Raw genomic sequence first — 46,154 nt, 5'->3', positions numbered from 1 at the left:
CTCACAGGCCATGGCACGTTGCAAAAAATGTGGGAGCCGGCCTTGCCGGCGATGCGCCGCGCGGGCGGCGCTCGATCTCAAGAGCACTACAAGCCTTGCGGCGTACACTTGCCAGGCTTTACCCCATCTCAAGTCTTACCTACAAGCGGGCTTGACCCGCGATGCGGTTTGACGATCAATAAAAGCCAGCGCCTGATACAACGCCCGCATCTTCGGCAACTCACACCCCGCAGCCTGCGCCCGGGCCAATGGCTCGGCATAGATCACCGCCAACTCCAGCGGCCGTTGCTGGGCAAAGTCGTGGTACATGCTCGGCCAGTAGTCGGGCATCTTTTGCGTTACTGCAAACAGGTGTTCGGCATAGCCTTGCGGCAGTTCGTGGCCACAGGCGCGCGCACCCTGCACCACTTCGGCCATCAACGCCTGGATCAGTGCGCGACTGTCAGCGTCGGCCATCAGTGCCGTGGTACTGGCCCTGAGCAACACTGACAGACCATTGTAGGGCACATTCCACACCAGCTTCTGCCAACGCGCCTGGGCCAGGTCGGTCATCGCCTGGGAGTCGATGCAGGCCGCATTGAACAGCGCCGCCCCAGCCTCGACAATAGCCTGGCGCTGCGCCTGATCCGCCGCCGGACCACTGTGATAACCCAGATTGACCGCGCCCAGCGATTGATGGCGGATCACCCCCGGTGCTTCGCGGTTGACGCATATAAAGCACAAGCCACCCAACAGGTGCAGGTGATCAGGCAGCCGTGGGCGCAATTGCTCCTCGACACCCAGGCCATTTTGCAGCAACACCACCTTGGCCTGCGGCGCCGCTACCTTGGCGATCAATGGCGCAAGCTCAGCGTTGCTGGTGGTCTTGGCGCCGACCAGCAACCAGTCGCAGGCAGGCATGTCGGCGGCATCGGCGTAGGCCGCAACCTTCATCTGCACCGTGCCATGCACGGCGCTGTCGAGGCGTAAACCATTGAGCTGAACGGCGTCGAACTCGCTGCGCAAGAGGAAGTGCACCTCGAACCCGGCACGTGCGAGCATCAGGCCATAAAAGCCGCCAATGGCCCCGGTTCCGATTACACCGATTCGCGGGCTGCTCGTGTTCATCCTGCTCTCCTCATGCGCTCATTTTTTGTTCAGTTTTTTACACGCAAATCAACCGCTTTAGGATCCTTCACTATACTCATGCGAACAAGGTCAAAAAATCGACACGGAGTCGAGCATGCGTGGCTTCCTGCCCCACCCGGATGATGTTCCGGTTGAACTGGCCCTGCGCCAGTCGCCCAAGCTGTTTCGCCAACGGTTGCACACTATCAGCCTGGGCGGAATCGCCTGCAACCATCCTCGGGCCTACCGCCGAGGCATGGCAGTAGAAATGCTCATCCCCTCCCTTGGCGCCGAGGCCCGTTATCCTGGGTATATCGCCTGGTGCCAGAAGCAGCAGGAGGGCTATCGGGTGGGCATCGCCTTCATCGACGAACAGGCGCTGTTCGGCGCGCGCATGGGTGAACAGGTGTGCCAGATCCAGCACTTCTGCCAGATGCAAACCCAGACCGAAAACGCTGAGACCGATCTCGAAGCCCTCGCCCAGCAATGGGTCAGCCTGCACGCGGGCGAGTTCTCCGAGGCCAGCCTTGAGGCAAGCCATACCAGGGAAATCCTCCTTCAGGGCTAAAAACCCAGTGTCTGCGGGCTTTTCCTTGCAGGAAAGCGACCCCTGCCCATTGTCGAGCCACGGTGTAACGCGCTAAGGTTCGGCTCCCCGCTGCGTACAATTTTCGCTGCTCCGCCGCACGGGGATCGCTGGCGGCCGGCACCCGTGACCTGACGAGTAACACGATGGCTGATTTACCGATCGATGACCTAAACGTTGCCTCCAACGAGACCTTGATCACCCCCGATCAGCTCAAGAAGGAAATCCCCCTCAGCGCTACCGCCCTGCAGACCGTGACTGCCGGCCGCGAAGTGGTGCGCAATATCCTCGACGGCAAGGACCACCGCCTGTTCGTGGTGATCGGCCCCTGCTCGATCCACGACATCAAGGCTGCGCACGAGTACGCCGAGCGCCTGAAGGTGCTGGCGGCAGAAGTGTCCGACACCCTGTACCTGGTCATGCGCGTGTATTTCGAAAAGCCGCGGACCACGGTGGGCTGGAAAGGCCTGATCAACGACCCTTACCTGGACGACTCGTTCAAGATCCAGGACGGCCTGCACATTGGGCGCCAGCTGCTGCTGGACCTGGCGGAAATGGGCCTGCCCACCGCCACCGAAGCCCTCGACCCGATCTCCCCGCAGTACCTGCAGGACCTGATCAGTTGGTCGGCCATCGGCGCCCGTACCACCGAATCCCAGACCCACCGCGAAATGGCCTCGGGCCTGTCCTCGGCAGTCGGCTTCAAGAACGGCACCGACGGCGGCCTGACCGTCGCCATCAACGCATTGCAGTCGGTTTCCAGCCCGCACCGTTTCCTGGGTATCAACCAGGAAGGTGGCGTGTCCATCGTCACCACCAAAGGCAACGCCTACGGTCACGTGGTGCTGCGCGGCGGCAACGGCAAGCCTAACTATGATTCGGTCAGCGTCGCCCTGTGCGAACAGGCCCTGGCCAAGGCCAAGATCAAGCCGAACATCATGGTCGACTGCAGCCACGCCAACTCCAACAAGGACCCGGCCCTGCAGCCGCTGGTGATGGAGAACGTCGCCAACCAGATCCTCGAAGGCAACCAGTCGATCATCGGCCTGATGGTCGAGAGCCACCTGAACTGGGGCTGCCAGTCAATTCCCAAAGACCTCAACGACCTGCAGTACGGTGTGTCCATCACCGACGCCTGCATCGACTGGGAGTCCACCCAGAAGACTCTACGCAGCATGCACGCCAAGCTTAAGGACGTCCTGCCCAAGCGCCAGCGCGATTGACAGGCAGATGCAAAAACGCCGGGCAAATGCCCGGCGTTTTTGTTGGTGTACTCGACGACAGCGCTTGGTGGCTGACCTTCCCGACCTTCAGGCCTTGGTGGAGTGCTTTTGCTGACGTTCCATATAGCGCTCGACGTAGGAGCATGACGGAATCACGGTGTAGCCCATTTCTTCAGCATACTTGAGCGCCTGCTCGGTAAGCGCCGCCGCAATGCCCCGACCGCGCAATGCATTCGGCACGAAGGTACGGTAGATATCCAGGGTCTGCTTGCCCAGATCCATGTAGGTCAGGTAAGCACGATGACCGTCCACATTGGTCTCGAATTGATGACCAGCCTGGTCATGGTGGATGGACAACGCCTCGCTCATCACTACTCCTCGCGGGTCTTGGGCTATGACCCTACCTTACCGATGTTTGTCCGGCGAAGGAACCTCTACGCCACCCCGTGCCCCATTGGACAGCGAGAAGAGCATGGCTGTTCTCTGGCAAATGAGCACGTACAAATAGTAGGCGCCACACGCCCAGATGCTCAAGGTGAGCTGGTCGCAAATTTCACCCACTTGCGGTAAGCGGAGACAGCGGCTAGCAGTGGCCTGAACAGTTGCCGGATGTTGTAGTGCTATGACGATTGATGACACTTTAAGTCACTTTTAGTTCAACAAAATACACACTTGCTACACTTGTTAGCACCCGCGCAAGCGGCGCCTTCACAGTTTTTCTACATCAGGCTGTGTTGGACCCGGGACAGGCGCATTTTTTTGCAGTTCTTGCGCTCTGTCAGTTTACTTACTACAAGTAATGGGTACTATGTACGCCGGCCAGTTTCTCTTTCTTGAGAGATGGCTATTTAATAGAAAGTCCTTGAAGGGGAACACGATGAACAACGTTCTGAAATTTTCTGCTCTGGCTCTGGCCGCAGTTCTGGCTACCGGTTGCAGCAGCGTATCCAAAGAAACCGAAGCTCGTCTGACCGCTACCGAAGACGCAGCTGCTCGTGCACAAGCTCGTGCCGATGAAGCCTATCGCAAAGCTGACGACGCTCTGGCTGCTGCTCAAAAAGCACAACAGACCGCTGACGAAGCTAACGAGCGCGCTCTGCGTATGCTGGACAAAGCCAGCCGCAAGTAATAATCCTTCGGGGTTGTTATTGGAAGCCGACCCACTTGTGGGTCGGCTTTTTTGTTGCCACCGGAAAAGTGCAACAGCAGAAACGACGAGGCCTGCACACTGGCAGGCCTCGGGTATAGCAACTGCAGCTTACTGCATGTCGTAAGGCACGCTGGACACCATCGGTGTCGGGCCACCATTGCCATTGGGCACGGCGATCTCCACCGGCATGCCGTCTTCGGCGGCAACCACGTCGCGGACCATATCCCAGTTCATGCGCAGGTTGTTGGCCAGGTCTTCACGCTTGAGCAAGGCATTGATGACCGCCGTGTGCTTGTCGACCACCGACGGGTCACCCTTGTCGTCCAGCGGTGTGTGCGCTTCGAGATAGACCTTGCCGGCACTCAGACCGAACTTGTACGGCTCGTTGATGATGCGTACCGGCACGCCGACCGGGGCCATCTTGGCCAGCTCCAGCACGTTGTTGTTGAACATGCGGAAGCAACCATGGCTGGTGCGCATGCCGATGCCGAACTTCTTGTTCGAACCGTGGATCAGGTAGCCCGGAACGCCCAGGGTGAACTTGAACGGGCCCAGCGGGTTGTCCGGCCCTGCCGGCACCACGGTCGGAAGGATGTCACCGTCTGCGGCGTGCTCCTTGCGGATCGAGGCCGGTGGTGTCCAGGTCGGGTTCGGCGTCTTGGCCGTGACCTTGGTATTGGCGATCGGCGAGCCCCAGCCTTCGCGGCCGATACCCAGCGGATAGGTGTGCACCACGTTCTGCCCTTTCGGGTAGTAGTACATGCGGTACTCAGCCAGGTTGATGACGATGCCTTCACGCGGACCCGGCGGCAGGATGAAGCGGGTCGGCAGGATGATCTCGGTGCCGGCACCCGGCAGCCACGGGTCGACACCCGGGTTGGCGGCGATCATTTCCAGGTAGCCAAGATCGTTGGCGGTGCCGATGTCGGCAAAGGTGTCTTCGTACTTGGCCTTGATCACCTGGACCTGGCCAATGACATCTTCACCGGGAGGCGGCAGGGGGAACTCCAGCGCAGCAGCGGGACCTGCCGCCAGCAGGGCGGCCAGGGACAGGCAACGGGTGACGGCGGGAAAGCGCGGCAACATCCGGGAAATCCTTCGCTAATTCAATTGAGTCAAGCAGTCGATTGTACACCGCCCCCCGCGTAATCGGGAGATGTCCCGGGCGCAGTTGGCCGTACAAGGGATGAAAGGTTATATCAACAGGTTACAGCTGAGGCCATACCGGCCGCGTACCACGGCGCTGGGCGTCGAGAATCGCCCGGCACAGCGAACACAGGCGACGGTCGCGGTAGAGGCTGCGTTCGGCCTGGGACCAGCGTGGCTGTGCCGGCAACAGGGTGCCACACAGGGTACGGTCGGCCGAACCACCGAGCTCGAGCTGACGGGCAACCAGATGGACACGGATCTCCTGGCAGGCGAACAGGTCGAGCTGTTCGTCAGGCTCGATCAATTGATAGGCATACAGGGACCAGGCGGGACGCGGCATCGGGGGCTCCAAATCGGGGGCGCCACATTAGCCCAAAGCCGGTCACTATAAAAGCGTCAAAGCAGCGGTTTTAGTTGCGGCCAGGCATTTTCCAGCAACCTGGCCTGGGCGCCCTGCCCCGGATGAATGCCATCGTCCTGCATCAGCTCGGGCACACCGCCCACACCTTCGAGAAAAAACGGTACCAGCGGCACCTGTTTTTCCGTGGCCAGGTTTTCGTACACCCTGGCGAAGGCTTCGGTGTAACGCTTGCCGTAGTTGGGCGGCAGGCGCATGCCCAACAGCAGGACCTTGGCACCGGCCGCCCGCGCGTTGTCGATCATCGAGGCAAGATTTTGTTGCAATTGTATTGGCAGTTGCCCGCGCAGGCCGTCGTTGCCACCCAATTCGAGCACCACCAGCTCCGGCTTGTGCTCTGCAAGCAGCGCCGGCAGCCGCGCCTGGCCGCCGGCACTGGTGTCGCCACTGATCGAGGCATTGATAACCTTGGCGTCGAAACCCTCGCTCTTCAGGCGTTGCTCCAGCAAGGCAACCCAGCCCTGGCGGGTATCCAGGCCGAAAGCGGCACTGATACTATCGCCGACAATCAGCACGGTCCCCGCTGCTGCGCCCTGGGCCATGCACATCAAGGCCAGGCCAGCACTCAATAACCACACTCGCATCGGATTCTCCATGGGCCCCAGCATTCTCAGTGCGCGCAACCTTAGCAAAGTGGTTCCCAGCGCGGAAGGCGACCTGACCATCCTGCACCAACTCTCGCTGGAACTGAAACAGGGCGACAGCCTGGCCATCGTCGGCGCCTCGGGCTCGGGCAAATCGACCCTGCTTGGCCTGCTGGCCGGCCTCGACCTGCCCAGCGCCGGCTCCGTGACCCTGGCCGGCCACGACCTCGGCCCGCTGGATGAAGACCAGCGCGCGCGGGTGCGGGCCGAGCATGTCGGCTTCGTGTTCCAGTCGTTCCAACTGCTCGACAGCCTCAATGCCCTGGAAAACGTCATGCTGCCGCTGGAGCTGGACGGCCGCCGCGATGCCCGCGAGCATGCCCGCAGCCTGCTCGAACGGGTCGGCCTGGGCCAGCGCCTGAGCCACTCGCCGCGCCAACTTTCTGGTGGCGAGCAGCAACGGGTGGCCATCGCCCGCGCCTTTGCCGCCGAGCCTGCGGTGCTGTTTGCCGACGAGCCCACCGGCAACCTCGACAGCCATACCGGCGAGCGCATCAGCGACCTGTTGTTCGAACTGAACAAGGAACGCGGCACCACCCTGGTACTGGTTACCCATGACGAACGCCTGGCCCAGCGCTGCCGTCGCCTGATCCGCCTGGACGCCGGCCACCTGGTCGCGCCGCTGGAGCCCTGATGAAGCGCTTGCCGCTGTTCCCCCTGGCCCTGCGCCAGTTGCTGCGCGATGCCCGCGCCGGCGAATTGCGTGTGCTGTTCTTCGCCCTGCTGGTCGCGGTGGCGGCCAGTACCGCCATCGGCTACTTCGGTGCCCGCCTCAATGGCGCCATGCTGCTGCGTGCCACCGAGTTCCTCGGCGCCGACCTGGTCTTGCAGGGGAGCTCGCCCGCGCAGCCCGAGCAGCTCAGCCGCGGCGCTGCGCTGGGCTTGCAACATGCTCAGGTAGTCGAGTTCTCCAGCGTCATCGCCACCGACAACGGCATTCAGCTGTCGAGCATCAAGGCCGCCAACGACGCCTATCCGCTACGCGGTGAACTGCGCAGCGCCGCCGAGCCCTATGGCGTCGAAACCGCAGGCGGCGGCCCGGCACCGGGCGAGGCCTGGGTCGAGCCACGGCTGCTGGCAGCACTGGAGCTGAACATCGGCGACAGCATCGATGTGGGGATGAAAACCCTGCGCATGAGCCGGGTGCTGACCTACGAGCCCGACCGCGCCGGCAACTTCTATAGCCTGACCCCGCGGGTGCTGATCAACCTCGCCGACCTTGAGGCCACCGGGGTGGTGCAACCGGGCAGCCGGGTCAGCTATCGCGAGCTCTGGCGCGGCGAGCCCGAAGCCCTGGCCAGCTACCGCGAAGCCGTCGAGCAGAATCTTGCGGCCAACCAGCGCCTGCAGGACTCAAGGGACGGCAATCGGCAAATTGGCGGCGCTCTGGGCAAGGCCGAGCGCTACCTGAACATGGCCAGCCTGGTGGCGGTGCTGCTCGCCGGTGTTGCCGTGGCACTGTCGGCCAGCCGCTTCGCTGCTCGCCGTTTCGATGCCAGCGCCCTGCTGCGTTGTCTGGGCCTGTCGCGGCGTCAGGCGTTGAGCCTGTTCTGCCTGCAACTGGCGATGCTTGGCAGCCTTGCCGCGCTGTGTGGCGCGGCGCTCGGCTGGCTGGCCCAGCTAGGCCTGTTCCAGTTGCTGCAAGGGCTGATGCCGGCGCAGATCCCCCCTGGCGGTATTGCCCCGGCCCTGGCGGGGATTGCCACCGGCCTGGTCGCCCTGGCCGGTTTTGCCCTGCCGCCGCTGGCAGCCCTTGGCCGGGTGCCGCCGCTACGGGTACTGCGCCGCGACCTGCTGCCAGTACCGGCCAGCAGTTGGCTGGTATATGGCGCTGCCTTGTTCGCCCTGGGGCTGATCATGTGGCGGCTGAGTCTGGACCTGCTGCTGACCTTCGCCCTGCTCGGCGGCGGCCTGGTCGCCGCCTTGCTCCTGGGCGGCCTGCTGTTGCTCGGCCTGCGCAGCTTGCGCCGCTTGCTGGCCGGCAGCCCGCTGGCCTGGCGCCTGGGCCTTGGCCAGTTGCTGCGCCATCCCCTGGCCGCTGCCGGACAAGCCCTGGCCTTCGGTCTGATCCTGCTGGCCATGGCGCTGATTGCCCTGTTGCGCGCCGAACTGCTCGACACCTGGCAGAACCAGCTGCCCAAGGATGCGCCGAACTATTTCGCCCTGAACATCCTGCCTGACGACAAGAACAATTTTGCCCAGCGCCTGAGCGAGTTCTCCGCCGCAGCCGCACCGCTGTACCCGGTGATCCCCGGACGCCTGACCGCGATCAACGGCGAGCCGGTGCAGCAGATCGTCAGCAAGGAGTCCACCGGGGACCGCGCCGTGCAGCGCGACCTGAGCCTGACCTGGGCCGCCGACCTGCCCCAGGGCAACAGCCTGAGCGAAGGCCAGTGGTGGCAGGCAGAGACTGCGGCCGATAGCCTGCCGGGTGTTTCGGTAGAAACCGAACTGGCCCAAAGCCTCAAGCTCAAGCTGGGTGACCAACTGACCTTCACCGTTGGCGGCCTGCAACGCCAGGTGCAGGTCACCAGTTTGCGTACGGTCAATTGGGACAGCTTCCAGCCCAACTTCTACATGATCTTCCAACCACAAACCCTGCAGGACCTGCCGACCACCTACCTGACCAGTTTCTACCTGGCCCCCGGTCATGACCAGCAGGTGGTGGCGCTGTCGCGGGCGTTCCCGGCGGTGACCATCCTCCAGGTCGATGCCCTGCTCGAACAGCTGCGCAGCATCCTCGCCCAGGTAACCCTGGCAGTGGAGTACGTGCTGTTGTTCGTGCTGGCCGCAGGCCTGGCAGTGCTGTTCGCCGGTTTGCAGGCGACCCTGGACGAGCGCATTCGCCAGGGCGCCTTGCTGCGCGCCCTGGGTGCCGGGCGCGGGCTGCTGGTCAAGGCCCGGCGTATCGAATTCGGCTTGCTCGGCGCCGCCAGCGGGCTGCTGGCGGCGATCGGCTGCGAGCTGATCACCCTGCTGCTGTACCGCTACGCCTTCGACCTGCACTGGAGCCCGCACCCGTGGCTGCTGTTGCTGCCGGTGATCGGCGCGCTGCTGGTGGGCGCCGCCGGTGTCTACGGCACGCGCCGAGCACTCAATGCCAGCCCCCTGGCCGTCCTGCGCGAGGGTTGATCAGGGTTTGACGTAGTCGATCGCGTTGACCCACCAGCACATTTCGCCAGAAGGGGTCTGGACGATGACTTCATCGCCGATCTCTTTTTTCAGCAAGGCGCGGGCCATGGGCGAGTCGATCGAGATGTAGTCCATGCGCCCGTAGATCTCGTCGTAGCCGACGATACGAAAGCGCTTGGTCTCACCCTCCTCGTTCTCGATCTCGACCCAGGCGCCAAAGAACACCCGGCCTTCCTGCTCCGGCGCATACTCCACCACGCGCATGTCTTCCAGACGCTTGCGCAGGTAGCGCACGCGGCGATCGATTTCGCGCAGCAGCTTCTTGTTGTACTGGTAGTCGGCGTTTTCACTGCGATCGCCCAAGGAAGCGGCCCAGGTGACTTTCTGGGTGGTATCGGGACGCTTTACCCGCCACAGATGGTCCAGCTCCTGTTTGAGCGCCTCGTGACCTTCCTTCGTGATGATTTGCGTACTCAACAAAAATTCTCGCTTGCAGACTGACAGGATGGCTTGCAGGGCCTGATCATCAACCCTGGCGCTTTGCTGTGCAACTGCACGTGACTCGTGCCTGCCAGCACCAGTCCCAAAGGGAAACCGCAGACAACCACAACAATACGGTCCGCCCCGCATGCACGCCCAACGCACTGCCCTGCACAACGAGCTGCACGCCCGCCCGTCGCTGTACTTCGACGAGCCAGCGCATGTTTTCCACCTGGCGTTTCTCGGCACCGATGCCGATTGCAATGCCCTGCTGCAGCGCTGCTGCCCAGGCGCCTTCGAGGCCGATGCCGCACAGGGCATCACCCAGCTGGACGGCCATCCGTTCAAATGGGAGCGCCATGCCGAATTTTTCACCCTGACGCTGGTGGTACCCACTGCCAGCGGCGCGCTGAACTGGACCACCCTGCCCTCCGCCCTGGCTACAGGGGTCGAGCCTTACCGCAAGCAGATGATTAATGCGGTGCAGGTGCTGGTGCGCGATGCCGAGGATCTTGACCTGAGCCGTTATGGTTTCAAAGACCCCAGCGGCTCTTGCGTGGGCGGCGGCGATGCGGTGGTGTGGAGTGATTTTCGCCTGACCGAAGATGGCACCAACCGTTTCCTGTTCATCAACCACAAGCTCAATGCCTACCGCCAGGGGCGAATGATCCGCCGCCTGCTGGAGATCGAGACCTACCGGATGATGGCGTCATTGTCGTTGACCTCCGCCAAGGCCCTCGGCCCGCAATTGGATGCCTACGACCGTACGTTGGTGAATTTGTCGCAACGCAATGTCAGCAGTGATGGCGGCAATGCCAAGGCCCTGCTGGCCGACATCGCCCAGCTGTCGCGCCAGGTGGTCGGCAGTACGGTGCAGCACCGTCATCGCTTCAGCGCCACCCAGGCCTACGCGCAACTGGTGTTCGAGCGCCTGGGCGAACTGCGCGAAAGCCATGTCGGCGATTGCCAGCGTCTGGGTGTGTTCATCGAGCGGCGCTTCAAGCCCACCGTGCGCTACTGCGCGGCCACCGAACAGCGTCTGGAACACCTGGCCGAAAGCGTGGCCAACCTGGGTGACCTGCTACAGGCACGGGTGCAGGTCGAGATGGAGGAGCAGAACGCCGAAATCCTGCGCAGCCTCAACGCCCGCGCCGACACCCAGATCAAGATCCAGCGGGCCGTGGAAGGCCTGTCGATCATCGCCATCAGCTACTACCTGCTGAGCCTGTTCAAACTGCTCTATGCCGGCCTGCACACCCTCGGCGCACCGCTCTCGCCCCGTGAGGCACTGCTGGGCATGGCACCGCTGGTGTTGTTGATCATGCTGGTGATCCTGCTGCGGATCAGAAAAGCCAAGGCCCACTGAGGCCCGGCCCTGCGCCGCTCAAGCCCGGGTAATCAGACCCTGGCGGGCGACGCGGGTCAGGTGGCCGATGACTTCGGCGGCGTCCAGGGCGTTGGGCGCCTGAATCACGGCAAGGTCGAAACGGTCGTTGGCGAACTGGCCAAGCGAATCACGGGGATCGGCAAACTGGATAAGGAAGGCGCTGTTGCGACTGTTACGACGTGGCCAACCGTCGAGGTAACGCAGGAGGGTTGGCTGGTGGCTGCCGCCTAGAAGAATACGCGGCGTGCGCGTGCCTTGGCTGGCGGGCAACGGGGTCAGGCAAACGCTGGAACGTGGACAACTCATGGTTAAATCTCCGCCTCGCAAAACCCGCTGGGCTGCGGTGGGAGGCGTCACCGAACCAGCGTTTTAGCGGTATTTGGTGAAACCTCCAAAGAGGTAACCCTGCGCCCCGCAAGTAGCTGTTTAAATCGGCGCAAGTCAGCATCCTAGAGAAGCTGCGAGTGGAATGTCAACGGCCCGGGGACGAAAAAACCACTGCAATCGGACATCAAACGGTGGGAGCGGCGGTGCGACGACCCGACTTGCCCCGCGATGCGATCTGGCAGACAGAACGCTATCGCGGGGCAAGTCGGGTCGCCGCATCGCCGCTCCCACTCCAGATCAACGTCGACTTCAGCGAGCAATCAACCGATCCAACGACCCCCGCCCGGCCCCCTCGACCAACACCGCCAAGGTCCCCGCCAGCAACGCCAGGGCAAACTCATAGCCATTGTTGGCCATGAACAAGCCATTGCCGATATGCACCGAGAAAATCGCCACGATCAGCGTCACGGTCAGTGCCAGCGCCGCTGGCCGCACCAGCAAACCGATTACCAGGGCCAGGCCGCCAAAGAACTCGGTACCGCCGGACAACAGCGCCATCAGCAGGCCAGGCGCCAGGCCAAGGCTTTCCATGAACTGCGCGGTACCGGCCAGGCCACCGCCGCCAAACAGACCGAAGAGTTTCTGCGCACCGTGCGCCATGAAAATGATCCCGACCAGAATACGGATGATGCTCAGGCCCCAACCGGCACGGCTGGCGAATACAGCGTTGAAGGTGTTGTTGTTCATGGATCTTCCTTAAAGGGTGTGATGTGTGGTGTTGGGCGCCATATTAATCAAATTAACAGATGTTAAAATCGCAATATTTGCGGCATTAAAATCGATTTATTCGATTATTTTCGCCCCACCCCTTTGCCACCCTTCGGCTCCAGCGATTCACGTTCGCGGTCAAAGGCCAGGTAGTACTTGTTGACGCTGTTCACATAGCTGACCGGCCCCATGCCCACCTGCTCCATGGCAATTCGCTCGGTCTGGAAGAACCACTGGTTGCCATTGAGCCCACGCCGCCGCGCTTCGGCGCGCATGGCCTGGACCCGCTCAGGGCCAAGGTTGTAGGCCGCCAGGGTGAAGGCCATGCGCTCGCGCTCGTTGAGCTGGTTGCTGGAGAAGAACTTGCGCCGGATCAGCGCCATGTACCTGGCGCTGGCCTGAACATTGCCATCGACATTGGCAATATTGCTCACCCCCACCCGCTGAGCGGCACTGGGGGTAATCTGCATCAACCCGTGGGCGCCACCTGCACCGCGCGCCGTCGGGTTCAATGCTGACTCCTTGAACGCCACGGCCGCCAGGTTCAGCCAATCGATCTTCTGTTCGCTGGCGTGGCGCTGCAGCACCGGACGCAGGGCCTCCAGGCGCTTGCGGTCAGTGCGCGCCAGCGGGTTGTGGACCCGGTACAAACGCCGGTAGATCCGTTCGAACGCCGCATCCTGGTTGGCCGGCGCCTGGTAGCCCTGAAGAAAGCGATCGACACTGGCGTGCAGCATCACTGCCTCGCGGCGCACGTACCAGCGCATGGCCTCGGGGCTGGCGACCTGCAATTTGCGATCAACCCGCAGCTTGGGCATGACCTTGGCCCAACGCTCGGCAATCGGCTGTTCGACCACCGTCAGGTGGAAGATCCCGGCCTGGACCATCTCCAGCACATCTTCCACCGCCAGGCTCGGGTCGACCCACTCGACCGTGATCGGCGCCAGCTTGCGCAAGGCCAGTTTCTGATTGATCTCATGCAGGGTATCGCCGGCGGCACTCGAACTGGTCAGGGCCAAGGTCCGCCCGGACAATTGTTCGACGCGCTGGAAGCTGCGTTCGCCCTTGCGCCCGACCAGCACCAGAGGCACTTTGTCGACCACCGGGTCGCTGGCGCTTAGGCCACGGGTCGAGGTAGGGTCGACCAGCTCACCAGGCGCAACCAGGTCGGCTTCACCGCGTTGCAAGGCGGCCAGCAATTGTTCTTTGGCACGCGGGATGATTTTCAGGCGGATCTGCTCGCCGTCACGGGCGCGAGCATTGAGGTAGTGCTCGAAGGCGCGCAAGCGGTGGTACTCGACCCCGACCGGCTCGCCCTTGACTTCACCGGAGCTGTTGCGGCTCTGGTTGACCAGGACTTTAAGTACCCGACTGCTGCGAATCTGCGCAAGGTCGCGCACCTGGGTCTTGGGCACGGCCTGTTGCGGCCCGGCCAGGCGCGCGCTGACCGGCCCTGCGATCAGCAGCGAGAGGCTCAGCACGATCAACAAAAACAGCGCTCGGGTCATCCGTTGCGAGGTCCGCGCGTGTGGGGTTGGCGCCATAGTTTGCAGTCGTTCCATGACAATTGACCGCAAAAGACCACGACAACTCGTTGAAGTTCTTGGCTTTATCGATTTTCTTGAAGCTTTGTTATGCTGGCCGGCCCCCGGCCTGAGGTAGCACCATGCAACTCATCGACATCGGCGTCAATCTGACCAACCCAAGTTTTGCCGACAAACACCAGGCCATTGTCGAACGCGCCGAGGCGGCAGGCGTGGTGCAGATGATGGTCACCGGCACCAGCCTTGCGGGCAGCGAACACGCCCTGGAACTGTGCCTGCAGCTCGATGAAAGCGCCCAGCGCCTGTTCAGCACCGCCGGTGTTCACCCCCACGACGCCAGCCATTGGTCCACAGACAGCAACCGGCAACTGCGCGCCTTGCTGGAGCAACCGCGGGTGCGTGCCGTGGGTGAATGCGGGCTGGACTTCAACCGCGATTTCTCACCGCGCCCGCAGCAGGAAAAAGCCCTGGAAGAACAACTGGCCCTGGCGGTGGAACTGCAGATGCCGGTGTTCCTCCACGAGCGCGATGCCAGCGAACGTCTGCTGGCGATCCTCAAGGACTTTCGCGATCGCTTGCCGGCGGCGGTGGTGCACTGCTTTACCGGCGAACGGGCGGCGCTGTTCGCCTACCTCGACCTGGACCTGCACATCGGCATCACCGGCTGGATCTGCGACGAACGCCGCGGCACCCACCTGCACCCGCTGGTCAGCAGCATCCCCCAGGGCCGCCTGATGCTCGAAAGCGATGCGCCCTACCTGCTGCCACGCAGCCTGCGACCCAAGCCGAAAAGCGGGCGCAACGAACCGGCCTTTCTCACCGAGGTACTGCGCGAGGTGGCGCTGCACCGCAACGAAAGTGCCGAGCAGTTGGCAGCCCACAGCACGGCTGCCGCCCGCGCCTTCTTTAACCTGCCCGCGATTATTTGACGCATATCAAAAAGTCTTGATGATTGAGTCGGCACAATGATGGCACCTTGCCAATAATGTTTCCGCTCAATCAGAGAAGACCTACCATGGGTGCCTGGCTTAGCAATATCTCCCTGAAGTACAAGTTCTGGGCCGTCAACGCGGTCGCCTTCGTCACCACCTTGTTCCTGGTGCTCTACGCGGTGCACCTGGAGCAGCAGGCCCGAGCCCAGAGTGCGCAAAGCAAAGCCCAGGCCGAGGCGCAGTTACTCGCGGCCTGGCCAGACGGCCAAGCCCTGCCGAGCAATGCCCTGTGGCTGAGCTACAGCCCCGGCCAGGCGCCGCAGTTCGAAGGGCGCAGCCTGGATGCGCTGGCCACGGCCAAGGGCTGGGTCGAACTCGAAGGCTTGCCGGCGCTGGGTGAAAACCCGCTGACCGGCGCCCAGGTCATCAGCCGCGGTGGCCAGCAAATTGCCGTGCTCGCGCCGTCCCCCAGCCTGGTTCAGGTGTTCACCGATCGCTTCACCAACTATGCCGTGTGCGTGCTGATCCTGATGCTGGCGATGCTCTGCGCCTCGCAACTGTTGATCCGCTTCCTGCTCAGCCAGCTCAACACCCTCAAGGATGTAATGCTCCACGTGGAAAAGACCGGCGACCTGTCGGCCCGCGTCCCCCTGGCCTGCGGCGATGAAGTCGGACAGATGGCCAGCGCCTTCAACGCCATGCAGACCACCTACCACCGGGTGGTCAACACCGTGGCGCGCACCGCCGCGCAGCTGGATTCCGGCGCTGCGCGCCTGGCCGCGAGCATGAACGAGGTGCGCCACGGCATGCTCGGCCAGCAGAGCGAAACCGACCAGGCCGCCACCGCCATTAACGAGATGACCGCCACGGTCTACCACATTGCCCAGCACGCCGGCGCCACCCGTGACCTGTCGCAAAGCGCCGACACCTTGGCCGGCAGCGGCCAGGAAGTGGTCAGCCGGGTGCAGACCTCGATCGCCGGGCTGTCCAGCGGCGTACAACAGACCGCCGAAATGATCCGCCAGCTGGCCGAAGACAGCCAGAAGATCAACGGCGTGGTCGGGGTGATTCACAGCATTGCCGAACAGACCAACCTGCTGGCGCTCAACGCTGCCATCGAGGCCGCCCGCGCCGGCGACCTGGGCCGTGGTTTTGCCGTGGTCGCTGACGAAGTGCGCAACCTGGCCAAACGGGTGCAGGCCTCCACCGACGAAATCACCACCATGGTCTCGGCCCTGCAAGCCGGTACCCGCGACGCAGTGGACTTCATGCAGGAAAGCTCGTTCAAGGCCGACGATTGTGTCCAGCAGGCCCAGGAAGCCGGCGCCGCCCTGGCGGAAATCACCGGCGCGGTGGCGCAAATGCGTGAAAGCAATACGCAGATTGCCGTGGCCGCCGAGCAGCAGAGCCATGTAGCCGAGGAAATGAACCGGGCAGTGGTGAGCATTCGCGATGTGACCGAAGAGACCGTGCAGCAGACCGTCGACTCGGCAACCACCAGCAGCGAACTGGCCACCCTGGCCGGCGAGCTGAACAAAGCCATCGGCCAGCTCAAGCTATAAGCGTCATAGCCGCCCTCGATTGGCCCCTTCAACGGGGCCGCACTATTCTTCAGGCAAGCCCCTGAGGAATGTTGTCATGAGCAAACGCTTGCCCAACCTGCCGGCCTGGCAATGGCGCGGCTACCACCACAACCACCGCAACCCGACCAACCTGGTGCTGCACCTGATTGCCGTGCCGCTGTTCATCCTCGGCGTGTTGCTGGTGCTATCCGGGCTGTTCTCACTGGACCTGGGGCAACTGGCAGTCGGCATCATCGCCCTGGTCGCCGGGCTCGGCTTGCAGCGCCAGGGTCATCGCCTGGAAGCCGAACAACCCGAACCCTTCGCCAACCGTAAAGATGCTGTCGGCCGCCTGCTGGTCGAACAGTTCATCACCTTTCCGCGCTTTGTCCTCAGCGGCGCCTGGTGGCGAGCCTGGCGTGAGCGCCATCGCCATTAAGCGAACACAGTCACCGTCTGCCGGCTGATCGCCAGCAGTTCACCCGAAGCCGTCCACAGGGCGGCCGAGGCATGGCCGTAGCCATCGCGGGCATGGTCGATCTGCGCACAGTAGCGGCACCAGTCGTGGGTGCTCAGGCTCGCGACCGGCTGAACGAATTCAATGGTCCAGGTCAGGGTGCTACCCGCAGCCGGTTTGGCCAGGTATGGCAGCAAGGTCGGCGGCCAGGCATCGACCAGGGCCAGCAGGTGTGCTTCGCTGACCGGTTCATCCTTGACGTCGCCACGCAGGCGCACCCAGCCGCCCATGCTGCGTGAAGGCGTGTTGCTAAATGGCAAACCACCCACCGCCCAGCGCAGGGCCAGATGACGCATGAACTCGGGGGTTACCCCCTTGATGTAAGGCAGCTCGGGGGCAGCCTCCTGCAGGCTTTTCATTTCGAAGGCCGACAAGGCCGGAACATCGATCGACGAATCGCGACCGGCGCCGAAACTGCCCTGGATCAGGGTCACCACCTGGCCGTTCTGAGTGGCTCGGCCGAGCAACGAACTGACCGCCTTGCCCTCGCGCAACAACTCCACTTCAAAACTGATCGGCACCTCGGGTTCGGCCGGGCCAACGAAGGTAATCGCCAGGGAGCGCACCGGCCGCCCTGGCGAGGTCTTTGCCAGCATGGCCTCATACAACAGGGCCGCCATCAGCCCGCCAAAACAGGCACGGCCCTGAGCCCAGCTGGAATCAATGGTAACGGCCTGGGGATGCTGGCGGACCGCCGTGAGCAATTGCGAGAAATTCATGCCAACCTCAGCGCGCTGAAAAAACCGATCTTAACCAGCCAGCAAGCGGTCTACAGCACGCATTTCGGCCATTTCAGCGGGTTATCGCTGCGCAAGCTGTCGCTGCAGGTCATCGAGCGTGGCATCGGCGCGTTGTTCGGCAATGGCCAACTGCGCTTGCCAATGGCTGACGCAGGGCGCCAGGTCGCTTTGCTGTTCGGCTTGCAACAACCACTGCAACAGGTCGTGCCAGTCGCCCAGGTCACCCTGGGCGCGCTTGAGGGCCTTTTGCTGGCGCAGGTTGCAGTGGCGCAGTTGCGGGTAGGCTTCGGCACCGTAGCGTTCGCGCTTGATCAGCAGGCGCAGGCGATGGCGGTCGTGGGCGGGATCGTCGAGGGCCTGACGCAATTGCTGGCACTGCTTTACCAGGCGTTTGTCGATGCGCTGCTGCAAACGGCGCATCAGCCCTTGGCGCTGCGCCGCCCGCAGGAACACCGGGAAGGCGTCGACGATGGCCAGCAGGCGCGCAAGCTCAGCACTGGCGGCAACACGGGCGAAGGTCTGCGTGCGATGAGCCAGGCGTGCTTGTGCCGCCGCCAGTTGCCGACGCTCGAGCAACTGCGCAGCCAGTACCTCACGGTCACGCAGCGGTGTGGTCAAGCTGCCCAGCGCCTGAGCAGCGGCTTCCAGTTGTTCGACCCCGGGCAGTTCGCGCAGCGGCCGCAGCAGGCTGCGCAAGCGCCGCACACCGATACGCAGGTCGTGCAGCGCCTCGCTGTCGGTATCGGCAGCCAGGCGCGCCTGGCAGGCCAACAGGCGTACCTGCAAGCTCAGCACCTGGGCAATGACGTGGTCAAGCATGGCCGACGACATGGTCTACTCCTGTAATCAACGCCCGGCACGGGACTCGCGAACATAGAACCGGGCCTTCTCGGCCTTCTTGCTACAGCCCTCGAACGCTTCGAACTGCTGCTGGGTCTTGGCCCCGGTCAACAGCGACAGCGCCTTGGAGTAACTGACAGTACCGGCAAAACCTTCGGCCTTGGCCAGGTCGAGCTCCTTCCAGGCCGAGTCCAGCTGATTGGCGCAGCTGTCGCGGTAGGCTGTCTTGCCAGCGCAACCGGTCAGGACCAGGGCAATCAGGGGCAGACAAATCCAGGCTTTCATCGGCAATACCTCAAAAGAAAAAGTTCAGGGTGGCGCGTTCGACGGCAAACCGCGAGAAAAGTGCCCTGATCAGCGTAGCGCAGCGCCAGCGACGATTGAAGCACAGCCATGATTAGGTGCATTGTTAGACCATGGAAGCACAACACCGGGGAAGCATCATGAAAAAGCGTGTCGCACTGGTTCTGGGTTCAGGCGGGGCCCGGGGCTATGCCCACATCGGCGTGATCGAGGAAATCGAGCGGCGTGGCTATGACATCGCCTGTATTGCCGGTTGTTCCATGGGCGCGGTGATTGGCGGGATCTATGCCGCCGGAAAGCTCGATGACTATCGCAACTGGATCGAAAGCCTGGACTACCTGGACGTGCTGCGCCTGGTGGATGTGAGCTTTCGCCTCGGCGCGATTCGCGGCGAGAAAGTCTTCGGCCAGATTCGCAAGATCGTGGGTGACATCAATATCGAAGAGCTGCGTATCCCCTACACGGCAGTGGCCACCGACCTGACCAACCAGCAGGAAATCTGGTTCCAGGAAGGCTGCCTGCACCAGGCCATGCGCGCCTCGGCTGCGATTCCCAGCCTGTTCACCCCGGTGGTGCAAGGTAACCGCATGCTGGTCGATGGCGGCATCCTCAACCCCTTGCCGATCATTCCGGTGGTGTCCAGCCACTGCGACCTGATCATCGCCGTCAACCTCAACTCGACCAACCAGAAACAGTACCAACTGCCGGTGATCGAGCGTCCGGCGGCGTTCAAGCTGCGCTTTGACAACCTGATCAGCTCACTGGGTTCGCACCTGCCGTTCCGGCGCAAACCGGCCGAGGAACTGATGCGCCTGGAACAAGGGCTGCAGCCTGAGGCCGCGCAGATCCCCAACCCCTGGCTCAGCGATGCCGCTGCCCCCGAAGCCCAGCAACCGGCGGCAGCCCCGGAAGCCGAAGGCGCGCCGAAATCGGCAACCGGCTCGTTCATCATCGACAACGTCGGGCCGGCGTCGCTGCTGGACTTGATCAACCAGAGTTTCGAGGTGATGCAAACTTCACTTGCGCAGTACAAGATCGCCGGTTATCCGCCGGATGTGCTGATCAACGTGCCCAAGCGGGTGTGCCGCTTCTTCGAGTTCTACAAGGCGCCGGAGCTGATCGCCCTGGGCAGGGAGATTGCCCGCGACACCCTGGATAACTATGAGGCGGAGCGGCGTTGATGGCTAAAAGCATCGCGGGGCAAGCCCGCTCCCACAGGGCCATTAATTCTGTTCCGGCCCAATCAACCTGTACCCCACCCCAGGCTCAGTCACGATGAACCGTGGCGCCGTCGGATCATCGCCCAGCTTCTGCCGCACATGGGCGACGACGATGCGCAGGTAATGGCTGTCATCGACATGGGTCGGCCCCCAGATGTCCTTGAGCAATTGCTGCTGGGTGATCACCCGCCCCGGGTGGCTGGCCAATTGCGCCAGCAGTGCATACTCCTTGCGGGTCAGCGCCACCTCGACACCGTCCAGGCTCACCCGGCGAAACGCCAGGTCAACGGTCAGCGGCCCGAAGCTCAGCGCCGCAGCGGTCGCCGACGCCTGCGGCGCCTGGCGCAGCAGCGCGCGCACCCGGGCGAGGAACTCCTGAATGCCAAAGGGCTTGGTCACATAATCGTTGGCGCCATTGTCCAGCGCCTCGACCTTCTGGATTTCACTGGCGCGCACCGACAGCACCAGCACCGGCACCGCGCTCCATTCGCGCAGTTCGCGCAACACCTGTTGGCCGTCCATGTCCGGCAGGCCGAGGTCAAGCACCACCAGGTCAGGGCGCGCCAGTGCCGCCTGGGTCAGGCCCTCGGCGCCGGTGCCGGCCTCCACCACCTTGTAGCCCTGAGAGCTGAGGCTGATACGCAGGAACTTGCGGATTTGCGGTTCGTCATCGATGACCAGCAGGGTCGCGCTCTGGCTCATGGGGCTTCGCTTTCAGGCTCGGGTTGGGTTGGCAGCGGCAAGCATAGAATGATGCAAGTGCCCTTGCCATCGATACCGTCAGCGACCCGGATGTGCCCGCCGTGGGCACCGATCATGCCCTGACAGATCGCCAGCCCCAGGCCCGTGCCCTGCCCGCCCCGATCACCGCGAGCTGCGGTGTAGAACATGTCGAAGATGCGCTCGCGATCCGCCACCGGAATCCCCGGCCCTTCATCGCTGACGGCAAAGCAGAGCATCTGCTCGTCAACGCTGACCTGCAGATCCAGACGCCCCGCCGCCGGCGAAAAACGCGCGGCGTTCTCCAGCACATTGATCAGCGCTTGCTCGATCAGCGCCGCATGCACGAATAGCAACGGTAACTCGGCCGGCACTTGCGTGCGCAACTGCAACGGCGCCAGCACTACCCGCAGGCGGTTCAGCGCGCTGCCGACGATGTCGCTTGGCGCCACCCAGTCGCGGGCAAGCTTGAGCCCGCCATGACCCAGGCGGGTCATGTCGAGCAGGTTCTGGATGTAGCGATCCAGGCGTTCGGCTTCGTTACGGGTGCCTTCGAGCAACTCCTGGCGATCGGCCCTGGGAATCGCCTCGCCAAGGGCCAACAGGCTGTCGATGCTGCCACGCATTGCCGTCAGCGGCGTGCGCAGGTCGTGGGACACCGACGCCAGCAAGGCGCTGCGCAGTTGCTCGGTTTCGCCATGCAAACGCGCCGATTCCAGCTGCTCGGCCAACCGCGCCCGGGCCAGGGCCTGGGCCAGCGGCTGGCTCAGGGCCTTGAGCAGGCGGCAATGCTGGGCCGTCAATTGCTCGCCCTTGCGCGGCCGCACACCGAGCAGCGCCAGGCGCGCATCGTCCACCGACAACGGCCACCACCACCAGCGGCCATTGGGCAAGGTGTCGCTGCCCAGCCCTGCCGCCTGGTCGTGCTGCCAGGCCCAGTCGGCAGCGGCGCGCTCGTTATCGCTGAACTGCAGGTTACCGCCACTGGCCACCTGCAGGCGGCCCTCGGCGTCGCGCTCAAGCAGGCACACCTGCAAATCCTGCCAACCGTCCAGATGCTGCCCGGCGGCGGTGAACACCGCCTGGCGGTCGGTGGCGGCGGTCAGTTTGCGCGACAGGTCGAGCAACTGGCTGGTCTGCTCCTGGGTTTCACGCAGGGCCTGCAACTGCCGACGCTGGCGCGCGGCAAGGTTGCCGGTGAGCGCCGCCATCAGCAGGAAAAACAGCGAGGTCAGCACGTCCTCTTCACGCTGGATGCTGAAGGAGAAATTCGGCGGAATGAACAGAAAGTCGTAGGCCAGGAACGACATCACCGCACAGGCCAGCGCCGGGCCCAGGCTACTGCGCACCGCCACCAGCAACACCGCGGCGAGGAACACCAGGGAAATGTTCGGCAAGGCCAGCACGCTGGCCACCGCCCAGGCCAGGCCCGTGGCCAGGACAGTGGCGGCGAATGCCAACAGGTAATGGCGCCAGACCCAGACCTTTTTCACCGCCGCGCTCGGTGGCTCGGGCTGGGTGTCGCGGTCAAGCACGTTGATTTCCAGGCCGTGGGCGTCACGCAGCAAGCGTGTCGCCACCCCGGCACCGAACAGACGCCGACGCAGGCGGTCACGCGACTGGCCGACCAGCACCAGGCTGGCGCGCCGCTCCAGGGCATGCTGGATCAGGGTCCTGGCCACCTCGCCGGCGCGCAGCAGCACCACTTCCCCGCCCAGGCGTTCCGCCAGTTGCTGAGCCGCCTGCAGGCGCTGGCGGGCCGCTTCGTCACGCAAGCGGCCGTTGTCGACGTGGACCAGGGTCCAGGGCAAATGACGCCGTTGCGCCACCCGGCTGGCGTGGCGCACCAGGCGTTCGGCCTGGGCATCACCATCGACACCGACCAGCAGCCGCCCGCGCAACGCCGGCGCATCCTGACCCAACTGACGGTAACCGTGGGCCAGGTCGGCATCGACCTGGGCGGCGGCCGTCTGCATCGCCAGCTCGCGCAGGGCAGTCAGGTTGGTCTGGGTGAAGAATGCATCGATCGCCGCCCGCGCCTGCTCCGGCACATACACCTTGCCTTCGCGCAGGCGTTCAAGCAGCTCGCGCGGCGGCAGGTCGATCAGCACCAGTTCGAAGGCTTCCTGCAAGACCCAGTCCGGCAGGGTTTCGCGCACCTGCACGCCGGTAATGCCGCGCACCTGATCGTTGAGGCTTTCCAGGTGCTGGACGTTGACCGTGGTGTAGATGTCGATGCCGGCGGCCAACAGCTCCTGGACATCCTGCCAGCGCTTGGCGTGGCGGCTGCCGGGCGCGTTGCTGTGGGCCAGTTCATCGACCAGCACCAGTTGCGGGCGAGCCTTGAGCAGACCGTCAAGGTCCATCTCTTCGAGCTGCATGCCACGGTACTCGCTGCGCAGCAGTGGCTGCTGGGGCAGACCGCCCAGCAGTGCCTCGGTTTCAGCGCGCCCATGGGTCTCGACCACTGCCGCCAGCAGCGCCACACCCTGGCGCTGCTGGGCATGGGCGGCCTGGAGCATGGCGTAAGTCTTGCCCACCCCAGGCGCCGCCCCCAGAAATACCTTGAGCCGGCCGCGCCCCTCGCGCGGCAGCCCGGCCAACAACGCATCGGCGCGTTCGGAATTGCTCATGCTCACTGCCTGTCCTTATTTCGACGTCGGCGACAAACGCTCAAGGGCGTTGTTCAAGGCCAGTACATTGACCACCGGCGGGCCGATCAAGGGGTGCAGGGTGGACTGCTCGACCAGGACTTGCAAGGCCTCGGGCGCAACCTTGCGCGCTGCTGCCACCCGCGGCAGCTGATAGGCCACCGCAGTTGGCGAGAGGTGCGGATCCAGGCCGCTGCCCGAGGTGGTGAGCAAGGCCAGCGGCACCGGCCCCTGCGCTTCGACGTACAACTGCGCGGCGCTGTTCTTGACCCGCTCGGCCAGCGCCGGGTTGCTCGGCGCCAGGTTGCTGGCGCTGCTCGACACCGTGGCGTAGTCACCGGCCGATGGCCGCGACTGGAACCAGGCATCACCCTCGAAGCGTTGCGCGATCAACTGCGAGCCACGCACCTGGCCCTGCTCATCGCGCAGCAGGCTGCCATTGGCCTGCTGCGGGAAGGCCACTTGGGCGATGCCAGTGACCACCAGCGGGTATACCGCGCCGGTAATCAGGGTCATCAACAGGATCAGGCTCAGGGCCGGACGAATGTGTGTAGTCATGGTCATCTCCTTGGTTCAGACCAGGTTCAGGGCAGTCAGCAACAGGTCGATCAGCTTGATCCCGGCGAACGGCACGATCAGTCCGCCCAGGCCATAGATCAGCAAGTTGCGGCGCAACAGGTGGGCGGCGCTGGCGGCCTGTACCCGGACCCCGCGCAGGGCCAGGGGAATCAGCACGACGATGATCAGGGCGTTGAAGACAATCGCCGAGAGGATCGCGCTCTGCGGGCTGCTCAGGTGCATCAGGTTGAGCACGCCCAGTTGCGGGTAGATTGCCGCGAACAGCGCCGGGAGGATGGCAAAATACTTGGCCACGTCGTTGGCGATCGAGAAGGTGGTCAGGGCGCCACGGGTCACCAGCAACTCCTTGCCGACCTGGACCACATCCAGCAGCTTGGTCGGGTCGCTGTCCAGGTCGACCATGTTGGCCGCCTCGCGGGCTGCCTGGGTGCCATCGTTCATGGCCATGCCGACATCGGCCTGAGCCAGCGCCGGGGCGTCGTTGGCGCCATCACCGCACATGGCCACCAGGCGTCCGTCGTTCTGCTCCTCGCGGATGCGCGCCAGCTTCTTCTCCGGGGTGGCTTCGGCAAGCACGTCATCGACCCCGGCTTCGGCGGCGATGGCCGCGGCGGTCAGCGGGTTGTCACCCGTCACCATCACCGTGCGGATCCCCAGCTTGCGCAGCTCGGCAAAGCGCTCGCGGATGCCTGGCTTGACCACGTCCTTGAGGTGGATCACTCCCAGCAGGCGCTTGTCGGCGCACACCAACAAGGGCGTGCCGCCGCTTTGGGCGATCTTGTCCACTTCCCGGGCCAGCGGCGCCGGCATTTCCAGGCGTTGCATGCCGACGAAGGCCAGCACCGAATCCACCGCGCCCTTGCGATAGCGACGCTGTTGGTAGTCGATGCCGGACAACCGGGTTTCGGCGCTGAAGGCCACGGGCGTGAACTGATCGGCAGCCGGTTCGTTGAAGTCATGCAACTGGCGCAGGTACTCGACGATCGACTTGCCTTCGGCGGTGTCGTCGGCCAGCGACGCGAGCAAGGCGCCCTCGCCCAACTCCCGGGCGGTGACACCGGGCGCGGCATGCAAGGCGCTGCAACGGCGGTTGCCGAAGGTGATGGTGCCGGTCTTGTCGAGCATCAGCACATGCACGTCACCTGCCGCCTCTACCGCACGGCCGGAGCGAGCGATGACGTTGAGGCGCACCAGGCGGTCCATGCCGGCGATGCCAATGGCCGACAGCAGGCCGCCGATGGTGGTGGGAATCAAGGTGACCAGCAAGGCCACCAGGAACACCAGCGGGATGCTGCCTCCGGCAAAGTGGGCGAACGGCTGCAAGGTCACCACGACCACCAGGAAGATCAGGGTCAAGCCGATCAGCAGGATATCCAGGGCGATTTCGTTAGGCGTCTTCTGCCGCTTGGCGCCTTCGACCAGGGCAATCATGCGGTCCAGGGTCGACTCGCCGGGGTTACTGGTGATGCTGATCAGCAGCCAGTCGGAAACCAGCCGGGTATTGCCAGTCACTGCCGACCGATCACCACCGGACTCGCGGATCACCGGCGCCGACTCACCGGTAATCGCTGCCTCGTTGACCGCGGCGATGCCTTCAAGCACCTCACCGTCGCCGGGGATCATTTCCCCGGCCGAGACCTTGACCACATCGCCCTTGCGCAGGCTGGTGGCCGGGACCACTTCGAAGTTGCCCGAAGCGGTACGTCGACGCGCACTGAGGCCCTGGCTACCAGCCTTGAGGCTGTCGGCGCGGGCCTTGCCACGGCCCTCGGCGAGGGCTTCGGCGAAGTTGGCGAACAGCACGGTGAACCACAACCACAGGGCGATCTGCACCGCCACCCCAGTGGGCACGCGGTTGTCGGGCAGCAAACACAGCAAGGTGGTGAAGATCGCGGTCAGTTCCACCACCAGCATCACCGGCGAGCGTTTAAGCTGGCGCGGATCGAGTTTGACGAAGGCCTGCACCAGCGCCGGGCGCCACAGGGCGGCAAAGGTGGTACGCGCCGCCTCGACGGGCTTGGCTTTTACTTCCGGAATCGGCATGTTCATGAATCGCTCCTCACAAGCCCAGGCTCAGGTATTCGGTCACTGGCCCCAGGGCCAGGGCCGGCAGGAAGGTCAGGCCACCGATCAATAGAATGGTCACCACCAGCAAGGTGACGAACAGCGGGCCATGGGTCGGGAAGCTGTTCTGCCCCACGGGTGCGGATTTTTTCAGCGCCAGGCTACCGGCCAGGGCCAGTACTGGCAGGATGTAGCCGAAGCGGCCGATGAGCATGCCCAGGCCAATCATCAGGTTGTGGAAGGTGGTATTGGCACCCAGGCCGGCAAAGGCCGAACCGTTGTTGGCGCTGGCCGAGGTGTAGGCGTACAGCAGTTGACTGAAGCCATGGGCGCCAGGGTTGCTGATCGCCGCCGCAGGTCCTGGCAGGCTGGCGGCCAGGGCACCGAGCACCAGCACGCCGACAGGCATCACCAACAAGGTGGCCACCAGCAGTTGCACTTCCCGTGCCTGCAGTTTCTTGCCCAGGTATTCCGGGGTCCGGCCAATCATCAGACCGGCCAGGAACACCGCGATCAGCACGTTGAGCAGCATGCCGTAGAGCCCGGCACCGACACCGCCGAAGATCACCTCGCCAACCATCATGTTGACCAGCGCGACCATGCCGCTGAGCGGGTTGAGGCTGTCGTGCATGTTGTTCACCGAACCGTTCGAGGCGGCGGTGGTGGTGACCGTCCAGAGCACGCTGGCGGTGGTGGCGAAGCGGCTTTCCTTGCCTTCGAGCGGCGCGGTCTGTTCAACCAGCGGGCTGCTCAACGTCGGGTTGGCCTGGTACTCGCTCCACAGCGCGGTGCCGCCACCGATCAGGAACAGCGCCAGCATGCCGGCAATGATCGCCCGACTCTGGCGCATGTCCTTGACGTAATGGCCGAAGGTGAAGACCAGGGCCACCGGAATCAGGATGATCGAGGCCACCTCGAACAGGTTGCTCCAGGCGGTAGGGTTCTCGAACGGGTGCGCCGAGTTGACGCCGAAAAAGCCGCCGCCGTTGGTGCCCAGTTGCTTGATCGCGATCTGACTGGCGGCCGGGCCCAGCGGGATGGTCTGGTCGGCGCCCTGCAGAGTCAGCGCATGTACGTAGTCAGCGAAGGTTTGCGGCACGCCCTGCCACACCAGCAGCAAGGCCAGCAGCAGGCACAGCGGCAACAGGCCGTAGAGGGTGGCGCGGGTCATGTCGACCCAGAAATTGCCCAGAGTCTTGGCCGAACGGCGGGCAATGCCACGGCACAGCGCGACCAATACAGCCAGGCCGGTGGCGGCGCTGACAAAGTTCTGCACAGTCAGGCCGAGCATCTGGCTCAAGTAGCTGACCGAGGCTTCGCCGCTATAGGACTGCCAGTTGGTGTTGGTGACAAAGCTCACCGCCGTGTTGAACGCCAGCGACCACTCCTGCCCCGCCAGGTGCTGCGGGTTGAGCGGCAGGTAACCCTGCAACTGCAGCACGGCGAACACCAGCACGAAGCCTGCGAAGTTGAAGGCCAGCAAGGCCAGGGTGTACTGCTGCCAACTCTGCTCCTTGCCGGCATCGACCCCGGCCAGCCGGTAGCACACCCGCTCGACCGGCCCCAGCAGCGGCGACAGCCAGGTGCGCTGGCCTTCCATCACCTTGAAATAGAAACGCCCGAGCAAGGGTGCCGGGAGCAGTACCAGCGCAAAGAACGCCAGCAGCAACGCGTAATCGTAACTGTGCATGGTCGCTCCTAACCCCGATTGGCGCGCAACAGCGCGACCAGCAGGTAGATCATCAACGCCACTGCCAGAAGCAGTGACACCCCGTCCAGAATGCTCATGAAAACTCTCCGTCCTTACGGCACGTGCCGTTGACGGTCATTGTCGGTAGAGCGGCTGTAAAGGGACGAGACCCAGAGCCAGGGGCAGGCATAAAGAATGCGTAAATAACACACGTGTAGGAGCGGGCTTGCCCCGCGATGATCATAGGTATCTACACATCTCTCGATTGCATGTAGACCGCCGGCTTGCGGCCTCGACAAGCACTCTCGCCAGGCACCAGGCGAGAGTGCGTGTCGAGGCCAAAAAATCTGGCGGCTAACATGCAATCGCGATATGTGTAGATACCTATGCCGCGATAAGGCCAGTGCAGTCAGTTGACCTGATGCTGTCTGGATTGCGACCGCTGCGCGCTCGATCGCGGGGCAAGACCCGCTCCCACCGGGCTCGCAATTGGCAGTGACTGCTGGTGTACGCCCGGACTAAATCTGTGTCGTCCGTGGGACGTTTCCGAGTCCGTCCAACGGTACCTCAGATTGAGATTATCGGTGCTAGGTTCCGGACCTCTTTGCCTAAGGAGTCTGCTCATGACAAGGACGCCATCCCCCGCTTTCCCCTCTCCTCCTGCGATAACCGCCGCCAGCGGCACATTGCAGCCAGGCTTCTACATTGTGCCGCGCAGCATGAGCGGTGCTCAGGTACTGACTCAGCTTTCCAGTGAGCATGGAGCGCAATTGATTGCTCGGCTGCAGCGACTCAATCCGACCTTTGCCACTGGTTTCAAAGCGGGTGAGATCTTCGTAATAGGTGATCCAAACATCGATAGCGCCTGTACCCGCGAAGAGGCAGAACTGATGACGGCTGCAGCCCAGGTACGCAAAAGTCTGGCCGCACTCACCCCGCATGAAGCTGACTTCATGATGCGCAACCTTCCCGAAATCGCCGGCATGCTGGGTACTGCAAGCCTGTCGATGGGTATTGGTAAAGACATGCTGGACAAGGGTTTGAGGCAGATTGAGGGCACACTGCGCAGTATCGAGCAGTTGCACCAGCGTGAGTTCAGTCGCAGCGGCAGGTTGAACAGCACAGCGTTTTTCAATACCCGGCGCGCGCTCTTCCAACAGCTTGATGCACAGCTGAAGAGTATTTTCCTCAAGAAACATCTCAACCTGGGTCATCACGAGAGCTTACGCAAGAGCTTGGGGATCTCCACCCGCAGCCTGGTGCACCACTGGAGCCGCGCCGGTGGGGCCGGACAGATTCCTGGCTATGCTACGCACCTGGAACAGGTGGCAAGGACCGCCAAGTATCTCAAGTACGGTGGTTATGTCGGCATTGGATTGGGTGGAACTTCATCTTGGTTAAAGGTGCAACAAGCGTGTCGGGCTGGTGAGACTGAGAAATGCAGGAAAATCCGCTTTACCGAAACGGGTAGTTTCTCCGGTGGGCTCGCCGGCGGAACAGTAGGAGCACTCTTCGGAAACAGAGCAGCCGTCGCGGTGTGCCGCGGGTTCGGACCCGTTGGTGCGGCTGTTTGCGCAATTGTAATGGTCGGATCTGGCTCGCTTGCTGGGGGAAGCGGTGCTGCAGGCTTGGGAGAATGGGTTGGGGAAAGCATCTACGAGGCTCAGCAATGATTGATATCAACACCTGGCCTCTGAATGCTCAAATCGGGTTCGGCCTGGCGCCTTTCGTTATCGCTTTATCTGGCGTTGCGATGGACGTACATATCGCCTGTACACGGCATTTCTGGGTGATGTGCAAAGCGCTGCAGAACAATCGCTGGCTGCAACAACAAGTACAGCTATGGGGAACCAAGGGCGTTATGTCTCGAGCCCTGGTGGTTGCATCTATCAGTGGCGCGCTGGCTTGGCCGAGAGTCGGTACTGGCAGGAGGGCGATTGAGATGGATGAGATGCACGATTTTCCAGTCTATCTGCAGCGTCGAATGAAAGTGTCTAGCTGGTTGATGGCAGTGGGTGGCACCTGGCTGATGATAGGTGCAGGCTTGGTACAGTTGGGGAAGCTCTGAGTAACCAATGAAGGTTCAGCCGTCCTTACTGTGGGCTTGACCCGCGCCAAGGCCTGTAGTGTCAGTTAACTAGGTGTTGCCTGGATTGCGACCGCTGCGCGGTCGTTCGCGGGGCAAGGTCGAGTCGTCGCACCGCCCCACAGGAGCGGGCCCTTACTGGGTCTTCCACTGCGGCGGCTGCTGGTAGCCGGCAACCCAGTCGATCACCTGCCCAACCGGCATTGGCCGGGCAATGCAGTAGCCCTGGGCGATCTCGCAGCCCAGGCCCATCAGCAACTGGCCATGCTCGACAGTCTCCAGGCCCTCGGCAATCACCTGGCGGCCAAAGGCCCGGGCCAGGCCGATCACTGCGCGTGTCAGGGCCAGGTCGTCCTGGTCGTGAAGGATGTCACGCACGAATGACTTGTCGATCTTGATGGTCCGCGTCGGCAAGCGCTTGAGGTAGCTGAGCGATGAGTAGCCGGTGCCGAAGTCGTCCAGGGAGAACTGCACACCCAGGCGCTGGCAGGCGTCCAGGCACTGGCTGACTCGCTGGATGTTCTCGATTGCTACCGACTCGACGATTTCCAGATCGAGCAGCGCCGGCGCCACCTGCGGGTGACAGTTCAACAGCCGCTGCAGGCGTTCGACAAAATCATCACGTTGCACATGGCGTGCGGCGATGTTGACGCTGACCGGCCATTCATGGCCCTGCTCCTGCCAGCGTCGGATGCAGGTCATGGCCTGGTCGATGACCCACTCGCCGATCTCGACGATCAGGTCGGTCTGTTCGATCTGCGGCAGAAAATCTGCGGGCAGGACCAGCCCCTTGTGCGGGTGCTGCCAACGCAGCAGCGCTTCGAAACCGATCACCGCACCGCTGCGCATGTTGACCTTGGGCTGGTAGTACAAGCACAGCTCACCGTTGTGCAGGGCCTGACGCAAGCGTGCCACGGTCTGGTGGGTAGCCTTGACCTCCTGGTCCAGCGAGACATCGAACAGGTGAAAGCGGTTGCGTCCACTCTGCTTGGCCACGTACAGGGCCTGGTCGGCATGCCGCACCAGGGTGTCGGTGTCTTCGTTGTCCTGAGGGAACAGGGTCACACCGATGCTGGCACTGACGCGGATCTCCTGGCCACGGATCCGGTAGGGCGCGGCCAGTGCGCTCAGCACCCGGTCCAGGGCCGACTGCAGGTGCGCCGGCTCCTGCACATGGCGCAAAATCAGCACGAACTCATCTCCCGACAACCGCGCCACGGCATCACCACCGCGCAGGATGCCCTTGAGGCGCGTGGCCACTTCGACCAGCAGCAGGTCGCCGCAAGCGTGACCGTAACCGTCATTGACTGCCTTGAAGCCGTCCAGATCGAGCATGCACACCGCCAGTGGGATGTCCTCGTTGCGTGAGAACTCCAGGGCCTGGTTGAGCAGGTCGGAAAGATAGGCGCGATTGGGCAGCCCGGTAAGCACATCGTGGCCCACCCGCCATTGCAGGGTATGCAGCAGTTGACGTTTTTCGGTGACGTCGAAGCGGATCGACACGTACTTGCGCACCTTGCCAGTGGCCAGGTCGATCAACGGCACCATGGTGCTGTCGACCCAATACAGCGAGCCATCCTTGGCCCGGTTGCAGATTTCACCTTTCCAGACCCTGCCGGCAACCAGGGCACGCCACATATCGAGAAAGAACTCCGGCCCGTGCAGGCCGGCGTTGAGGATCCGGTGATTGGCCCCCAGCAGCTCCTCGCGGCTGTAACCGGAGATGCTGCAGAACTGCTCGTTGACGTAGGTGATCCGGCCACTGAGGTCGGTTTCGGAAAAGATCGCGGCGGCATCGACTGCCGCACGGTAGTTATCGTCCATGAGTTCCTCTGCACCCTGGTGGCTAGCGATTGAAACGCTCGACCAGGGCCCGCAGACCCGAAGAAATGCTTTGCAGCTCGGCACCGCGGCTGGCCGCGGCATTGGCGTTGAGCGCGGTGGCTTGCACGGTGCTGGCAACGTTGTTGATCTGTTCGCTGACGGTTTCAGCCACCGATGACTGTTCCTGCGAGGCGGCAGCCATCTGCTGGCTCATGTCGCTGATCTGCTCGACCGCTATGCGAATACCCTGCAGCGCGCGCTGCGCTTCAAGCACCTGGACCACGCCCTGCTCGGCTTCGGTGATGCCCAGGCTGGCAATACCCACTGCCTCGGCAGCGCCGCTGCGCAGGTTCTCGATGATGCTCTGGATCTGCACGGTCGATTGCCGGGTCTTGGCTGCCAGCGCCCGCACCTCATCGGCAACCACGGCAAAGCCACGGCCCTGCTCGCCCGCCCGGGCAGCCTCGATGGCCGCGTTGAGCGCCAGCAGGTTGGTCTGCTCGGCGATCGAGCGGATCACCTCGGCGGCGAGCATGATGTCCTGGGTCTGCCCGGCCAGGTGGGTCACCGCCTGATTGATCTGGCTGACGGTGGCCGCCAACAGCTGGATTGCCTCGCGGCTGGTGCCAGCGACCTGGCTGCCCTGCTCGGCCAACTGGTTAGCGGTTTGTGCCTGGACCGCCGTCTGCTGCACATGCTCGGCCACCTCGGCGATGGAGGCAGCCATTTCTGTCATGGCGGTGGCGGTCATGTCGGTTTCGCCACGCTGCTGGAGCAATGCAGTTTCAGTACTGCCGGACAGCTGGCTGGCATCACGGGCCGCTTCGGCCATCTGCGTGGCCAGATCGCTCAGGCGGGTCAGTGCCGTCTTCAGCCGCGCCTCTTCACTGATCAGAATCATCTGCAACTGCGCCGCCGAACCCAGCTCATCGCTGTAGGTCAGGGCGCTGATCTGATCGGCAAAGGTATTGCCGGCGCACTCCACGATTCGCTCCAGCTGACGGCCAAGGCGGCTGTGGGACCACAGGCCGAGCAAGGCGAACAAACCGAAGGTGACGACCTGGCCAGGCCAGCCCGGCAATGCCTGGTCTGCCGCCACCGCCAGCGCCCCCGCTGCCAGTGGCAGGCTCAGCACCTGGCCCAGTTGCGTCAGCCGGCGCCCGGCAGGCACCGGTGCCTTGCCTTCACGCATGCGTGCATACAGTGCCTCGGCGCGGCGTACCTGTTCACGGCTCGGCTTGACCCGCACCGACTCGTAACCGACCAGGCGACCGTCTTCGAGGATCGGCGTGACGTAGGCGCTGACCCAGTAGAAGTTGCCGTTCTTGCAGCGGTTCTTGACGATACCCATCCAGCTCTGACCGGCCTTGAGGTAGTGCCACATCAGTTCAAAGACGGCGGGCGGCATGTCCGGGTGACGGACCAGGTTATGCGGGCTGCCGATCAGCTCGGCCTGGCTGAAACCGCTCATGGCGGCGAATTCGGCGTTGCAGTAGGTGATTTTGCTGTTGGTGTCGGTGGCGGAAATGAGCCGCTGATCCTCGCCGAAAGTCTGCTCGAGCGAGGTGACCGGCATGTTGAGACGCACGATAAAACTCCATATGCAGGGGTCTGCGAGGTTGAGCGGCGCAGTGCGCAAACCATTCGTCCGACACCGAGGGCCCCGCTTTGCCGGGATGCTTTGCTAAAGGGATACAGCGACTAGGCAGGGGTTGAAACTCGATGGCTTTTGACCTGTCCAAACGCGCAATTCTACGAATTACATCACATTTTGCAAATAAAGGTGATGAATCGTGGCGTTGTCTATTGCCTATGGATATCGTTAATTTCTTGATTCTAAATGGGAATTAAGCGATGACAATTTCAAGTTTGGGTTCGGCCATCAGACGTTACCGCAAGGTAGCCGGGCTCACTCAGGCTGAACTTGGCGAGAAAACCGGTTTTGACCCCAAGACCATCAGCCGCTTCGAAACTGGCACCTACACCCCCAGCGTGGAAGCCCTGCTGAGGTTTGCCGAGGTGCTGGGCATCAAACTCAAAGCCTTCTTCGCCGAACAAGAAGACGAAGACGAGCAGCGTGCCTACCTCTTCGGTGTCATCCACAAGGCCCCACCCCAGGACCTGGGCAAGCTGATCGCGGCGGTGGACCTGGCCATGTCCAAGCCTTAGTCCCGGCAACACGGAAAAAGCGGCAGGTTGAGCCTGCTGCTTTTTTTGTCCGCACAGCGCACCTTAACTGGTCAGACCGGTAAAGCCATTAGAAATCATCTGCGACCTGCCGTGCAATAAGCCAGCACAACCAGAAGGCTTGATTGCATCCATTGCCGCCGGATCAAGCCACTTCCAGTCCAGGGTCTGGTCGCACAGCAGTATTTCGCCGGCAAACTCGGCGATAAACAGGTAATTGTGCTCGTGGATTCTCTGCTCTCCGAGGGTGATGTTCTGCTCGACAACCCCCAGGAAACGGTGGTTGAACGTCTGCACCCCGAATTCTTCCTCAATCTCTCGCCTGGCCCCTTCGAGCACAGACTCGCCAACCTTCAAGCGCCCGCCCGGGAGCGCCCAGCTGGCGTCATTGTCGGTTTTTTTCTTCTGTACCAGCAGCTCACCCTGGTCGTTCCTCAAGAAGACCGAACACCTGACCGAGAAGCGCAACTGGCCCGTATGAAATGTCACGTCAGGACGATTTGACGACGTCATAAAACTGCTCCAGCTCCGGTTGTTGAATTGCTAAGCCACTGATTTTACTGACCTTAAATTTTACATCTTCTACGGGCGCAACAATCCCTTGCCAAGCTGAAAAAACCGCGCCTACACTGCCCAGGCACTGGACATACCGGTAAGACCACAATAATTAAGTCCTCCGCTCTTTCGCCCCCGTGGCATCGAAGCAGGGACACCGACCAGAGATCCCTCCCATGCTCAAATGGTGCTCGCGTTCGATCTTCCTCCAAGTGGTGCTGGGCCTTGTGCTAGGCATAGCCTGCGGCCTGAGCTTTCCCGAAGTCTCCCTGCAGCTCAAACCCCTTGGTGACGGTTTCATCAAGCTGATCAAGATGCTCATCGGCCTGATCGTCTTCTGTGTGGTGGTCAGCGGCATCTCCGGTGCCGGCGACCTGAAAAAGGTCGGGCGCATTGGCCTGAAATCGGTGATCTACTTCGAAATCCTGACCACCATCGCCCTGGTCATCGGCCTGGTGTTCGCCTTTACCTCGGGCATCGGCAGCGGCGCCAACATTCACCTCGACCAGTTGTCCAGCGCCGAAGCCAGCACCCTGGCCGAACGCGGCCAGCACATCCACGGCACCGCCGCATTCTTGATGGACCTGATCCCGACTTCGGTGATCGGCGCCTTTGCCGACAACAACATCCTTCAGGTCCTGCTGTTTTCGGTGCTGTTCGGCAGCGCCCTGAACCTGGTGGGTGAAGCGGCCTCGGGTATTTCGCGGTTGATCAACGAACTCAGCCATATCATTTTCCGCATCATGGGCATGATCGTGCGCCTGGCGCCGATCGGCGTGTTCGGCGCCATCGCCTTCACCACCAGCAAATATGGCCTGGAATCACTGCAGCACCTGGGTGGCCTGGTGGCGTTGTTCTACCTGACCTGCACCGGCTTCGTGCTGTTGATCCTCGGCACGGTGATGCGCCTGTCGGGGCTGAAGATCCTGCCGTTCATCAAGTACCTGCGCGAAGAGCTGACCATCGTCCTCGGCACCGCCTCCTCCGATGCCGTGCTGCCGCAGGTCATGCGCAAGCTGGAACACCTGGGCATCGGCAGCTCGACGGTGGGGCTGGTGATCCCGACCGGCTACTCGTTCAACCTCGACGGTTTCTCGATCTACCTGACCCTGGCGATCGTATTCATCGCCAACGCCACCGGCACGCCACTGGCCATGACCGACCTGCTGACCATCCTGCTGGTGTCGCTGATCACCTCCAAAGGCGCTCACGGCATACCGGGCTCAGCACTGGTGATTCTCGCCGCAACCCTGACCGCGATCCCGGCCATTCCGGTGGTCGGCCTGGTGCTGGTGCTGGCGGTGGACTGGTTCATGGGCATCGGCCGGGCCTTGACCAACCTGATCGGCAACTGTGTCGCCACGGTTGCCATTGGCCGCTGGGAAGGCGATATCGATATGGAACGGGCCAACAATGTGCTGGCCGGTAAACAAGGCTTCGGCTTTGCCCAGCGCAAGACCCCGAACGCCCATCAACAAGAGTTCTGAACAAAACGGCCGGCAGCACAGCTGCCGGCCCCAGGAGCAAACCATGCACCTGTTCTCATGGAGTGAACAATGATCAGCTCATCGACCGTCGTCAATTCGGTGGTGGAAAAACTCCGCCAAGCCCTGGCCCGTGGCCAGTGGCGCTCTGGTGACATGCTCCCGGGCCAGCGCGAGCTGGCCGAACAACTGGGCATCAGCCGCCCGAGCCTGCGCGAAGCGGTGACCGTGCTGGAAACTCTGGGCCTGGTACGCTCGATGCCGGGCAAAGGCGTGCTGGTGCTGGACACCGATGCATCCGATGCAGCCGTTGCCCACAGTGGCGTCGCCCAGGCCAGCCTGGAAGACGTGCTGCAACTGCGCTACACCCTCGAACCCTTTATCGTCGGCCTGGTGGCGCAGTCGATCAGCAGCAAGGAGATCGGCCAGCTGCGCCTGACCCTGATGGATATGCGCGAAGCCCTCGAAGAGCAGGACAGCGAAGCCGGTGTAAATGCTTACATTGCCTTTCACGAAGAGTTGTTCACCCTGACCGCCAACCCGATCTTCCAGAGCGTGGTGCAGCAGACCAGCAACGCTCTCAAACAAAGCGCCGCGGTGCTGCGCAACTCGCCCGAGCACCTGGCGGCGCGGCTTGAGGAAAACGAAGCGGTGGTACGCGCCATCCGCAACAAGAACAGCGCCCAGGCCAGCGCGCAGATGCGCCACCATATCCTTCAGGAAGGCCGGCGCATGGGCATCGAACTGAACATCCCGGACGATCATCCGGGCCTCTGACCCCAGGAGTGCGACCATGAACGCCAGCGCCCACGCCCATGACACCGCCCTGCCCTCGCTGCTTGCCCAGGGCGAGCGCCGGTTGTCGGCCGAGCAGATCTACCCGCGACTGTTCGATGCCATCCTCGAACAGCGCCTGGCCCCCGGCAGCGCCTTGACCGAACAGGCGCTGGGCGATGCCTTCGGGGTCAGCCGCACGGTGATTCGCCGGGTACTGGGGCGCCTGTCCGATCAACAGGTGATCGTCCAGCGCCCCAGCCACACCGCCCGCCTGGCCGCGCCCGACCCGCAGCATGCACGGCAAATCCTCAGCGCCCGGCGCCTGGCCGAAACCACCCTGATCAGCCTTGCGGCCAAACGCTCACGGCCGGCCAAAATCCGCCAATTGCGTGAACTGGTTGCCCGCGAGCGCCAGCACCATGAACAGGGCCAGCGCTGCACGGCGATCCGCCTGGGTGGCGAGTTCCACCTCAAGCTGGCGGAAATGGCCGACAACGTACCGTTGGCGCGCTTTCTCAACGGCCTGGTGCCCCAGACCTCGCTGATCATTGCCCAGTATGAAGCGCGGCCGTGCAGCCATTGTGCCTGGGAAGAGCATGCGGCGATCATCGATGCGCTGGAAGACGGTGACGGCGAGGCGGCGTTGGCGTTGATGCATGAGCACCTGGATCATATCGAGGCCAAGCTTGATCTGAATGACTCAGACTTAGCCACAGCCCCTACCAAGTGACTCATTACACAACGCTATAACCTGCGCACATTCTCATTTCAAAACGTTCCGACCTGGGCTTGCCAGGCCCTGGCCCTGTGCCACACTGCTCTGCACACCCGCTTGCAGGAATGGATCGCCATGCTCGCTACCCTGCTGTTGAGCCCTTGTCTGAACGCCTCGCCCGCACCGCCGGATAAATCGCCGGATCATTGACAGCCCACCACTGAACAACGCCCAGCCACCTCGCGGTTTTGCGCGCGAATGCGGCTGACTGCGCAACGGCTAATTATGGCAAACACCCCGTGCACGGAGGCTTGGTCACATGCAAACCAAAGGTTGGGATACCCTCAGTATCGTCAAACAGGACGCCGTCAACGCCAGCCTCAGCAAGTCCTGGCCGCAGCTCAATCCCGAATTCAACCAGGCCGTCGGCGACAGCTACCGCTGCTCCGGCGTCTTCGACTGCTGGAGCGTGGTCAACGGTGGCGGTGGCCGCCTGCTGCGTTTGCGCATGCCCATCCGCTCGGGTGAGCTGAAGGTGGGCCAGACGATCATCGAGCTGGCAGCCACAGTGGCGATCATTGAAGTAACCCTGTCGCTGTTGCCACAGTCGAGCACCGAATCAGTCCTCAAGTCGAGCTACCTGAAAGTCGCGCAAAACCCAGGGCAAATTCCCGAAGACCAGGGTGGCTGGCTCTTGCCCATCACCCTGCAAGATCCACAGGGGCGGCTGGGGCCTTACGCCTCGCTGGTGCTGGATGCCATCTGCGCCTACCTGATTGCCAACCCCAAGCAATTCGAGCACATCTTCGCCCATATCAATTTTGCCAAACCCGGAGCCCCGGCCTGGGCCCTGCCGAAAAAATGCACCTACAGCTACCTGGACTCCGGCTACCTGGCCGTACTCGGCGTCTGCAGCGACCGGGACATCAGCGAGCTGCCACGGGATGTCGATGTTACCGGGCTGGGCCTGGGTGCCAGCTCGTACTACATCCTTGCCAATCAAATGCTCCTGGAGAACCTGATCCTGCCGGGCCTGGTCGCGCTCTATCAGGATGCCTCCAAGGGTGACTACCAGTATCAGGCCGGCGAACTGATCAACCGTCGGCAACTGCGCATGCAGGAGATCAAGTCCGGGCTGATCTACTACACCCCAGTGGTCTGGGCCGGCAAAAACATTGCCAGGGTCGTCGGCGATTTCCTGCGGGTGAAGTTCGACGGCAACTGCGACCTGTATGCCGGCATCAACATGACCTGGAACGGCTGGGTGACCATGAAGCCGACGCTGAACAACGGCGTGATCACCTTCAGCAAGCTGTCCTCGGACTTCCAGCATGACGAAGACATTCCCTGGTACCTGCAGTGGCTGCTGCCGGTGGTCGGCCTGATCGTCACCATCGTGGTAGCCGTCATTTCCAACGACCTGATCAGCTCCATTGCCAACCGCGGAGGGTCAATCAAAGCCGACAGCATCAACTGCACGACCTGGAACCAGGCCACCAACAACGTCATCGCCTGCAGCCTGAGTGAGGCGCTGGTGGTGGAGTACGTATAACCCCTCAATACAAGGAATCGTATGATGAGTAGCGCAGATAATGTCATCCTGTCCGGCCTCAGCCAGCCTGCCTCGCTGACCCTGAGCCATCTGGATGAAACGTTGCGTTCAACGCTGAAAAGCTCGTTGCTCTACAAAAACGCCGAGCGCGTTGTCGAGCAACCTGCAGAAGCCGACATGCTCGGGCTCGCCAGCAGTGTCACCACCAATGGCTGGGATACGGTGAGCATCTGTCGTGTCTCGGCCTTGAACGAGCGGATCAAACTCGAGAAAACCTACCCGGCGAACATCGAGTCGAGCATTGACACTTTTTCGCTCAAAGCTGACTTTGCCCCTTGGGCAATCAGCACTGGCGGCGACGGACGCAACGTCAAGGTCAGAATCCCGCTCAAGTCGGGCAGTTACAAAGGCCTGAGCGGCAAGACCTATGACATCGCAGGCGTTTCTGTGGAGGCCTATGTCAAGCTGAGCTACTTTCCGCTGCCCGCGCCCAACGTCGCCAAAGACGGCACCTACAAGCTGGAGGTCAATACCAAGATCGTCGACCCCAGCGACCCGATTGCTGCGGTGATTTCCCTGCGTGACCCCAACAATGTCCTCGACACCGTCAATCAGAGCCTGCTGCGCGGCATCATCGAGGGCTGGCTGAACAAACCGGAGAACCTGGCCAAGTTCGACACCCTGTTTTCCACCGTGGTCATCAACAACATGGGCAAGGAAAGCGAAGACTACAAATGGCTGCGCGGCACCGCCATGAGCTACGCCTACACCGACAAAAGTACCGAAGAAAGCAGCATTTTCGGCGTGCTGTGCATGACCAACGAACGCGACTACAGCGGCTTGCCCAACCAGCTCCCGGCAGTCAGCCTGGAACAGGACAACAATTCGATGTTCCTGATCAGCCGCGAGATTTTCGTCAAGTACCAGTTGCTGCCGTCACTACCGTTCATCTTCAAGGACACCAACAGCAGCAACTACACCGTCGACGCGGCCGGTACCACGATCACGGCAAAAGGCTTGAAACTTGATTCGATCAAGTACGGTGCAGTTACCTACTACCCGGTGGTCGAGAATTTCGACATCAACTTCGACGAAACTTATATCCGCACCGAAGCCAGGATTCGCACCGACATTTCTCCCGGCGTCGTCGCCTACACACGTATCGTCACCAAACAGACACTGGAGCTGGGCGAGAACAGCAAAGGCGAACAGATCATGGTCTATTCCATGGTCGGTGACCCGGATGTGCAGAACAACGTCGACATCGCCACCTGGGTGGTGGTCACCGAAATCATTGTCGCAGCCATTGCCGCGGTTGCCACTGCGGTGGCCGGTGGCGTGGGCGGCAAGATCGCCGCGCTGATCGTCGGCATTATCGCCGCCGTCATTGTCGCAGTGGTCGGCCTGATCATCCACGTGATCATCGAGAAAGTCATCGCCGGGGGGGTAACGGATGAAATTCCGTCCATTGCGCCGATGGTCAAAGTCGCGGCCAACCAGGTCAAATGGCCGTTCTGTGAACCGGATGCCTTTGTCCTCACCGGGATCAGTTACAACGGGGCGCTGATTTTCAACGGTTCGTTGAAGCTTCTGGAAAAATTCCAGATCCGCAACAAACGACTGACCCTGGCTGCGCTAACGGCTTGAGTCCTCGCTAACCCCGGGTGACACCCCTCGCGCCAGCGTTGGCGCGAGGGTGTGTGGCGGCAAGGATACCCGCCGACGCCTGCACGCTTTACCATAGGCCGATAAATGCCTTGGAGCGCATGCGGATGAACCAAAGGATCCCCGTACCTGCACTGCACATGACGCCGGAGCAGCGTCATCAGGTGCGCGTGGCGATGTCCGACGCTTTCGTCGACACCCACATCGAATACGCCTGGATCGCCCGCCACCTGGTGGGGTTTGACCGCGAGCTGCTGAAGGAAATCTTCTACAGCGAAGTCGCCCCGACCTGTTATAGCAACATGATGACGCCGGTACCGCCGATCTGGACCGGCTTCTGCGAAACCTGGTTGCACAACGAGATCGAACAGACCCTGCAAGCACGCCGCCACAGCTGGTGGCGGCGCCATATCGACCGTGTGCTGAACGCCACCTGGGTGTGGTTTTTCTGCAAGGAGATCTGGGCCGATATCCTCACCGCCCTGGACGAGGCCGAGGCCGAGGCCGAACAACAGCCCGAGTGACGGCACCTATACTCAGGTAACCACTGCGCTCGAGCTTGCCTAACCAAAGGGGGGCTGCGCCTTGATCCCGCGTTCCCCGTTCATCGTCCTGCTGCTCGCCTTGTTACTGGCGCTGGGGGGGTGCGGCTCACGGCAAAAGGTCGCCGAACCGCCGCCCATTTCGGTGAGCCCGGCGACCTGGCAACAAATCGACCGCGAGATCATCGAGGCTTCGCTGGCCACCACAAGTTCGGTCAACGACTATGCCCGGCGCTCCATGCGGGTGTGGAAGGAGCGCGTACAGCAATACACCGAAAGCGAGTTCATCCCCTGGTTCACCGGCTACTGGACCCAGCAATGGCTGACCATGAAAGTGGCCTGGTACAAGATGAACAGTGGCGAAGGCAGTGAAACCCCGGAACAGCGCCTGGCCCTGTACCTGCAGGAGCAGTACCACGAGCGGGTGCTGGACCCGGTGGCCAAGGAGATCGACCCCGAGGCGATTCGCGACCGGGCCATGGAGCTGTATATCCAACTGCTCGGCCAGCAGTTGCAGCAGATTGCCCAGCGCTACCGTGTGCCACCTGAGCAATTCAACCTGCACCTGACGCGGATCCAGGCCATCGGCCTGGGGCCACCGGCCAACAGCAACGCGTCGCTGTATCAACTGCTGTTCAGCAAGCCGCTGGAGCAGCAGCCCGCCTATGCCGCACTGCTCAAGCGCCTGCACAGTGCCGTGCGCGCCGGCACCCAGCGCTCGGACATCGGCCTGTCATCGGTGGCCCGCCAAGCCAGTGAAAAACTTGGCGCCACCCTGGCGCCACGGGGTATCGCCAGCGCCGTTGCCGCAGCGGTGGGGCGCGCTGCCGGCACGGTGATTTCCCTTGCGGCAACTGGCATCGGGGTGATGACCCATAACCGCGAGCAACCGGCGATGGTCGAACAACTGCGGGTGATCCTCAACGTGGCGCTGAACGAGGAATGGCGCGAACTGATGGAGAACCGCAAGACCGGGGCCATGGCCGGGGTCTACTACCTGTCGGGGGAAATCGAAGACAGCCTGCTGTCCGCCGAAGGCCCCGAGCGCGAGCCACAACCGGCGGCCCAGGTGATCACCCTGCCGGCGCAATAAAGGCTTGGCTCAAACGGCGACACTCGCCTGCGGTTGCGCCTGGGCCGAAGTCGGCAGGCCGAAGATCCGGTCGAACAGCCAGTTATAGATGAAGGTGTAGCACGGAATGAGAATGATAAAGGCCAGGTCCACCACAAAGGCTTCGAGCAGGCTCATGTCCAGCCACCAGGCAATCAGCGGGATCAGGTAGACCACCAGGGTCAGCTGAAAGCCGATGGCATGCGCCAACCGCCGGGCCACGCTACGCCCGCGCCGGGCCTGGCGGCTTTCCCAGTACTCGAACAATGTGTTGTAGATGAAGTTCCAGGCCATGGCGATGGTAGTGATCATCACCGCCAGCGGCCCGGTGTTGCTCGGTGCGCTATCAGCCAGGTAGGCCAGGCCCAGGGTCGACATGCACAGGCCGATCAGTTCATAGGCGGTCACATAGACCAGTTTGCGTTTAACACCTTGCACGTTGCTAACCTCGATTTTGCGGTAGAACGCTGCCCTTGCCGGACAACTGAGGCGGGCAAGCATGCGTCAATCTTCTTGACAGCCAAAGTCAGCAGCTATCAGATTGACTGACAGGAGATTGCCATGAACTTTTCCAGCGACAACATCGAGGTGTTTCTCGCCGTGCTTGATCGCGGCTCGTTTTCAGCGGCTGCCCGGGCCTTGGGCCGGGTACCTTCGGCAGTGAGCATGGCAATCGGCAACCTTGAAGCGGAGCTGGGCCTCACCCTGTTCGAGCGCACTCACCGGGAAACCCGCCCTACCGCCATGGCCCAGGCCCTGGAGCCCCACGCGCGGATGATCGCCACCCAACTGGGGCAATTGCAGGTACATGCCCTGGAACTGTCCCAGGGTCTGGAAAGCACCCTGAGCCTGAGCGTGGTGCCAGACATCGATCACACCCGCCTGCTGGCCGCAATCAGAACCATCAGCGAACGCCACCCCATGCTCGAAGTCGAGGTGCTGACGGCCCCGCAGGAAGATGCCCTGCAACTGCTCCATGCTGGCCGCGTCAACCTGTGCCTGGCCTTTGCCGAGCTGCAAGTGGACCCCCGGCAGCGCTTTCAGAACATCGGCATGGAGTCGCTGGTGGCCTGCATCGGCCCGCAGCACCCGGCGCTGCAGCAACGCCCGCGACAGATCGTCTGCCTTGAAGACCTGGCCAACCTGCGGCAGATTCTGGTGGCCAGCCGCGACCTGCCACTGGCCGACACCCGTGCGCTGATCGGCAAGGCGCATTGGCGCACCGACAGCCTGGCCATGGCCGTGGAAATGGTCGAAGCCGGCCTTGGCTGGGGTGACTTTCCGCTGTCACGGGTGGCGCCCTTGCTGCAAGACGGGCGCTTGGTGCGCCTGGATTTCAGCAATACCCGCAATGAGCTGCAACTGCCGGTGCATGCGTTCTGGCGCCAGCATCAGCCACTGCAGAAGGCGGCCCAGGAACTGGTTCGTTTACTGGGGGTGCAATAGCGCGCCTGGCTGAAACACGCGAGCCAGAGCAGAAGGTAGGAAAATCCTGTCAGCCCCTGCGGCAAAAACTCCTATCAATTTTTCAGTTTCGCGGCCGATACCCGTCTGGATAGGTACGAGCACACGCCAAAAGCGCCGCTCGGCACTCCTCTTTACTGGCACAAGGTCTCGGAACATGAACCTGAAATTTCGCCACAAGATCCTGCTGTGCGCCTGCGGCGTCGTGGTTCTGGCATTTGCATTGTTCACTCTTTACAACGATTACCTGCAACGTAACACCATTCGACAGAACATCGACTCGTCGGTCAAACAGGCCGGCGCGCTGGCTGCCAGCAGTGTGCAGAACTGGATGGGCGGACGCATCCTGGTCCTGGAAAACCTCGCCCAGGACGTCGCCCACCAGGGCGCCAACGCCGACCTTCCGGGGCTGGTCGACCAGCCTTCGTACACCCAGAACTTCCAGTTCACCTATGTTGGCCAGGCCAACGGCGTGTTCACCCAGCGCCCTGACGCGAAGATGCCCGACGGCTACGACCCGCGCCAGCGTCCGTGGTACACCGCTGCCGTGACCGCCAACCAGACCATGCTGACCCCGCCATACATGGCCGCTGTCGGCGGCCTGGTGGTCACCATCGGCATGCCGGTCAAGAGCAAGACCAACGGCGAACTGCTCGGCGTGGTCGGCGGCGACCTGAGCCTGGCGACCCTGGTCGACATCATCAACGCCGTGGACTTCGGCGGTATTGGCCATGCCTTCCTGGTCGACCGCAACGGCCAGGTGATCGTCAGCCCCGATAAAGACCAGGTGATGAAAAACCTCAAGGACATCTACCCAGGCAGCGGCCTGCAAGTCGCTCCAGGTACCCACGAGGTGACCCTGAACAAGCAGGAGCGGATCATCTCCTTCGCACCGGTCAGCGGCCTGCCGACGGCTGACTGGTACATCGGCCTGTCCATCGACCGCGAAAAAGCCTACGCCGGCCTCAGCCAGTTCCGCACCTCGGCCATCATCGCCATGCTGATTGCCGTGGCCGCCATCGCTGGCCTGCTGAGCCTGCTGATTCCGGTGCTGATGCGTCCGCTGACCACCATGGGCCGCGCCATGCAGGACATCGCCCAGGGCGAAGGCGACCTGACCCGCCGCCTGGTGGTCGAGAACAAGGACGAGTTCGGTGAACTGGCCAGTGCCTTCAACCAATTCGTCGAGCGTATCCATGCCTCGATTGCTGAAGTGTCTTCGGCCACCCGCCAGGTGCACGACCTCTCCGAACGCGTGATGAGCGCCTCCAACGCCTCGATCATCGGCTCCGAAGAGCAGAGCATGCGCACCAACAGCGTGGCCGCGGCGATCAACGAGCTGGGTGCCGCCACCCAGGAAATCGCCCGTAACGCTGCAGACGCCTCGCAACACGCCAGCGGCGCCAGCGAACAGGCCAACGACGGTCGCCAGGTTGTACAGGAAACCATCTCGGCAATGACCTCGCTGTCGCAGAAGATCAGCGAGTCCTGCGAGCAGATCGAAACCCTCAACACCAGCACCGATGACATTGGCCAGATCCTCGACGTGATCAAGGGCATCTCCCAGCAGACCAACCTGCTGGCGCTCAACGCCGCCATCGAAGCCGCCCGTGCTGGTGAAGCCGGGCGTGGTTTCGCCGTGGTAGCCGACGAGGTCCGCAACCTGGCCCACCGTACCCAGGAGTCGGCTGAAGAGATCCACAAGATGATCACCACCCTGCAGGTCGGTTCGCGCGAGGCGGTGCACAACATGAACGCCAGCCAGGTTTCCAGCGAAGAAAGCGTGCTGGTCGCCAACCAGGCCGGTGAGCGCCTGAGCAGCGTGACCCAGCGCATCGGCGAGATCGACGGCATGAACCAATCGGTGGCCGCGGCGACCGAAGAGCAGACTGCCGTGGTCGAAAGCCTGAACCTGGACATCACCCAGATCAACGTGCTGAACCAGCAAGGCGTGGCCAACCTCAATGACACCCTGCGTCATTGCGATGCCCTGGCCCAGCAGGCCGGGCGCCTGAAGCAACTGGTCGACAGCTTCAAGATCTGACCGCTGTAACAGACAAAAGGGGCCGCTTGCGGCCCCTTTTTTCATCCCCGCGCTACACCTCGCATATTTGTATGTCACAGACAGAAGTTGGGCTGTGACATCGCTTCGCGGGGCAAATCGGGTCGCCGCATCGCCGCTCCTGCAGCATCACCGCGACAGCAAGAGCGAAGCGAATTGTGCTCTTGATCTTGATCTGCTTTTGATCTGCCTGCCCCGTTAACCAGAAGGGCCGAGTGGAGGTGGCGCGAAGGGGCTAGTGCGCAGCACCTTCGGCGTAGCCGAAGTTGCGAAACGTAGAGTTGCTTGCAACTCGTAGTTCGCAATGCCCCGTAGCGACACCGCAGCGAGGGAACCCGAAGCGCAGCGCAGGGCCCCTGGTGGGGCGAGAATTTTTGCTGGGCCTGTCCCGTGATAA

General features: G+C 62.6%; 43 protein-coding genes and 3 pseudogenes. 23 read left to right on the top strand and 23 right to left on the bottom strand.

The features are described 5' to 3' along the window. Positions 1-135 precede the first annotated feature (135 nt). Entirely contained in the window at positions 136-1,107 is a 972-nt protein-coding gene (locus tag M5G17_RS02845) for a putative 2-dehydropantoate 2-reductase (RefSeq protein WP_273891495.1), read from the bottom strand. Positions 1,108-1,222: 115 nt separating this feature from the next. Here M5G17_RS02845 and M5G17_RS02840 point away from each other — a divergent pair, with 115 nt between their 5' ends. After that, the gene (locus M5G17_RS02840; RefSeq protein WP_273891494.1) at positions 1,223-1,675 is read left to right on the top strand and encodes a PilZ domain-containing protein; all 453 of its coding nucleotides are present in this window, start codon (positions 1,223-1,225) and stop codon (positions 1,673-1,675) included. 164 nt (positions 1,676-1,839) lie between these two features. Beyond that, positions 1,840-2,916: a 3-deoxy-7-phosphoheptulonate synthase gene (locus M5G17_RS02835; RefSeq protein WP_130265428.1), complete on the top strand. Its 1,077-nt coding sequence runs from the start codon at positions 1,840-1,842 to the stop codon at positions 2,914-2,916. A gap of 87 nt (positions 2,917-3,003) precedes the next feature. Here the strand turns inward: M5G17_RS02835 and M5G17_RS02830 are convergent, their stop codons facing one another. After that, positions 3,004-3,285 (bottom strand): GNAT family N-acetyltransferase, encoded by a 282-nt coding sequence (locus M5G17_RS02830; protein WP_273891493.1) that lies wholly within the window; start codon positions 3,283-3,285, stop codon positions 3,004-3,006. Between the two features lie 508 nt (positions 3,286-3,793). Between M5G17_RS02830 and oprI the strand changes: the two genes are divergently transcribed. After that, positions 3,794-4,045 carry an outer membrane lipoprotei OprI gene (oprI, locus tag M5G17_RS02825; RefSeq protein ID WP_003259780.1) on the top strand — a complete coding sequence of 84 codons (252 nt, stop codon included), beginning with the start codon at positions 3,794-3,796 and terminating at the stop codon, positions 4,043-4,045. A 129-nt stretch (positions 4,046-4,174) separates the two neighbouring features. Here oprI and M5G17_RS02820 read toward each other — a convergent pair whose 3' ends face one another. From M5G17_RS02820 to M5G17_RS02810, 3 genes are all read right to left on the bottom strand, one after another. Beyond that, a complete protein-coding gene (locus tag M5G17_RS02820; RefSeq protein ID WP_273891487.1) occupies positions 4,175-5,152 on the bottom strand; it encodes a L,D-transpeptidase family protein in 978 nt (325 codons plus the stop codon). 121 nt (positions 5,153-5,273) lie between these two features. Next, positions 5,274-5,555, bottom strand: a complete 282-nt coding sequence (locus tag M5G17_RS02815; protein ID WP_130265431.1) for a hypothetical protein — start codon at positions 5,553-5,555, stop codon at positions 5,274-5,276. A 56-nt stretch (positions 5,556-5,611) separates the two neighbouring features. Continuing rightward, a complete protein-coding gene (locus M5G17_RS02810; protein ID WP_273891486.1) occupies positions 5,612-6,217 on the bottom strand; it encodes an arylesterase in 606 nt (201 codons plus the stop codon). Between the two features lie 10 nt (positions 6,218-6,227). Here M5G17_RS02810 and M5G17_RS02805 point away from each other — a divergent pair, with 10 nt between their 5' ends. Both M5G17_RS02805 and M5G17_RS02800 read left to right on the top strand, forming a co-directional pair. Further along, positions 6,228-6,911: an ABC transporter ATP-binding protein gene (locus M5G17_RS02805; protein WP_273891485.1), complete on the top strand. Its 684-nt coding sequence runs from the start codon at positions 6,228-6,230 to the stop codon at positions 6,909-6,911. After that, positions 6,911-9,409 (top strand): ABC transporter permease, encoded by a 2,499-nt coding sequence (locus tag M5G17_RS02800; protein WP_273891483.1) that lies wholly within the window; start codon positions 6,911-6,913, stop codon positions 9,407-9,409. Before M5G17_RS02805 ends, M5G17_RS02800 begins: the two co-directional genes overlap by 1 nt. Here the strand turns inward: M5G17_RS02800 and greB are convergent, their stop codons facing one another. Next, on the bottom strand, positions 9,410-9,886 hold the full coding sequence (gene greB / locus M5G17_RS02795) for a transcription elongation factor GreB (RefSeq protein WP_273891482.1): 477 nt from the start codon (positions 9,884-9,886) through the stop codon (positions 9,410-9,412). A 151-nt stretch (positions 9,887-10,037) separates the two neighbouring features. On the opposite strand from greB, the gene M5G17_RS02790 reads away from it, so the two are divergent. Next, complete coding sequence (locus M5G17_RS02790; protein ID WP_273891481.1) at positions 10,038-11,255, top strand: DUF3422 domain-containing protein; 1,218 nt, start codon at positions 10,038-10,040, stop codon at positions 11,253-11,255. A gap of 18 nt (positions 11,256-11,273) precedes the next feature. Here M5G17_RS02790 and M5G17_RS02785 read toward each other — a convergent pair whose 3' ends face one another. From M5G17_RS02785 to M5G17_RS02775, 3 genes are all read right to left on the bottom strand, one after another. Continuing rightward, complete coding sequence (locus tag M5G17_RS02785; RefSeq protein WP_273891479.1) at positions 11,274-11,582, bottom strand: hypothetical protein; 309 nt, start codon at positions 11,580-11,582, stop codon at positions 11,274-11,276. Between the two features lie 330 nt (positions 11,583-11,912). Continuing rightward, positions 11,913-12,350, bottom strand: coding sequence for a DoxX family protein (locus tag M5G17_RS02780; protein WP_273891478.1), 438 nt, complete (start codon positions 12,348-12,350; stop codon positions 11,913-11,915). A gap of 104 nt (positions 12,351-12,454) precedes the next feature. Next, the gene (locus tag M5G17_RS02775) at positions 12,455-13,879 is read right to left on the bottom strand and encodes an MltF family protein (protein WP_273891498.1); all 1,425 of its coding nucleotides are present in this window, start codon (positions 13,877-13,879) and stop codon (positions 12,455-12,457) included. Between the two features lie 158 nt (positions 13,880-14,037). Between M5G17_RS02775 and M5G17_RS02770 the strand changes: the two genes are divergently transcribed. The 3 genes from M5G17_RS02770 (at position 14,038) to M5G17_RS02760 (ending at position 16,848) form a co-directional block, all read left to right on the top strand. Continuing rightward, positions 14,038-14,844, top strand: coding sequence for a TatD family hydrolase (locus M5G17_RS02770; protein WP_273891477.1), 807 nt, complete (start codon positions 14,038-14,040; stop codon positions 14,842-14,844). A gap of 86 nt (positions 14,845-14,930) precedes the next feature. Next, complete coding sequence (locus M5G17_RS02765; protein ID WP_273891476.1) at positions 14,931-16,409, top strand: methyl-accepting chemotaxis protein; 1,479 nt, start codon at positions 14,931-14,933, stop codon at positions 16,407-16,409. A 76-nt stretch (positions 16,410-16,485) separates the two neighbouring features. Continuing rightward, positions 16,486-16,848, top strand: coding sequence for an Mpo1-like protein (locus M5G17_RS02760; RefSeq protein ID WP_273891475.1), 363 nt, complete (start codon positions 16,486-16,488; stop codon positions 16,846-16,848). On the opposite strand, the gene M5G17_RS02755 is transcribed toward M5G17_RS02760, so the two are convergent. The 3 genes from M5G17_RS02755 to M5G17_RS02745 form a co-directional block, all read right to left on the bottom strand. Further along, on the bottom strand, positions 16,845-17,645 hold the full coding sequence (locus tag M5G17_RS02755) for an acyl-CoA thioesterase (RefSeq protein WP_273891474.1): 801 nt from the start codon (positions 17,643-17,645) through the stop codon (positions 16,845-16,847). The two genes, M5G17_RS02760 and M5G17_RS02755, sit on opposite strands and share 4 nt — an antisense overlap. Positions 17,646-17,726: 81 nt before the next feature. Continuing rightward, positions 17,727-18,497, bottom strand: a complete 771-nt coding sequence (locus M5G17_RS02750) for a CHAD domain-containing protein (RefSeq protein WP_273891473.1) — start codon at positions 18,495-18,497, stop codon at positions 17,727-17,729. A 15-nt stretch (positions 18,498-18,512) separates the two neighbouring features. After that, positions 18,513-18,791 carry a hypothetical protein gene (locus M5G17_RS02745; protein WP_273891472.1) on the bottom strand — a complete coding sequence of 93 codons (279 nt, stop codon included), beginning with the start codon at positions 18,789-18,791 and terminating at the stop codon, positions 18,513-18,515. 158 nt (positions 18,792-18,949) lie between these two features. Between M5G17_RS02745 and M5G17_RS02740 the strand changes: the two genes are divergently transcribed. Continuing rightward, positions 18,950-19,990, top strand: coding sequence for a patatin-like phospholipase family protein (locus tag M5G17_RS02740; RefSeq protein WP_273891471.1), 1,041 nt, complete (start codon positions 18,950-18,952; stop codon positions 19,988-19,990). A 42-nt stretch (positions 19,991-20,032) separates the two neighbouring features. Here M5G17_RS02740 and M5G17_RS02735 read toward each other — a convergent pair whose 3' ends face one another. Genes M5G17_RS02735 through kdpF form a run of 6 tightly spaced genes read right to left on the bottom strand, consistent with a single transcriptional unit; the run spans position 20,033 to position 27,831 of the window. After that, a complete protein-coding gene (locus tag M5G17_RS02735) occupies positions 20,033-20,731 on the bottom strand; it encodes a response regulator (RefSeq protein ID WP_273891469.1) in 699 nt (232 codons plus the stop codon). Then, the gene (locus M5G17_RS02730; RefSeq protein WP_273891468.1) at positions 20,728-23,382 is read right to left on the bottom strand and encodes a sensor histidine kinase; all 2,655 of its coding nucleotides are present in this window, start codon (positions 23,380-23,382) and stop codon (positions 20,728-20,730) included. Before M5G17_RS02730 ends, M5G17_RS02735 begins: the two co-directional genes overlap by 4 nt. A gap of 15 nt (positions 23,383-23,397) precedes the next feature. Then, positions 23,398-23,958 carry a potassium-transporting ATPase subunit KdpC gene (gene kdpC, locus M5G17_RS02725; RefSeq protein WP_273891467.1) on the bottom strand — a complete coding sequence of 187 codons (561 nt, stop codon included), beginning with the start codon at positions 23,956-23,958 and terminating at the stop codon, positions 23,398-23,400. Between the two features lie 15 nt (positions 23,959-23,973). After that, positions 23,974-26,028: a potassium-transporting ATPase subunit KdpB gene (gene kdpB / locus M5G17_RS02720; RefSeq protein WP_273891466.1), complete on the bottom strand. Its 2,055-nt coding sequence runs from the start codon at positions 26,026-26,028 to the stop codon at positions 23,974-23,976. Positions 26,029-26,038: 10 nt separating this feature from the next. Continuing rightward, the gene (gene kdpA, locus M5G17_RS02715; protein ID WP_273891465.1) at positions 26,039-27,733 is read right to left on the bottom strand and encodes a potassium-transporting ATPase subunit KdpA; all 1,695 of its coding nucleotides are present in this window, start codon (positions 27,731-27,733) and stop codon (positions 26,039-26,041) included. Positions 27,734-27,741: 8 nt separating this feature from the next. Next, positions 27,742-27,831, bottom strand: coding sequence for a K(+)-transporting ATPase subunit F (kdpF, locus tag M5G17_RS02710; protein WP_130265450.1), 90 nt, complete (start codon positions 27,829-27,831; stop codon positions 27,742-27,744). Positions 27,832-28,356: 525 nt separating this feature from the next. Between kdpF and M5G17_RS02705 the strand changes: the two genes are divergently transcribed. Together M5G17_RS02705 and M5G17_RS02700 are read left to right on the top strand one after the other, a co-directional pair. Further along, positions 28,357-29,406: a hypothetical protein gene (locus M5G17_RS02705; RefSeq protein ID WP_273891464.1), complete on the top strand. Its 1,050-nt coding sequence runs from the start codon at positions 28,357-28,359 to the stop codon at positions 29,404-29,406. Next, a complete protein-coding gene (locus M5G17_RS02700; protein ID WP_273891463.1) occupies positions 29,403-29,801 on the top strand; it encodes a hypothetical protein in 399 nt (132 codons plus the stop codon). The genes M5G17_RS02705 and M5G17_RS02700 overlap by 4 nt, the downstream gene beginning before the upstream one ends. Positions 29,802-29,954: 153 nt before the next feature. Here the strand turns inward: M5G17_RS02700 and M5G17_RS02695 are convergent, their stop codons facing one another. The 3 genes and pseudogenes from M5G17_RS02695 to M5G17_RS27510 form a co-directional block, all read right to left on the bottom strand. Next, a complete protein-coding gene (locus M5G17_RS02695; RefSeq protein ID WP_273891462.1) occupies positions 29,955-31,643 on the bottom strand; it encodes a putative bifunctional diguanylate cyclase/phosphodiesterase in 1,689 nt (562 codons plus the stop codon). Between the two features lie 22 nt (positions 31,644-31,665). Next, positions 31,666-32,253, bottom strand: a pseudogene (locus M5G17_RS27795) (methyl-accepting chemotaxis protein); the annotation flags it as partial. A 696-nt stretch (positions 32,254-32,949) separates the two neighbouring features. Beyond that, positions 32,950-33,219 (bottom strand): annotated as a pseudogene (locus tag M5G17_RS27510) (PAS domain-containing protein); the annotation flags it as partial. Positions 33,220-33,497: 278 nt separating this feature from the next. On the opposite strand from M5G17_RS27510, the gene M5G17_RS02685 reads away from it, so the two are divergent. Beyond that, positions 33,498-33,812 carry a helix-turn-helix domain-containing protein gene (locus M5G17_RS02685; protein WP_273891460.1) on the top strand — a complete coding sequence of 105 codons (315 nt, stop codon included), beginning with the start codon at positions 33,498-33,500 and terminating at the stop codon, positions 33,810-33,812. A 63-nt stretch (positions 33,813-33,875) separates the two neighbouring features. Here the strand turns inward: M5G17_RS02685 and M5G17_RS02680 are convergent, their stop codons facing one another. Then, the gene (locus M5G17_RS02680) at positions 33,876-34,343 is read right to left on the bottom strand and encodes an NUDIX hydrolase (RefSeq protein WP_273891459.1); all 468 of its coding nucleotides are present in this window, start codon (positions 34,341-34,343) and stop codon (positions 33,876-33,878) included. 218 nt (positions 34,344-34,561) lie between these two features. On the opposite strand from M5G17_RS02680, the gene M5G17_RS02675 reads away from it, so the two are divergent. The 7 genes from M5G17_RS02675 (at position 34,562) to M5G17_RS02645 (ending at position 42,213) form a co-directional block, all read left to right on the top strand. Beyond that, positions 34,562-35,872: a C4-dicarboxylate transporter DctA gene (locus M5G17_RS02675; RefSeq protein WP_130265455.1), complete on the top strand. Its 1,311-nt coding sequence runs from the start codon at positions 34,562-34,564 to the stop codon at positions 35,870-35,872. A gap of 69 nt (positions 35,873-35,941) precedes the next feature. Continuing rightward, positions 35,942-36,646, top strand: coding sequence for a FadR/GntR family transcriptional regulator (locus M5G17_RS02670; RefSeq protein WP_273891458.1), 705 nt, complete (start codon positions 35,942-35,944; stop codon positions 36,644-36,646). Between the two features lie 16 nt (positions 36,647-36,662). Next, positions 36,663-37,376, top strand: coding sequence for a GntR family transcriptional regulator (locus tag M5G17_RS02665; RefSeq protein ID WP_273891457.1), 714 nt, complete (start codon positions 36,663-36,665; stop codon positions 37,374-37,376). 304 nt (positions 37,377-37,680) lie between these two features. Next, positions 37,681-38,913, top strand: coding sequence for a TULIP family P47-like protein (locus tag M5G17_RS02660; protein WP_273891456.1), 1,233 nt, complete (start codon positions 37,681-37,683; stop codon positions 38,911-38,913). A gap of 24 nt (positions 38,914-38,937) precedes the next feature. After that, positions 38,938-40,560 (top strand): TULIP family P47-like protein, encoded by a 1,623-nt coding sequence (locus M5G17_RS02655; RefSeq protein WP_273891455.1) that lies wholly within the window; start codon positions 38,938-38,940, stop codon positions 40,558-40,560. A gap of 125 nt (positions 40,561-40,685) precedes the next feature. Then, entirely contained in the window at positions 40,686-41,102 is a 417-nt protein-coding gene (locus M5G17_RS02650) for a DUF7079 family protein (RefSeq protein ID WP_273891454.1), read from the top strand. Between the two features lie 64 nt (positions 41,103-41,166). Further along, complete coding sequence (locus M5G17_RS02645) at positions 41,167-42,213, top strand: hypothetical protein (RefSeq protein ID WP_273891497.1); 1,047 nt, start codon at positions 41,167-41,169, stop codon at positions 42,211-42,213. A 9-nt stretch (positions 42,214-42,222) separates the two neighbouring features. On the opposite strand, the gene M5G17_RS02640 is transcribed toward M5G17_RS02645, so the two are convergent. Next, positions 42,223-42,669 (bottom strand): PACE efflux transporter, encoded by a 447-nt coding sequence (locus tag M5G17_RS02640; protein ID WP_273891496.1) that lies wholly within the window; start codon positions 42,667-42,669, stop codon positions 42,223-42,225. Between the two features lie 123 nt (positions 42,670-42,792). Here M5G17_RS02640 and M5G17_RS02635 point away from each other — a divergent pair, with 123 nt between their 5' ends. The 3 genes and pseudogenes from M5G17_RS02635 to M5G17_RS27500 all read left to right on the top strand — a co-directional run bounded on the left by M5G17_RS02635 (position 42,793) and on the right by M5G17_RS27500 (position 45,739). Next, entirely contained in the window at positions 42,793-43,677 is an 885-nt protein-coding gene (locus M5G17_RS02635; RefSeq protein WP_273891453.1) for a LysR family transcriptional regulator, read from the top strand. 175 nt (positions 43,678-43,852) lie between these two features. Continuing rightward, positions 43,853-44,884: pseudogene (locus M5G17_RS27505) on the top strand (HAMP domain-containing protein); the annotation flags it as partial. Positions 44,885-44,953: 69 nt separating this feature from the next. Beyond that, positions 44,954-45,739, top strand: coding sequence for a methyl-accepting chemotaxis protein (locus tag M5G17_RS27500; protein ID WP_420793404.1), 786 nt, complete (start codon positions 44,954-44,956; stop codon positions 45,737-45,739). Positions 45,740-46,154 lie beyond the last annotated feature (415 nt).

It is taken from the genome of Pseudomonas rubra (assembly GCF_028656935.1).
In the GTDB taxonomy this organism is placed as follows: domain Bacteria; phylum Pseudomonadota; class Gammaproteobacteria; order Pseudomonadales; family Pseudomonadaceae; genus Aquipseudomonas; species Aquipseudomonas rubra.
The sequence above is the reverse complement of the archived record's forward strand: the minus strand, read 5'-3'. Positions and strand labels throughout refer to the sequence as shown.

Bases quoted from the DNA above. Each gene is read 5' to 3' on its own strand.
- M5G17_RS02845 (WP_273891495.1), bottom strand. From the start codon at position 1,107: ATGAACACGAGCAGCCCGCGAATCGGTGTAATCGGAACCGGGGCCATT.
- M5G17_RS02840 (WP_273891494.1), top strand. From the start codon at position 1,223: ATGCGTGGCTTCCTGCCCCACCCGGATGATGTTCCGGTTGAACTGGCC.
- M5G17_RS02835 (WP_130265428.1), top strand. From the start codon at position 1,840: ATGGCTGATTTACCGATCGATGACCTAAACGTTGCCTCCAACGAGACC.
- M5G17_RS02830 (WP_273891493.1), bottom strand. From the start codon at position 3,285: ATGAGCGAGGCGTTGTCCATCCACCATGACCAGGCTGGTCATCAATTC.
- oprI (WP_003259780.1), top strand. From the start codon at position 3,794: ATGAACAACGTTCTGAAATTTTCTGCTCTGGCTCTGGCCGCAGTTCTG.
- M5G17_RS02820 (WP_273891487.1), bottom strand. From the start codon at position 5,152: ATGTTGCCGCGCTTTCCCGCCGTCACCCGTTGCCTGTCCCTGGCCGCC.
- M5G17_RS02815 (WP_130265431.1), bottom strand. From the start codon at position 5,555: ATGCCGCGTCCCGCCTGGTCCCTGTATGCCTATCAATTGATCGAGCCT.
- M5G17_RS02810 (WP_273891486.1), bottom strand. From the start codon at position 6,217: ATGCGAGTGTGGTTATTGAGTGCTGGCCTGGCCTTGATGTGCATGGCC.
- M5G17_RS02805 (WP_273891485.1), top strand. From the start codon at position 6,228: ATGGGCCCCAGCATTCTCAGTGCGCGCAACCTTAGCAAAGTGGTTCCC.
- M5G17_RS02800 (WP_273891483.1), top strand. From the start codon at position 6,911: ATGAAGCGCTTGCCGCTGTTCCCCCTGGCCCTGCGCCAGTTGCTGCGC.
- M5G17_RS02790 (WP_273891481.1), top strand. From the start codon at position 10,038: ATGCACGCCCAACGCACTGCCCTGCACAACGAGCTGCACGCCCGCCCG.
- M5G17_RS02785 (WP_273891479.1), bottom strand. From the start codon at position 11,582: ATGAGTTGTCCACGTTCCAGCGTTTGCCTGACCCCGTTGCCCGCCAGC.
- M5G17_RS02780 (WP_273891478.1), bottom strand. From the start codon at position 12,350: ATGAACAACAACACCTTCAACGCTGTATTCGCCAGCCGTGCCGGTTGG.
- M5G17_RS02775 (WP_273891498.1), bottom strand. From the start codon at position 13,879: ATGACCCGAGCGCTGTTTTTGTTGATCGTGCTGAGCCTCTCGCTGCTG.
- M5G17_RS02770 (WP_273891477.1), top strand. From the start codon at position 14,038: ATGCAACTCATCGACATCGGCGTCAATCTGACCAACCCAAGTTTTGCC.
- M5G17_RS02765 (WP_273891476.1), top strand. From the start codon at position 14,931: ATGGGTGCCTGGCTTAGCAATATCTCCCTGAAGTACAAGTTCTGGGCC.
- M5G17_RS02760 (WP_273891475.1), top strand. From the start codon at position 16,486: ATGAGCAAACGCTTGCCCAACCTGCCGGCCTGGCAATGGCGCGGCTAC.
- M5G17_RS02755 (WP_273891474.1), bottom strand. From the start codon at position 17,645: ATGAATTTCTCGCAATTGCTCACGGCGGTCCGCCAGCATCCCCAGGCC.
- M5G17_RS02750 (WP_273891473.1), bottom strand. From the start codon at position 18,497: ATGTCGTCGGCCATGCTTGACCACGTCATTGCCCAGGTGCTGAGCTTG.
- M5G17_RS02745 (WP_273891472.1), bottom strand. From the start codon at position 18,791: ATGAAAGCCTGGATTTGTCTGCCCCTGATTGCCCTGGTCCTGACCGGT.
- M5G17_RS02740 (WP_273891471.1), top strand. From the start codon at position 18,950: ATGAAAAAGCGTGTCGCACTGGTTCTGGGTTCAGGCGGGGCCCGGGGC.
- M5G17_RS02735 (WP_273891469.1), bottom strand. From the start codon at position 20,731: ATGAGCCAGAGCGCGACCCTGCTGGTCATCGATGACGAACCGCAAATC.
- M5G17_RS02730 (WP_273891468.1), bottom strand. From the start codon at position 23,382: ATGAGCAATTCCGAACGCGCCGATGCGTTGTTGGCCGGGCTGCCGCGC.
- kdpC (WP_273891467.1), bottom strand. From the start codon at position 23,958: ATGACTACACACATTCGTCCGGCCCTGAGCCTGATCCTGTTGATGACC.
- kdpB (WP_273891466.1), bottom strand. From the start codon at position 26,028: ATGAACATGCCGATTCCGGAAGTAAAAGCCAAGCCCGTCGAGGCGGCG.
- kdpA (WP_273891465.1), bottom strand. From the start codon at position 27,733: ATGCACAGTTACGATTACGCGTTGCTGCTGGCGTTCTTTGCGCTGGTA.
- kdpF (WP_130265450.1), bottom strand. From the start codon at position 27,831: ATGAGCATTCTGGACGGGGTGTCACTGCTTCTGGCAGTGGCGTTGATG.
- M5G17_RS02705 (WP_273891464.1), top strand. From the start codon at position 28,357: ATGACAAGGACGCCATCCCCCGCTTTCCCCTCTCCTCCTGCGATAACC.
- M5G17_RS02700 (WP_273891463.1), top strand. From the start codon at position 29,403: ATGATTGATATCAACACCTGGCCTCTGAATGCTCAAATCGGGTTCGGC.
- M5G17_RS02695 (WP_273891462.1), bottom strand. From the start codon at position 31,643: ATGGACGATAACTACCGTGCGGCAGTCGATGCCGCCGCGATCTTTTCC.
- M5G17_RS02685 (WP_273891460.1), top strand. From the start codon at position 33,498: ATGACAATTTCAAGTTTGGGTTCGGCCATCAGACGTTACCGCAAGGTA.
- M5G17_RS02680 (WP_273891459.1), bottom strand. From the start codon at position 34,343: ATGACGTCGTCAAATCGTCCTGACGTGACATTTCATACGGGCCAGTTG.
- M5G17_RS02675 (WP_130265455.1), top strand. From the start codon at position 34,562: ATGCTCAAATGGTGCTCGCGTTCGATCTTCCTCCAAGTGGTGCTGGGC.
- M5G17_RS02670 (WP_273891458.1), top strand. From the start codon at position 35,942: ATGATCAGCTCATCGACCGTCGTCAATTCGGTGGTGGAAAAACTCCGC.
- M5G17_RS02665 (WP_273891457.1), top strand. From the start codon at position 36,663: ATGAACGCCAGCGCCCACGCCCATGACACCGCCCTGCCCTCGCTGCTT.
- M5G17_RS02660 (WP_273891456.1), top strand. From the start codon at position 37,681: ATGCAAACCAAAGGTTGGGATACCCTCAGTATCGTCAAACAGGACGCC.
- M5G17_RS02655 (WP_273891455.1), top strand. From the start codon at position 38,938: ATGAGTAGCGCAGATAATGTCATCCTGTCCGGCCTCAGCCAGCCTGCC.
- M5G17_RS02650 (WP_273891454.1), top strand. From the start codon at position 40,686: ATGAACCAAAGGATCCCCGTACCTGCACTGCACATGACGCCGGAGCAG.
- M5G17_RS02635 (WP_273891453.1), top strand. From the start codon at position 42,793: ATGAACTTTTCCAGCGACAACATCGAGGTGTTTCTCGCCGTGCTTGAT.
- M5G17_RS27500 (WP_420793404.1), top strand. From the start codon at position 44,954: ATGAGCGCCTCCAACGCCTCGATCATCGGCTCCGAAGAGCAGAGCATG.